This window comes from Paenibacillus terrisolis (assembly GCF_056171975.1).
In genome coordinates, this window is the sequence record NZ_JBKFGG010000024.1 from 1 (window position 1) to 57,671 (window position 57,671).

The window sequence follows — 57,671 nt, forward strand, 5'->3', positions numbered from 1 at the left end:
AATTGAAAACCCTTGTTTAAAAGGGGAAAAACAGGGGGATTGACAAATTCGTTCATAGCAGCGGGAAAAGCTCCCACTAAATTCAGCAATATTGCGAGTTTTCGCCTACTTAACTGGAAAAACTCATGCTAATTGGGACGTACAAGCGTGAATTCGGTCAAATCGCTTCATTTAGCTGGAGAATTTCCAGTTAGTTTCTTCTCCGGACTTAATCGGGTCGAATTAGCGGGAGAATTTCCAGTTAGCATAAAGAGTTAATCGGAAAGCAGACAATTTTGCTAGGTTAGTCAATTAGTCAATTAGTCAGTTAGTCAACCAGTTAAGTTAGAAGCTCCCCGCCACACGTCCCTATTCCCCCGGTAAGGACAACCTAGCAGAAAAAAGCATCCGGAGCGTCAGATGAAGCAATAGTCACTGCTTCATCTGACGCTCCGGATGCTTAAGTGCAACTCCACTTCCGGGCAAAGCAAGAGACCCCTTCAAGGGGCCTCCGCGCCCGCATTACGCCTACACCAAAAACATCGCCACTACCGTTGTCACGGCGAGGCCGATCAGCACCGGCTTCAGGTTGCGGCGCGCCAGCTCAAACGGGCTGACGCCGCAGATGGCCGCGGCCGGGATGAGCGCCCACGGGATGAGCGTGCCGCCGCCGACCCATATTGCCGCGACCTGCCCAAGCGCCGTCAGCGTCGCCGTACCGGAGCCGATCGCGGTGCCGAACAGATTGGCGATGGACCCGGCGAGCGAGATGCCGGAGAAGCCGGAGCCGTCCAGGCCGGTGATCGCCCCCGTGACGGCCAGCGTAACCGAGCCGACGATGCCGTTCAGCGGAACGGTATCCGCCAGCGCCACGCCGAGGTCGTTGACGATCCCGTGCGAGGCTTCCGGCAGAACTTTGCCGAAAATGTCCGTGAATGCCGCGTCGCCCAAATAGAAAAACGCCGCGATCGGGATCACCGGACCGAACACTTTAAACCCAAACACAAGCCCTTCGATCATATAGGATGTGATTCTCTCCAGCCCCCGATTGCGGTGCGCCAGCAAGGTCACCGCGATCAGAATAAGCACCGCGGTACCGCCAACGAGCGCGGTGGCATCCCCGCCCTGCAGGTGCAGCAGAAACATGGCCACGACGTCAACCGCGAACAGCAGCGGGATAATCACCGCCAGCCATTTTCGCACGACCGGATGGATGACGGCCTTATCCTCCTTGGCGGAGCTGCCATCGCCAAGAATCCCATCCGAACTTTTCATGGAGACAAGCCCGCTTCTCCAGGTGCCTTTTTTGATGTCCCTGCGCATCATCCAGAAAGCGGTAACCGTGCTGACCAGCCCCATCACGACAACGAGCGGCACACTGGCCTCCATAACGCTGGACACCGGAAGGCCGGCGGCATCCGCCGTCAACTTGGGGGCGCCTTGTATGATATAGTCGCCGGACAAGGCAATGCCGTGCCCGAACAAATTCATGGCCATAGCCGCACCGAGGGCCGGGAGTCCAACGCGAATTCCTACCGGGAGCAGCACCGCTCCAATCAAGGCAACCGCCGGCGAGGGCCAGAAAAAGAACGACGTCACCATCATAATGATGCCGATGCCCCAATAAGCCATCGTCGGCGTCCGCAGAAAGCGGGTTAACGGCGCGACCATCGTCTCGTTGATGCCCGTTCGGATGAGCACCCGGCTCATGGCCACGATGATGGATATGATCATGATGGTACCCATCAGCTCTTTGGTGGCATAGATGAACGAGTTGAATATCCCCGAAACCGAACCGCTGAGCGTCTCTGTCGCGATCAGCCCCAGCGTGAAAATCCCCACCACGCAAATCATCGTCGTGTCCCGCCGTTTGATCAGCAGACCCAAAATGAAAACAATAAACGCGAGATATACATAATGAATCGCAGACAATTCAATGCCCATCATGATGCCACGCCCCTTTTCCTCTGCAAACTTGTGTAATATGCTATGCAGAAGCCCAAGCAAGGGTTCGGACATCCGATGGGCGGTCTTGTTCATGCCATTTTTCCAGACTACTTTAGACTAAATTGTATTCCCGGATTTTTTTGTATAACGTGCCGCGCGATATCCCAAGCATTTTGGCCGCGCTGCTCTTGTTGCCGGAGGAGCGCTCAAGCGCTTCCTTCATCAATTCGATTTCCTCTTCCACGGAAATTTTGGGGCGCAGCATCCGCTCCATCCCTGCCGCAGCCTGCTGTGCCGGATTTGTGCGTTCAATCCCCTCCGACTCAAGCTGCGACTCCGTATTTTGAAAATGCTCGGGCAGATGCTCCATAAGAACCCGATCATTTTCGCTTAAAATCACGCAGCGCTCCAGCGTTGCCTGCAGCTCCGTCAAATTGCCCGGCCAGCGGTATTTGGCAAAAGCCAGCATGACCTCCGGCGCGATGGCCGGAATCGGTTTCTGGTATTGCAGGGAAAATTGCCGCAGGTACAGCTGTACCAAGGTCGATAGATCCTCTTTTCGGTCGCGGAGCGGAGGAACATGCAAGGAAACTACGTTTAATGCATAGTAGAGCTCCGCCCGAAACTTGCCTTCCCGGATAAGCGCCTCCAAATCCTCGTGAGTCGCCGCGAAAATCCGGACCGATACGGAAATCGGATCGCTGCCCCCGATGCGGAGGATCGTGCGCTGCCGCAAATATTGGCTGAGCTTATCCTGGATATCCGGCGGAAGATTTTCGATCTCATTCAGAAAAAGCGTACCGCCGTCAGCCGCTTCCAAGGCCCCGGCTTGCCCGGCGTCCAGACCGGAGAAAGCGCCGCCCTGAAAGCCAAACATCTCCGCTTCGATGAGCCCGACGGGAATAGCGCCGCAGTTCAGTGTCCGGAACGGACCCTCGGCCCGCGGACTGGCCCGGTGAATCATTTCAGCGAGCGAACTCTTGCCTGCTCCGTTCTCTCCAATAAACAAAACCGGCGAGTCGGTTTCGGCGATTTTTTTGGCGAGCCGGATCACTTTGCCCATATTTTCGCCACGGTCGCTGATCAACGAAAACGGATCCTGCCCACCGTTCATTTTGTGGGTTAGGAGCCTCGAGTGAACCGTCGTCAGCCTGTCGTTCAGCTTCACCAGATGCGAGATATCCTGTTCGGTCGCCACGCCGCCGATAATCCTGCCGCTATCGTCCACAATCGGGGAAGCGTTAATCAGCACATGCGCACCTTCCCGGGGGCGATGGTACGCGTTGCGCATACGCCTGCCTTCATCGAGAATCTTGAGCACAACCAAGTCATCCGGGTCAAAATGCTCCCCGATCGTCCGGCCAAGGATACTCTGCTTCGGGATTCCGTACATCTCTTCCGCAACAGTGTTCCAGCCAATTACCGTGCCGTTCTGATCAACGACCGTAACCGCGTCGCTGACGGTTTCCGCCAAGGTCCCGAAATAAGCCGCCATCTCCCGTTGCATGCTCCGAGCCATTTTCAGCAGCTTTGCAAGCCAACTGTACCCGACAACCTTCCCGGCTTCATCGAAAAAAACGGCCGCCCTGCCCGAATAAGACGCTCCTCCGGAAATCAATTCTTCCATGATGCGGTCAAACTCGCCGTAGCGAACGGCGATTGCCGTAAATATCCCCCCATATTTCCGCAGAAAATCTTCAAGAGTGTCCTTGGTGCCCCTGCCCAGACCAAGCATGCCTAAATCCTCTTGCGTGAATACATAATACGCCCCATCTAGCGCCGCGATTGCGGCATCCCCTTCTCCAAGACCGGTGGACAGTCCACTGACAGGGGTCTCCGGTGCCCATTCAACAAAATTCCGATCAAACCACAAGCGTTCATTTTTGAACATATATACCTCGCAGGCTGATAAATTTACTAGTAAATCTAACATGAAAATGGCAATGGTTCAACTTTCCAAGCAGGCGGATTTCTGCGCTCAATTATAAAATTTGTTCAAAATTGAACACCTTTGTGAAACTTCGACCTTTTTATGTACAAATTTAAAATAAATATTGTTCAGTTACTTAAAATATTGTATATTTTGTGTACAAATAATCTGGAAGAGAAGGTATATGATGGATGCGATGATGAGAAACATGTTTCAAGCTTTTGCCAAAAGCCCCTCAGCCAATAAGATGGCCAAAAAATATGGCCTTCGGTTCGGTGCAGGCCGCTTTGTCGCTGGGGAAACGATCGACCAAGCGATTAAGGCCGTCCGCGCTTTGAATAAGTCAGGGCGAGAAGCGACGCTGGATCATCTCGGCGAGTTCGTCGCCAATGAACAGGAAGCGCTGGAATCCACGGAAATGTGTCTGAGAACTCTGGATGCGATCGCCAAATCGGGCGTCCAGGCCAATCTTTCGCTCAAGTTGACTTCCATTGGGCTCGATATTGACCGGGAGCTATGCATGAGCAACCTCCGATCCATCGTAAACCGCGCCAGAATGCACGATCTTTTCGTCCGCATCGATATGGAGGATTACACCCACTGCGAGACCTCCCTGCAAATCTACAAAGAACTGCGGGAGCAGGTCGACAACGTCGGCATCGCCATACAGTCGTATCTATACCGCTCTATGGACGATATCGAGGATCTCAAGGATCTCGGAGCCAACCTCCGCATTGTCAAAGGCGCGTATAAAGAATCCCCCAAAGTGGCTTTTCCCGAAAAGTCCGACGTCGACAGCAATTATAAACGCCTCATTTTTGCCCACCTATTGAACGGAAATTACACCGCCATCGCCACCCACGACCCGCAAATCATCGAACACGCCAAACAAATGATCAAAGAACAGCATATTCCGCTGAACCAGTTCGAGTTTCAAATGCTGTACGGAATCAGCGAGGAACTGCAAATGCGGCTGATCCGCGAAGGCTACAAGGTCAGAGTCTATGTCCCTTACGGAAACGACTGGTTCGGCTATTTCATGAGAAGGCTTGCGGAGCGTCCCGCCAACGTCTGGTTCGTGCTTCGAAATCTGTTCAAATAAGCCCGTAAAAAGGAGATGTCAAAATGAGCGTAACCACCCATCTGGAGGCTTTCTCGAATGAATCCTTCACGGATTTCGGACAAGAAGAGAACCGGCGCGCCATGGAGGCCGCCATCGCCAAAATTCGCCAAGAGGAACTTGGCAGGGAAATTCCGCTTCATATCGGCGCGGGACGGATTTTTACGGAAGATAAAATCCGGTCTATCAATCCGGGCAATTTGGACGAAACGATCGGTTACGTGAGCAAAGCGGACCAGGCGCTGGCCGAACAGGCCATGCAGGCTGCGTTGGATACCTTTGAAACCTGGAAAAAGGTCCCTGCGTCGGAGCGGGCGGCGATTTTGCTCAAAACGGCGGAACTGATGAAAGCCCGCAAACACGAATTTTCCGCCATGATGATTCTCGAAGCCGGAAAAAATTACGCGGAAGCGGATGCCGACACCGCGGAAGCGATCGATTTCTTACAGTTCTACGCCCGGGAGATGCTCCGCCTTCGCGATATCAACAAGACGCTGCCCTTGACGCGGGTTGCCGGCGAGGATAATCGCCTCGCTTATATTCCGCTTGGCGTGGGCGTCGTGATTCCGCCCTGGAATTTCCCGCTGGCCATTTGCGTCGGCATGACCTCCGCCGCGATTGTCGCCGGCAATACCGTGCTGCTGAAGCCCGCCTCCACGACGCCCGTCATCGCCCATAAATTCGTGGCTCTCATGGAAGAAGCCGGACTCCCCGCCGGCGTCCTGGGCTTCATTCCCGGCAGCGGCGCCGAGATTGGCGATTATCTCACCGGCCATTCTAAAACTCGTTTTATCAGCTTCACCGGCTCCAAAGAGGTGGGGCTGAGAATCGGCAAGCTGGCCGGAGACACCGTACCGGGCCAAATCTGGATCAAGCGGCTGATCGCCGAAATGGGCGGCAAGGACGGCCTTGTCGTGGACGAAACCGCCGATCTCGACGCGGCCGCGCAGGCGATCGTCACCTCCGCGTTCGGGTTCCAGGGGCAGAAATGCTCCGCCGGTTCCAGAGCGTTTATCGTCGGCAGCGTCTACGATGGGGTTGTGGACAGAGTCGTCCGTTTGACGGAGCAATTAACCGTGGGGCTGCCCGAGCAGAACTTCCCGGCGGGGCCGGTGATCGATGAAGCCTCCTACCGCAAAATCCTCGATTACATCGAGATCGGAAAGCAGGAAGGGACGCTTCTGACCGGAGGCGAAAAAGCCGAAGGGAACGGCTACTATATCAAGCCGACCGTGTTCGCCGATGTTGCGGGGAAAGCGCGCATCATGCAGGAGGAAATTTTCGGACCGGTGCTGGCGATCGGCAGAGCGAAGGATTGGAAAGAAGCGATCGAGCTGTATAACGACACGGAGTTCGGGCTGACGGGATCTTTTTTCTCCCGAGATGAAGATCGGATCGCCGAAGCGCTGGAAACGATGCATTGCGGCAACCTCTACGTTAACCGCAAATGCACCGGTGCGCTGGTGGGCGCTCACCCGTTCGGCGGCTTCAATATGTCGGGCACCGACTCCAAAGCGGGCGGCAGCGATTATCTGCTCCTCTTTACGCAAGCGAAACTGACTTCCCGCACGAAATAGCAAAACAATAGGCAAGCAGCCACTCTGGCGAGAGAAGGGACTAACGACATGAACGGAACCGCGAAAAGAAGTTCGGAGAACACGGATGTGTTTGCCGGCACCCAGCAAATCATACGGACGGCTCTACAGACGATGAAGGAATCGGAGGCGATGTACGAGCTGCTGAAGGAGCCGATGCGGGTGCTGACCGTGCGGATTCCCGTCAAGATGGACGACGGCTCGGTCAAGGTTTTCACCGGCTACCGGGCGCAGCATAACGACTCGATCGGGCCGACCAAAGGAGGCGTGCGCTTCCACCCCGACGTCACGGAGGGCGAGGTTAAAGCGCTGTCGATGTGGATGAGCATCAAGTGCGGGATCACCAATTTGCCCTACGGCGGCGGCAAAGGCGGCATTATCTGCGATCCGCGGGCGATGTCACAAAGAGAGCTTGAGGGTTTAAGCCGCGGGTATGTGCGGGCGATCAGCCAGATCGTGGGGCCAAACAAGGATATTCCGGCCCCCGACGTGTTTACCAATTCGCAGATCATGGCCTGGATGATGGATGAATTCAGCCGCATCCGCGAGTTCGATTCCCCAAGCTTCATTACCGGGAAACCGCTTGTGCTGGGCGGCTCCTGCGGAAGAGAGTCCTCCACGGCGCTCGGAGTGACGATCGTGCTGCGGGAAGCGGCTAAAATGGCCGGAATCTCCGTCGAGGGCTCGCGGGTAATTATTCAAGGATTCGGCAACGCCGGCAGCTTCCTCGCCAAGTTCCTGTATGACGCCGGTGCGGTCATTGTCGGGATTTCCGACGTGTTCGGAGCGCTGTACGATCCGCAAGGTCTTAACGTTCCGGAGCTGCTGAACAAACGCGATTCGTTCGGGGCGGTCTCCCATTTATACGACAGCCGCATGACGAACCAGCAGCTGCTCGTGCAGGAATGCGACATTCTGATCCCGGCGGCAATCGAAAACCAAATTACGGTGGCCAATGCCCCGGACATCAAGGCGAGAATCGTGGTTGAAGCCGCCAACGGGCCAACAACTTATGCGGCTACGGAAATCCTGACGAATCGGGACGTGCTGCTGGTGCCGGACGTGCTTGCCAGCGCGGGCGGCGTGGTCGTTTCCTATTTTGAGTGGGTGCAAAACAATCAGGGGTATTATTGGTCGCTTGATGAGGTAAACGAGAAGCTGTCCGCCATTTTGACCGCGTCCTTCCGTCAAGTGTATTTGAACTCGCAGGAAAACCACGTGAATATGCGGCTTGCCGCTTACATGGTGGGCCTGAAAAGAATCACCGAAGCCGTAAAATGGCGGGGGTGGATATAAGCGATGGCGCCTACGAGAATTATCATCAGACTGGAACTGGATCATGAGATCGCAAGCTTTGGCGATGTGGCGGCTGCCGTCAGCCAGACCGGAGGAGATATCACGTCGATCGACGTGATCCGTTCGAGTCAGGAATCGTCGGTCCGCGATATTACCGTGGACACCGGAGAACGCGACGAGGTCGCCGTCGTAGCCGCGCTCCAAGCGCTGGATGGCGTTAAGCTGGTCAACGTATCCGACCGTACCTTCCTCATGCATCTTGGCGGCAAGATCACCATTCAGCCGACGCTGCCGATCAAAAACCGCGAGGATTTGTCGCAGGTGTATACGCCGGGCGTGGCCAAGGTTTGCTCCGCCATTTATGAAAGCCCATCCAAAGCGTATTCCCTGACGATTAAGCGCAATACCGTCGCGGTGATCACCGACGGTACAGCCGTGCTGGGGCTGGGTGATATCGGTCCCTACGGGGCCGCACCGGTGATGGAGGGCAAAGCGATGCTGTTCAAGCAGCTTGCCGGAGTGGACGCGTTCCCGCTCTGTCTCGACACGACCGATACGGAGGAAATCATTCGAACCGTCAAAGCGGTCAGCCCGATTTTCGGCGGCATCAATCTGGAGGATATCAGCTCGCCGCGCTGCTTCGAAATCGAACGGCGGCTGACCGAGGAGCTCGACATCCCTGTGTTCCACGACGATCAGCACGGTACTGCGGTAGTGGTAACCGCGGGACTGATCAATGCGCTGAAAGTTGTCGGCAAACGGATGGATCAGATCCGGGTCGTGGTCAGCGGGGTTGGGGCCGCAGGCGTATCCATCTGCAAAATGCTGCTCGCGGCCGGCGTCACCCGGCTCGCCCCGGTCGACAAGCACGGGGCCATTGTGCAGGGCGGCCGATACGAGCATCCCATGTGGCAGTGGCTGGCGGAGCAGCCCCAGGTAGAGAAAAGCTCCGGCGCGCTGAAGGAGGTTCTGCGCGGCGCCGATGTTTTTATCGGTGTGTCCTGCGGCGGTCTACTCGTCGGCGAGGACGTGAAAACGATGAACGACCGGCCCGTGGTTTTCGCGCTGGCCAACCCCGAGCCGGAAATCAAGCCCGAGGAGGCCATGGCTCATGCCGCCGTAGTGGCGACGGGACGGAGCGATTACCCCAATCAAATCAACAATGTGCTGGCTTTTCCCGGCCTGTTCCGGGGCGCCCTTGACTGCCGGGCCCGGCGGATTAACGAACCGATGAAATTGGCCGCGGCCCAGGCGATCGCTTCCGCCGTGACGGATGCAGAACGAAATATGCAGTACATTATTCCCAGCATTTTTAACGATCAGGTCGTCCCGAAGGTGCGTAAAGCCATCGTCGAGGCCGCCATTGCAACAGGCGTCGCCAGACGAATTCCGCCGGATTTTAGATAAATCGCAGCCTCGAATCGTTGCTATTGCCGTTGTCAAAAAAACAACTGCCTTCCGCCGCAAGTTTTTCGCAGGAAAGGCAGTTGTTTTATTTGCTTTACGAATGCCGAATCAACGCTTTGCGGAAGGCTTGATAGGAGTCGAGCACCACGGCCAGCAAATAGGCGAAGAGCACCAGCCACAGCAGCCAATTTGGCTCGGTCCCAAGATCGGTCAGGTTCGTTGTCCCGATAACCTCGGTCATTTTGTCCGTAAACGCCGCCGAGAACAGTCCGGCATTACTGATCATGGCCAGGAACAAGACCAGGCTTACGACATGGATAGCCGCATTCAGAATCGCCAGGTTCACCGTCCATTGAGCTTTGAACCATTTAAAGCCGGCAAGAACGACGTCCAAAGCGAGGACCAGCACAATAAAGGGCCAGTAGGACATCAGAACGTCCTGGTTGAAAATAGGCGCGACATACTCCAACCCGCCGCCCGGGCCCTTATCGTACATGCCGACCAGACGGTCGGCGTTAAAATAAACGCAGCCCCAAATCGCCGTCCACATCAGGCTGAGAAACACTTCTCTTTTGGGGATTTTCTTCGCCTCGGGAATGTAGCTGATATTTTTCAAATCCTCCGGCTTCCATGCTTTTAAGCCGAAGTTCAAAGCAGCAGTTTGCTTCCCGGCATCCACCCTTTCAACAATGGCGAACACCAAAGTAATCCAAAATGCGGCCATTAACCCTGCGTAAAAAACCTCCCCGATCCCCTTCACTATAATCGTAATGATCGTTTGCAGTACGGAACCATCGCCGGAGTAGGAAACGATGTGATCGGCCATCAGCGAGATCAAGGCAATCGCGGCCGCGATCGGAACGATCATCTTCAACAAATGAATGTAGAAATCGTAGTAGCGCGGCCCGATCAAATGCATCGGCTTGTCGCGATACCTGCCGGCCAGAACGGCCGGATCGCCAAGCTTGGCGAGGACCTGTTTCACATCCTCTTCGGTACAATCGTCAGGCAGCATATCCTCGATCGTCGACCGAAGCTCCAGGGCGATATCCTCGCGGCTCTTCTCCGGCAGCCTGCGCACTACTTCATGAATGTACAGTTCAATCAGATTCATGCTCTTCCTCTCCTTTTAATAAAATGAATAGCTCCTGGGAGGTCTTCTCCCATTCCTTCCTCAACTGCTCGAAAATTTCCTCTCCAAAGGCGCTTAATACGTAATACCGGCGCGGCCGGTTTTCTGTCGTATCCCAACTGCTTGTCACCAGCTCCTGTTTCTCCAAACGGCGGAGCAGCGGATATAATGTGCTCTGATCAATGGCAATTCCGGAGTTCTCCAGCCGCTGGACAAGGGAATATCCGTATTGCGGCGTTTTCAGCTGGCTTAAAACGGCCAGGGTTAAAGTCCCTCTCCGCAGTTCCGTGATCAGCGAATTTAACAGGGAGTCCATCCTTTCACCTCGTTTTTTCATACTGTGTATCGTACACTATGATTTATACTATGCATCATACACTATCGTTTGTCGTACATCAATAGGTAATGCATAATAAAATAAGCCCGCCCCAATGGATGAACCAAAGGGCGGGCTTACTGATAGCCTTTTTTAAAGCTGCATGGGCAATCGGACTTCAAAAAGCGTGCGGATCGAGTCGCTTTGCACCGTGATAGAACCTTGGTGCTGCTCCACGATATTTTTGGCGATGAACAGACCAAGCCCGGTGCTGCCCTCTTTGTGGGTCCGGGCTTTATCGCCGGTATAAAACATGTCAAAAACATGCGGCAGCTCTTCCGGGGAAATCCGGTCGCCGTAATTGATGATCTGGACCACGGCCTCTCCTTCGTCCCGTTCCCCCCGGATATCGATGAACTCCCCGTCTTTGCCGTAACGGACGGCATTGGACAGCAAGTTCTCAAATACGCGGGCCAGCAGATCTCCATCCGCCGAAATTGTCATGTGCGGGGCCATTTGCACACGGGTAACCAAGCCGTTTTTTTCAAAAACCGGGTATAGTTCCTCATTCAGCTGACCCAGCAGTTCGCCGAGATCGATCGGCTTCTTGTCGAGAGTCAGCTTGCCGTAATTCATTCGGGTGATTTCGAACAGCTCGTCGATCAGCCGCTCTAGACGTTTTGACTTCGTGAACGCGATCTTCGTATAATGCTGTCTTTGTTCGTCTGTCAGCTCCTTGCCCTCCATGATGAAGTCCAGATATCCAATGACGGAAGTCAGCGGCGTCCGCAAATCATGGGCCAGATTCAGGATCAGCCGCTCCTTGCTGTTCTCGGCAAAATCGCCCCGCTCCATCGCTTGCTGCAGCTTTTCCCCCGCAAGATTGATGTCTCTGGCAATATCCCCGAGTTCGTCGTTCGTAGGGATCGACACGCGCCTATGGAACTCGCCTCCCGCCAGTTGGTTGATTCCCTCCGAAATGGTCCGGAAATATCCGACGTAAGGTCTGGTCAGCAGAAAAAAGAACAAAATCGACAGCGGTATGAAAAAGATCAGGAAAAAGTTGACGTCGCCCACGTCCTTGATAAGACCGCGAACCAATCTCAAAGGATTCTCATGGTACAGCGTATGGTAATAGCTCTGGAGAATTTTATACAGCAAATAAGTCAACGTGCCGGACAACGCCATGCTCAGAACGAACAACATCAGCATCTTGAACCGAAAACCCCGGATCATATTAGCCATTGAATGTATATCCCACTCCCCAAACGGTTTTGATCAGCTTGGTCTTGTTCGCGTCCTCACCGAGCTTCTTCCGCAATGTGCGAATGTGCACCATGACGGTGTTGGCTCCTTCGTAATACGCTTCCCCCCAGACCTGCTCAAAAATATGCTCCGAGCTGAACACTTTTTTGGGATGGCCGGCGAGCAGCAGCAAAATATCGAACTCCTTCGGCGTCAGCTCCACAGGTTCGCCGTACATGAATACGGCGCGCTCTTCAGGGTGAATCATAAGCCCGCCCGCTTCGATCGCGGACCGGTCCGCCGGAGCCGCTGCCGCCGACGGATTGAGCTGGATAAACCGCCGCAATTGGGCGTTCACGCGCGCAACCAGCTCCATCGGATTGAACGGCTTGGTTACGTAATCGTCTGCGCCCCGAACAAGCCCGGTGATCTTATCGAGGTCAGTCGCTTTGGCGCTCAGAAAAATGATCGGCAGATGATAGCGCTCGCGGATTTGCCTTGTGACCTCGTAACCGTCCAGCTTGGGCATCATGATGTCCAAAATCGCCAAATCGATCGCGTTCGCCTGAATCGCCTGAACGGCTTCCTGTCCGTCCGCGGCCTTGATGCAGCGATAGCCCTCTTTTGCCAGATGCAGCTCGATCAAATCGGCGATTTCCGCTTCGTCGTCGGCAATCAGAACGGTGATCGGTTTCATGGGATTTCCTCCTTTCTTCCTTCGGCATGGGCCGCCCTAGGATTTCAAATGTTCATTGAGCACGTTATCTTCCAAAAGATCGAGGTCGCCGTAAACCTTGCGGAGATGCTGCTCTCCCCAATCGCAGAGGGAATCCAGAATTCCCCTCAGACTATTTCCGTAGTCGCTGAGCTCATATTCTACCTTTGGCGGTATTTGCTGATACACAATCCGGCGGATAACTCCATCCTCCTCCAGTTCACGCAGCTGCTGAGTAAGCATCTTCTGCGTGATGTCGGGCATCAGCCGTTTCAACTCGCTGGTACGTTTTTTGCCATGTGTCAGATGGCAGAGAATCACGCACTTCCATTTGCCGCCGATGACCTCAAGCGTCGCCTCCACGGATATGTTGTATTTCTTGGTTTTTATCATCCCGTTCTCCTCCTATCGACAGGTACTTTAAAGTCCCTATATCACTTCAAAGTTCCTACCGCACAAAAAAGTGCGTACTTCACGATGAATCTCGTATATTCCATAATAGCATTTGCCGGTCGGAAATTCCGTATACGCTTTTTTGATATATCGTACCACAACGTTTTAGGAGGAGAGAAATGTCTAATATCGCCGCGGCGATGGTACGGCTGCCGTGCTGCTGACCGGCTGGAGCTGGGGGCCGGAACGAAAGGATCGGCTGAAAGTAAATTCACATGTACATGCGCATGCGCAAATATATAGACCATTGGAGGTTTCACAATCATGACAATCGCAAGCCTGCAAGAACGCACAACCCTGCACAACGGAGTCAAAATGCCCTGGCTGGGCATCGGAGTATTCAAAGTAGAGGAAGGCCCCGAACTGGTGGATGCAGTCAAATTCGCGATCGGCCACGGATACCGCAGCGTGGATACAGCCGCGATTTACGGCAACGAGGAAAGCGTGGGACAAGCGATTCGCGAGGGGAGCCAAGAAGCGGGCATTTCCCGGGAGGAGCTGTTCGTCGCCTCCAAGGTGTGGAACGCCGATCTCGGCTACGAAGCGACTCTGACGGCATATGAAACCAGCCTTGGCAAGCTGGGGCTTGAGTATCTGGATCTGTACCTGATCCATTGGCCGGTTGCCGGTAAATATAAAGAGGCCTGGAGAGCGCTGGAGACGCTGTACAAAGCGGGAAAAGTCAAAGCGATCGGCGTGAGCAATTTTCAGATTCACCATCTGGAGGATCTGATGAAGGACGCGGAGATCGTACCGATGGTCAATCAAGTGGAATACCACCCTCGGTTGACGCAAAAAGAGTTGCAGGCATTCTGCCTCGAACGCGGCATACAACTCGAGGCCTGGTCGCCGTTGATGCAGGGGCAGCTGCTGGACCAGCCGTTACTCGCGGAGATCGCCCGCAAACACAATAAGTCGATCGCACAGATTATTATCCGCTGGGACTTGCAAAACGGCGTAATTACGATTCCCAAGTCCGTGAAATCTCGTCGCATTACCGAAAACGCCGATGTTTTCAATTTTGAACTCGGCGAGGAAGACATGAAGCAAATCGACGCGCTGAACCAAAATCTCCGGGTGGGCCCGGATCCGAACAATTTTGATTTCTGATCGGCGCAGCAAGCCGGACAGCATGAAAGGGCTATCCCCGTTCACAGATCTTTTCTGTGAGCCGGGTCAGCCCTTTCTGGGCGTCGCGGGAACGACGGAAATCGAGGACGGACCCCGCTCATTCGAACCGCTGCGTTTTATACCATTTACTCTTTCTTCCCGTCATTCTATCGGCGATCATGGAGACGGACGCCTTGATCGAGATGAGCAGAAACAACTGAGCGTAAGTGAAGTACGAGATGCAGGACAGAATGAAGTTGCTTGTGTTGCTTTGACCGATGTCGGTGGCTAGAGCCAAATTAATCTGGAGAACGTAAATGTAATACATCAGCGCCCAGGCGATTACGAGATACACGTACACGTCTCCTCCGAAATAGAACGGAGAAACGACGGCCGGGTTGAACAAGGCGATGATTTGATAGACGAGATTGACGACGAAAATAATATCGGAAACGATGATCGCGGCCAAGAACCAGAAATAGCTCGCCGCATAATAAAGCACATGGAGCTTGATGCGCCAGCTTGAAGGACGGAACAGATGGTGGAGGTTCTCCATCACGACGCTGTAATTTCCTTTGGCCCAGCGTTCCCGCTGCTTAATATAGACGCTGAGCTTCTCAGGTTCCTGCTGATAAGCTTCGGCCTCCGGCGCTAATGCAATCAGCTGGCCTCGCGTCAAAATTTCGAAGGAAATCGCCGTGTCTTCGGTGATCGCCGCTTCATCCCATCCGCCGATTTCCCGGATCAGCGCGGTTTTGACTATAAAATTGGTACCCGGAATGGTCCCCAGCTTAAATAGCTCCCAAAGCCCCGTATGATGCACGCGCTGAGACGTAATCAGCTCCAGATTGATGCATCTGGAAAGGAAGTTTTGGTCCCGGTTGCGCGCTTTGTTGCGGCCAAACACCGCCCCGTACAGCCCGGGCTCTTCCATCGCTTTCGCCGTCAAGAACAATAGGGCGTTTTTCTCCGGCGCGGCATCCGCGTCATAAATGCATACCCACTCGCCATAAGCGTATTTCAAGGCTTCATTCAGCGCTCCCGATTTCCCTCCTGTCCCCGAACGCTCAAGAATCAGGAAGTCTCGGTGCGCATATTCGGGCTTTGCCTTTACCGCTTTCAGCCGCGCGGCCGTGCTGTCCGTACAATTGTCGGCAATGACAATGACCTGCACTTTCTCCTCCGGATAGTAAAGGTTAAGAATATGCTCCACCGTGGCGGAAATGACCAGCTCCTCATTATGTGCGGGAACCATCACCGTAACTGTCGGAAAATGATCCATCCGTTCCGGAATGACGAACTCCCGGCGGTTTTGCCGGAACACGAAACGGATCGCCCCCGCCATAAGCACGACGGACTCCAATACAGCGATCCAGATGCTGATGATCGATATCAAAAGAATCGTATCCGCCACACGTCAGTTCCTCCGATCGTATTTCTTTTTGATCTCGGCACGGAAAACCAGGGTAGCGATGGTTAGCCCCAGAATCGATAGGGCGAACAACACGCTGATGACTAAGCATAAGGGGATAAACCAGCTTTCGTAAGACATTAAATGTACTCTCCTATCAAATCCGTCTCGGTCCGTCTCTCCAAAGCCGCAATGACCGAGTCGATTTGCTGGTACTCGTTGAACTGTTCTTTGCGGAACGCAGAACCTCCCGCGCGTATGATCAGCTTCATCGGCTCTCCCTTTCGATCCGTCCACTCGGCCGAAGTCATCGCCCGTTTGATCCGTTCCGTCAGAACATGCAGGTATTCCTGATTGGTCATCGGGCAGATGATAATAAATCGTCCCCCATCGATCGAAAATTTGTAATCCTCAAAACGGATCTGCTGTTGAATGATATTCGATAATTCCAGCAACAGCCGGGAATAACGCTCCGAACCTAAAGCCTCTATCACCATAGGCAAAAACTCGATTTTGAACATGACCATGCAAAAGCCGTATCGATCCGAATAGCGATTGGCCAGATTGGACTGCTTGATCACCGTATCGGCCAAAGATTCTTTGTTTCCCAAAGTAGTATCCAAATCAATCTGCGGATTTATGCTTTTGAGATCGTCCAGCCTTTCGATGAACCGTTCACTGCGGATCAGCCTCGATTTAATGAAGGACGCGATCAGCGCATTGGCCGGAATGAGCAATATCCAGGAGAAGGCTAAGATGTCCGTCTGCGCATAGGTCGCGAGCCAGACGAAATAACTGACCAGAAATATAAACACGCCTACCGCCGTCACCCCGACGGGAAAAACAAATCCCGCCAGCAGCGAAGCGGCCAGTCCTAAACTGAACAGAAATTCCGCCATCGTAAAAGATTGACTCTCGTAAACTTTGATAAACACGAGCAATTGCTGAATCATCGTAAGCGCGATCAACAGCCTGTACCCGAACTGAACCTGATGAATCGGAAGCTTCCCGCTTAATTTCCCCACTCTGTCTCCCCCAGTTCCCTCATGATGCCTAAAGTGAAACAACGACTTCCCCTATTGCTCCTTGCTGTATTTCTGCAGACGGGTCTCCGCCAAAAGCGGAAACAGGTTATCGAAAATATGCGTATTGCCTCCGAATACATAACCTCCGACATATTTCGGATCATGGCTTCGCAATGCGATCATTCGTCGGTTCAACCGCTCGGCCAGATCCGGTTCGCCCGACTGCAGCGAGAGCAGCACGGCAAGTCCGTACACTCCCGGAGATTCATAGGATACGGCCGGCGAACGGGTGGTTCGATCATATCGGCCTAACAGCCGGTGATGCTCGGCAAATTCCAGCTTCAAAAACGCAAGCAGGCGCCCGGGCTTCTTCCCCATTTCCGCGCTGTGAAGGCCTACCATCAGCTGGTCGATCAAATTCACCGAGTCGTCAAATCGAAACTGACCGGATGCGACATCGTATGTCTTGGGATAAAACACCCCATCGTTCGGTATGCTCCGCATGATGTTTTCGTACTTTTGATACGAGGCATGATCCAAAAGCCCATCTCGTGTCATTTTTTGCATGGCGGAAATATCGATATATGCCAGGCTTAACGTACCAGGCGACTCATTTCGCGCAAAATCATGGAAGTCGACGAGGTCATCCCTATACTGAGCGGAATCCAGCAGCGTTTTTGAAATATCCCTTGCGGCAGAGAGATATTTCTCTTCGCTCCATCGATGCGACGCCGCCAAAAGACTATCCACGATCCTGAGATCGTCTCCCAAAGCGTCTGTGCTGACCCGGCTGACGCCATTCTCCGTTAGCTTCCAAGGGATGTACACCCCCCCGGTCCCATCGCGAGTCAAAAAATGTTCGGTCAATTCTTTATAGGCTTGCTCAAACAAAGGCTTGTCCTGCTTCGTCATGGCATACTGCATCCAGATCCCGAGCGATTCGGAAAGCGCCTCTCTGCCGGACGCGATGCCAGGATCGGCGGAAGACTTGTCCTGCAAATAGGTTGCCAGAGTTCCGTTCGGGTTCATCATGTTCTGTTTGATGAAAGCTTCCGTAGGAGAATTCGAGGCGGACACTCTCCCCTCTTTCGAGATAAATAAAGCCAGCATCCCCGTCATAACGACTAGTAAGGCAAAGAGCGATTTTTTGCGAGTCCGGTTCCATCGTGTCATATCTCGATCTCCCTCGCCACTGCCGATTTTCTCACATAAAAAGAGAGGCGGCATGCCTCTCCGATAAATGCTACTCCCTCAGAAATAGGATATAAACGTTGATTCGACTCCCTTATAGTAACTGAAAATCGCGAATAATATAAGCGGAAAAAAGATGGAAAACCAATAAACGACTTTTGAATGATGCCACCCGAAAGGGAGTCGCCTATGCGGTCTTCCGAATTACCAGCAAATAGATAAAATAAGGCGCTCCGATCAATGCCGTAATAATGCCGGCCGGAATTTCGATCGGCGGGATGATAATCCGCCCGAGCGTATCCGCGACCGTGACCAAAAGCGCTCCCAGAAGCGCCGATACGGGCAAAAACAAGCGGCTGTCCGAACCGCCGACGATGAGCCTTGCCGCATGCGGAACCACGAGTCCCACGAAACCGATCGTCCCGGCAATCGCAACAGAGCTTGCGGATAATCCAACGGCTGCCCCGATCAGCAGCAGCCTTGCGGCCCGAACCCGCAGGCCGAGTCCGCTGACCGTTTCTTCGCTAAGCAGCAGCAGGTTGATCTGTCTGTAGCTGAGCAGCACGATTACCGTTCCGGCCACCGTCCACGGCCAAAGCATCTCGACGTGCTGCCATGATCTCGCGTATAGGCTTCCCTTGAGCCACACCAGAGCCTGGGAAGAATCCAGCGCAAACTTGACGATCATAAACGTGATCAGCGCGTGCAGCCCCGCGGAAATGGCCACCCCCGATAAAGCCAGACGTTCGGGCTGAATGCCGCCTTTCTGATAGGAGATCATATAAACGATCAATCCGGCGACAACTGCTCCTCCCAATGCCATGATCGGCAGCAGAACAGGCGGCGCGCTTGGGTATAATAGCAGCATGATAACCGCAGCCAGTCCGCCGCCGGCAGACACGCCGAGGATATCGGGCGCGGCCAGCGGGTTGCGGGTCACGCTTTGCAGCACGGATCCCGACAGGGCCATGCTGATGCCAACGAGGATCGCAATGACAAGCCGCGGCAAACGGTATTTGAAGACGACGCCGTCCCCCTCCAACATACCATGAAGAATTTCGGATAAAGGCGTGGAGACCGCCCCCAGGCGCAAGCTTAACAATGAGGCGATCACCAGAAGAATGAGGCCTACCAGCATCACGACGACGAAGCGATTGATCTTTGTCATTTAGCCTGCCCCCGCTTTCTTCTCAGAAGGTACACGAAAAAGGGCGTGCCCAAAAGCGCCGTGACGATGCCGACCGGAACATCGGCCGGATACGTGACCCACTGCGCGGCGAAGTCCGCCGCTACCAGGAGGTTCGCGCCAAGCAGCGCCGAGAACGGCAGCAGAATTCGGTAATCCTGACCGACCATTCTGCGCGCCATATGCGGGACCATCAGCCCGATAAAGCCGATGGGGCCGGCTACCGCCACCGCGCTTCCGGCGAGCAGCACGATCAGCACGGCGAGAATCCTGCGGATGCGCAGCGTGTTGATGCCAAGACCTTGGGCCGTGTCTTCCCCGAGAGACAGGATGTTCATCGGCCGAGCCAGCGCAAGGGCACCGATGATAGCCACCAGCACCGGAACGAAGATCATTTTCAGATCATTCCAGTTCGCTCCCGACAGCTTGCCGGCCATCCAATACAAAATATCGGACAGTTTGGTTTCATGGAGCAAAATGACGCCCGTCGTCAGCGCGCCAAGGAACAAACTGACTGCCGACCCTGCGAGCACCACCCGGAACGGGCTGTACACGCCGCGAAAAGCGAGCAGGTAAATCACGCTTCCGCCTGCCGCCGCTCCCAAAAAAGCGGCCAGCAAAATGGTCAAAGCCGCATTTTGCTCCCCCGCCAGGAGAAGCGCGATCACCACGAAGCAAGATGCCCCTTGGTTAATCCCTAGAATCTCCGGGTCGGACAACGGATTTCGCGTCATGCCCTGCAGCAGACAGCCCGCAACCGCCAGCGCTGCTCCGAGCAGAACCGCCAATACGACGCGCGGCGTCCGCACCATCCAAACCGTATAATCGAGCACGTCATTAGGGTCTATAGGCAGCAGGTCGGAAAGGTTGCGAAAAGAAAGTCCTTTGACGTGGAACAGAATCGAAAAAGCGCCGATGACCAGAAGTAGCAGCACAAAAAACGCGAATTTAAAAGCAGAAGAAACAAACGGGACGGATGCCCGTTTGTTTCCGGTTTGCTGAAGCTGCACAATTTCAACCCCTTATTCCGAAACGGCTTGACCCGTAAGCAGCGGAATCGCCTCATCCAGAATTTTTTTCGCCGCGATCGGCCCGCGGCCGCGCGACCACAAATTACGGTCTACCAGAACCAGATGGTTATCCTTCACCGCTTTCAGATTTTTGGCCAGCGGATTGTCGGTAAATTTATCTGCGGAATCCCCGTACATGAAGATGTAGTCCGGATTGATTTCATTCAGGCGTTCCAGTGTCGCTTTGGCGCCTTCCGCTTTGCCTTCCGAATCCTGTTTCTCGCCCTCAAACACATAATCCGCGCCGATACCGGTCATGAGTGAACCGATGAACGAACCTTTCAGCCATACCGTATATTCGTCATCAAAAGCGCCGATGACCAGCACTGTAGGTTTGTTTGTGATCTTGCCCTTCGCCTCCGAGATGCGCGCGTCGAGATCTGCTCTGATCTTGGCGGCCTCCGCCTCTTTTCCCAGCGCTTTGGCGATGGTGTCTACGTTGTCCAGGATTTCCTGGTAGCTGTTGTCGTCCAGAGCAATCGTCGGAGCGATGTCCTGCAGCTCCTTTTTGATCATGTTATGGCGGTCCTGACTGGCAAGGATGAGATCCGGTTCCACCGATTCGATAACTTCCAGGTTGGGCGCTTTGCGCTCTCCCACATCGGTCACGTCCGCAGTAATTTGGTCCTGCAGGTATTCGGGGATCTTCGTCTCGCCGACACCCGCATTCCCCGCCGGCATAACGCCCAGATCAACCAGGGTATCAATAAAGGAAAAGTCCAGCGTAACGACTCTTTTCGGAATTTCCTTCAGTTCCGTTTCTCCCCACTCGTGGCTGACTTTAATGGTACCGGTTTCGCCTTCCGAAGCGTTGGCGCTCACAGCAGAGTTGTCCGAAACGTTGCCTGCCGTCCCTTCCGCTGCCGGAGTTTCCTTCGTGCCGTTTCCGCACCCGGACAGTAAAATCAAAACGAGAGACATTGCCGCGAATATCGCCAAAGCTTTATTTCTGATCATTATAGAGTCCCCTTATTTCCGCTATTTTTGATACTGATAATCATTATCAAATATTATAATATCAAAATTTGACCTATTGTCTACTACTTTTTGGGGAGAGCATACCTTTTCATGGAGAAACCATACTAAACGTATCACTCAACATGGAGGTTATGCGGTCGTGGACAAAAAAAGAATGAACTTGCTGATGTTCAGCGGGGAATACGATAAAGCGATGGCGGGTCTGATTCTGGCCAATTCGGCGCGGGAACTGGATGTCGACGTAACGATGTTTTTTACTTTCTGGGGGTTGTTCCTGGTCCGTGATCCCGACAAAATGACGCTGGAGGATAAAACGCTGTACGAGAAGCTCATGGGCTGGATGACCCCAAAAGGCCCCGAGGATCTGCCCTTGTCCAAAATGAATTTCAGCGGGCTCGGCAAGCTGATGCTGACGGAAATGATCGAGGATAACGATGCGCCGAAGCTGATCCATTTTTTGAAGGGCGCCCGCAAGAAAAACGTGAAGTTCTACGGCTGCAAGCTGTCCATTGAAATCATGGGCTTTAAACCGGAGGAATTCATTCCCGAGCTTGAAATCATCGACGCCAAAACCTATCTGAAGGACGCGCTGGAATCCGACATTCAGCTGTTTATTTAAAAGTGGCCAAACTGCGCCGGCGGTAAGAAATTATGGCAAAACTTTGCCCTTTTCCCGCTTCGTTTAACCCTTCTGGGCTCTCCTGCGTACCTTAAGAAAGGCAACATTCAAAGGAGGGCTGAGCAGATGCTGCAGGCCAAAATCGGAAACTATACTTATGCGTTACATAGGAACGCGCAAGATCCATTCAGGCGGTACCGCGAAAATACGGTCGGATACCGCCAAACCTTCGAGTCCCCCTATGGGACGAAGGAGCTGGTTTATGCCGACTGGGCGGCGAGCGGCCGCCTTTACGGCCCTATCGAAGCCCGGATGGCAGGCGGCTTCGGGGCTTTCGTGGCGAATACCCATTCGCAGGCAAGCATCACGGGCACGACGATGACCGCCGCTTACGAAGAGGCGAAGCGGATCATCAAAAGTCATGTTCACGCCGGGGAGCATGACGTCATTCTTTTTGCGGGCACCGGCATGACCGGGGCCGTCAACAAGCTGCAGCGGCTGCTGGGCTTGAAGGTTCCCGAGCGGTGGAGATCCCGTTTTCGTCTTGGCGAAGCGGAACGGCCGGTTATTTTTATCACGCATATGGAGCATCACTCCAATCAAATTTCCTGGACGGAAACGATCGGAGACGTTGTCGTCATTCCTCCCGGCGCGGACGGGAACGTCGACCTGGAGAATCTGGAGCGGCAGCTGCAGGATTTCCGCCAGCGCAAAGTCAAAATCGGCGCTTTCACGGCCTGCTCCAATGTGACGGGGTTCGAGACGCCGTACCATCAGTTGGCCCGAAAAATGCACGAGCACGGCGGCGTATGTTTCATCGATTTTTCCGCCAGCGCCCCTTACGTCGACATCGATATGCATCCGGCCAATGCGCCGCTGGAACAACTGGACGGAATTCTTTTCTCCCCGCATAAATTTCTGGGCGGCCCCGGAACAAGCGGCGTGCTGATTATGGATTCACGGCTCTGCACCCAACTGGTGCCGGATCAGCCCGGCGGCGGAACCGTGTCCTGGACTAATCCCTGGGGAGAGTACCAGTATTGGGACAACGTCGAAGCCCGGGAGGATGGCGGAACGCCGGGATTTTTGCAGGCGATCCGGACCGCGCTTTGCGTCCGGCTGAAGGAGCAAATGGGCACGGAGTTGATCGAAGCTCGGGAACAGGAGGTTACGGATATGCTGCTCCGCCAGCTTGAGACGATTCCCGGTCTGCATATTTTGGGCGGCAGCCGTCAAAAGCGGCTGGGCACCGTTTCGTTCGTATCGGACCGCGTCCATTACAATCTGATGACCAAACTGCTGAACGACCGGTTTGGCATTCAGTCCCGCGGCGGCTGCTCCTGCGCGGGCACCTACGGACATTATTTGCTGAACATCGGGCGAAACACTTCGAGACGCATGACCGAGCTGATCAATTCGGGGAACCTGTCGGAGAAGATCGGCTGGGCGCGGCTGTCCCTGCATCCCATGATGACGGACCGGGAGGTTGATTACATCGGCTCCGCCGTGCGGGCGATCGTTGAACATATCGATACTTGGAAACTGGATTACGCCTATCAGCCCGGCACCAATGAGTGGCGGCATACCGGAGGAGAAAAAAAGGTAAGCCTCCGCGAGTTATTCGAGCTTTAGAACGGTTAAGAGCGCCTTGGCAATCATGCCAAGGCGCTGTTTTTAGCTGGGATTCAGCTTTGCGATTGAAGTTCTACACTGGCGTTGTCCACATTGCTTGACGCCCGTTTTTTGTTGGCGAGATAAACCCCGCCGAGAATAAGCACCAGCCCGGCCAGCAGATTCCAGCCGATCTTCTCGTTGAGCAGCGTGAACCCCCAAACGATTGCGCTCACCGGCACGAGATAAGTTACCGTGGTGGCGAACTCGGGAGTTCCCTTTTGCACCATGAAATAGAAAAGGATATACGCAATCCCCGAGCCGAACACACCAAGGCCTATGATGGCGAACAGGTCTTTGATGGAAGCGAGCTGAGCGAACGGAACGCCTTCCGTCGAAAAGGCCATGATTCCGCTGCCCACCATGGCGCTAAGCAGAGTTCCGAACGTGATTTGATACATCGATAAGCTGGCCGAAAGCCGTTTGGAAAGATGCGAACCAATCCCGTAGCTTAAAGTGGCGCACAACATGCAGACAAATCCGAGCAAGTCCACGGAAATCACCGAAGCCGGGTTGACGCCAAGAAGCACGATAATCCCGACAAAAGCGATCCCCATACCGATCCACTGCATCCGGCTGGTAACGGCACGAAAGAACAGCCTGCCGACGATCAGCGTCCACAGCGGAGTCGTCGCGTTCAGAACGGAAGCCATGCTGCTGGTCAGCCGGGTTTCGCTGAAGCCGATGATGGCCCAAGGGATCGCTGTATTGATCAGAGCCATAACGATCATGGCGACCCAGGGGATTTGACCGAATCCAAAGGGCTTGCGCAGCGCCAGCATAATTGCCGTAATCGTCAACAGTCCAAGGGCGGAGCGGAGAAACGCAATCGACCAAGGCCCGAAGTCTTCGATCAAAATTTTGATAAAGAAAAAGGAGCCGCCCCAAATCAGGCTAAGCAGCAGCAGCGTCAAATATAACTTTCGAGCCAGACGAAACCCTTCTTTCTATGAGCAGTAATGGTAATCTCTCCTATTGCGTTGCCTGGAAAGATTGTAGCATGATTTCCGCACGGGCAGCACCGATAAAATGTGTACCTTGCTTGCTTCGCGGGGGTGGCGGGCGCTGAAGGGGCTGTTCTGGCCTGGGATCACAATCAACGGCAAACGGCGATTCCTCGAATGATTTAACGGACTCGAATGATTTAACGGACTCGAATGATTTAACGAACTCGAATGATTTAACTAACAATTCTCGAGCGACTTCTCGAATAGCGGCATAAAATGGCCTTATTTCACTCCCAAAGCGCATTTCCTGAAAATAGCGGTACAAGATGGTCTTATTTTCGGCAAAACGTCCAAAATCAAGGGGAAAAGGAGCTCTTCTGAAGAAATAAGGCCATGAAACGGCGCTATTAGTATAGAATGAGGACTCTCCTGTGGAAATAAGGCCATAATGGACCGCTATTTTAAATGCCGGAGGGATGTGATGTTTGGGGACGTCGTTGACCAGAGCAGACAATTTGTTCTGATGCAAATCCTCGAAGTCAATCCGGTACCTGGACCTGGCAGCGATCTGGCAGGGTTTCTCTGCTCTATTGTTATGATAAATAAGTTTTAGAGGGTGTCCCAAAAGTCATCTATGATGGCTTTAGAGACACCCTCTCTCATCTTGGTTACGGAGTGGTGAACAACAATAACAGCCGAATTTAGCTGAAGTAAATGGGCCAAGCCGTGGAACCTAGTCGATCCGCAGTTCCCCGTCGTACGAGGTAATGATCTTGTACAGGTCCGGACGGCGGTCGCGGAAAATGCCCCATTCGATCCGCTGCGTCTCCAATTGGTCCAGATCGAACTCGGCCACGAGCACGGTTTCCTCCGTCCGATCCGCTTCGGCAATCTTGTTGCCCTGCGGTCCCGCGATGAAGGACGAGCCGTAGAAGGTGATGCTCGAATCCTCATCCTTTTCAAGGCCCACCCGGTTGGAGGCGATGACAGGAACCAGATTGGCGGCCGCATGTCCGAGCATGCACATCTGCCAGTGGTCGCGGGAATCGATGGAGCCGTCCTGCGGCTCCGAGCCGATCGCCGTCGGGTAGAACAGCAGCTCGGCGCCCATCAGCGCCATGCAGCGCGCCGCTTCGGGATACCATTGATCCCAGCACACGCCGACCCCGATTTTCGCGTAGCGCGTTTTCCATACTTTGAACCCGGTATCGCCCGGATTGAAATAAAACTTTTCCTCATACCCCGGTCCGTCCGGAATATGGCTCTTGCGATATCTTCCAAGCACCTCGCCGTTCGCGTCAATCACCGCCAGCGAGTTGTAGCGGGCATTGTTCTTTTTCTCGTAAAAGCTGATCGGAAGCACCACTTCGAGCTCTTTCGCAACCTCCCGGAAATGCTTGATCGCCGCGTTTTCCTCAAGCTCGGTTGCATACACGTAATAGTCCGACTTCTCTTTTTGGCAAAAATAAGGGGTCTCAAACAGCTCCTGCAGCAAAATAATTTGCGCCCCTTGCGCCGCCGCTTCTCTCACCAGCGCGTCCGCTTTGCGGATGTTCTCTTCCGGATTGCCGGAACAGCTCATCTGTGTGGCGGCTACCTTCACGTTTCTCATAGCGATTGCGATCCCCCTTCATGAATTATTTTATGCGCGTCCCAGCGGCATCTGCTGGGTCGTGCAATGTACATTCCCGCCTTCGCGAATGATCGCCATTCCGTCGACCGTGCGAATCCGCCGGTCCGGGAAGGCTTCGCCCAGCACCTGCTGCGCCTTGCGGTCGGTTTCCTCGGCCGCGTCCCCGAATACAGGCAAAACGATGCCGTCGTTCACGAAATAAAAATTCAGGTAGCTCAGCGTCAGCCGCTGCTCTCCGTAAAACGCCTTTGGCGGCTGCTCGATTTGAATGATCTCCAGCTTCCGGTCCTTGGCGTCGGTGGCTTCACCAAGGATGCGCAGGTTCTCCTGCGTGATGGCGTAATTCTCGTCTTCCGGGTCGTTGCAGACCTGCAAGATCACTTTGCCCGGAGCCGCAAAGCAGGCAATGTTGTCGACATGACCGTCCGTCTCGTCGCCGCTCAGCCCCCGTTTCAGCCAGATCACTTGCTCGACGCCGAGGAAGTTTTTGACCAGGGCCTCGATCTGCTCCCGGTCCAAATGCGGATTCCGGTTCACGTTCAGCAGGCATTCCTCCGTCGTCAGTAGCGTTCCTTCGCCGTCAGTATGGATGGAACCGCCCTCCATGACCAGAGGAGCGTCAAACTTCCTGACGCCTACATGGTCCAGGATTTGCGGAGCAACCGCGTCGTCCAGGTCCCAAGGCGAATATTTGCCGCCCCAGGCATTGAAGCCCCAGTTGACGCCGGCAAGCTCGTCTTGCCCGTTCAGCAGGAAGGTCGGCCCATTATCGCGCAGCCATGCGTCGTTATGCTCGATCGGCAGGCATTCGATGCGGCCTTGGCCTTCGGTGAACAAACCGCGGACCCTTTCCAGATCGTCCGGGTTCACGACCACCGTTACCGGCTCAAACTCGGCGATGGCTTCGATAATTCCGGCATATCCCCGGCATACCTGCTCGTACTGCTCAGGATACACCATCGATTCCCGCACCGGCCAGGAAATGAACGTTCTTGTATGCGATGCCCATTCGGCAGGCATTTTATAGTTTAAATCTTTGGGATTCATGGTCTCCTCCATACTTCTTCACAAGATTGCAACCGGCTGCCCGTTGCTCGTTTTCACCAAGATATCATATAACAAAACAGGCCCGCCCACAATTGGAACCCTGATCCATGAAAGGCTTGGGAACTGCCCGATATCCCGCTTGAGCAAAGGAACCCCTCCAACTATCCCTTGCCGACTCGGCGCTTCCACATATGAATAGTAAAAAAGGGAGTTGTTCGGATGATCCCTCCAAATCACCAACTCACGATCATTTTGGAACAAGACAAGCGGCGCCTTGTTGCCTCCACACCACTTCCCGGTGTGAACCGGATTGTCTTCGTCATCAACCGTCAGTTCACGAACGCGCCAAATACGACGCAAATCGCCAGCGGAGCGGGACGCAGCAGCGCGGCCGGCAGCAACGCGGCGATCAAATCGCCGTTCACGCAGCAGCAGCAAAGCGTCGGAGCCGGCGGAAAAGCGAAAAACAAAGCGATAAAAGAGGGCAGCCCGGGGCAAACGTACTTCCCGACGCTCGGACGGGGGCGCGGCAAAGTCCACGGCCGGGATAAAACGGGCCGGGGCGGTAAAGAGGTCGTCATCGTTTTCAACGATCAGATCGTTAAGGTACCGGGGCGCCAAGGAACCTCGTCGGCGACCCAGATTGCCAGCGGCGGCGGAACGTTCAGCACGGGCGGCACCAACTCCGCCATTCAAAGCCGCGGAACCCGGCAGCAGCACGCTGTCGGCGGCGGCAGCGGCAGCAAAGCCGCGAATAAGCTGGTGAAAAAGCGGGCGGGTAAGGACCAAAAGAAACCCGGCCCGAAACATCGGCGTTTGGGGTGAGGGACCAGAAACGAGCGCTCAAGAGGCGTGCTTGGAATGGCACTTAGTTTAGAGTGCGCGCGGGTGAGGCGTTAAATGTAAGGCGTAGATGGAATGCATATGCGTGATGCGCAGTGCGCACAGGTAATTGTGATGCGTATTGTGATGCGTGGTTGGCGTGGCTGTGAGTTGCAAGAGTAACTGTGGCACGTGACTATAGTGCGTAATCACAGTGAGTTTCCGGGGTGCGTGACTGTAATACGTAATTGCATTGAGTTGCTGGGATGCGCGAATATAGTGCGTATTTGCAATGAGTCGCTAGGGTGCGTAACTATAGTATGTATTTGCAATGAGTTGCCGGGGTGCGTGGCGATAGGGTGTTGTCGAAGAGTACCGGCAGCTATCTTTGGCAAGTGGCAAACTTATTCGTCGGTTCTAACGGACTGGAAAGTCGTTATTTCCCGTTTATGGGCCTTGCCCGGATTCTAACGGACTCAGGTGACCTTATTTAGCCTAATCGTGCCTATTTACTGCCGATTTGGGCCAAATAACGTCTCCTGGGTCCGTTAGGTTTTCGATAGGCCTTATTTTGCCGAAATAAGGTCTCTCAGATTCGTTAGCGCCGGCATTTCCGGGAAAAACTGCGCAGCGGGAGCCGACACGCAGTGCGAGACACACCATGCGGGACACACTTTGCGAAAATGCGGTGCAAACAACATGCTGCAAACCAACACAGCGAGAAACTCGTGGCGCAAAAAGACGCTCACCCCAAACTCAGTCCAGCATCACGCACTTCTCGCCGGCAAAGACGACGCACGGCTTGCAGCGGACGCAGTAACGAATCGCCTCTCGCTTCATTGCCTTGTTCACCCAGTCGGGATCGACGATGAGCTCCCGTCCGATGGAGGCGAAATCCGCAAGCCCTTGGGCCAAGATCTCATTGGCCCGCTCAGGTGTGCGAATCTCGTACACGACGATGACGGGGATCTTCACGCGCCGTTTTACCTGACTGCCGCCGTACACCGTCCAATTATACATAAAGCCTTCCGGCGCCTCCGGTTGACTGATGGAATAGCCGCTGGAAGAAACATGCAGCAGATCGATGCCCATCGCTTCAAGCAGCTTCGCGTTCTCGATGCCCTGCTCCAGTGTCGGATCGTTGCAGCCCATGCGATAGCCTAATATAAAAGACTCCGGGACCTCCGCTTTCACGCGCCCAATGATTTCCCGGACGAACCTCAGCCGGTTTTCCGCAGGGCCGCCATACCGATCCTGCCGCCGGTTCACAAGCGGAGAAGAAAACTGATTCAGCAAATATCCGTGGGCGCCGTGAAATTCGATGCCGTCAAAACCGGCGCGATAAGCCCGAAGCGCGGCATTGACGCAGGCATCCTGCAGCTCGTGAAGTGCTTCCTCGGTCATGGCTCTTGCCTGAACGCCGTTTTCGTCCGCATATTCCGAAGGTCCATAGACGCCGCACCCGTTCTCCGGCTTCATTTTCACGCCCAGATGCTGCAGCTGGAGCAATGCTTTGGCCCCGTTCGCATGGCATTCGGCCGCCAGCCTGGCTAACCCCGGAACATGATCGTCCGACCAGGCTCCAAGCTGCGAATCGATCGACCTGCTGTTCGGATGAATACTGGTCGCTTCCACAATAATGAGTCCAACTCCGCCTCTCGCCCGCGCACCGTAATGCCGCAGGTGACCCTCATTCACGTAACCGCCCCGCGTCTCGCGAACGAGAAATTCCATCGGAGGCATGACAACCCGATTGCGAATTTCATGCCCTTTTAAATTAAATGGTTCAAACAAATGCTCCATGCCGCTTCACCTTCCTAATCCCTTTATACCCCAGCCTCCAAAAAGAGGGCAACCGTACGTTTCATCCCACTTGTCTTGAAATGTTCGCTTCCCTTACAATGATATTTGATTATGAAAACGTCTCCGAGAGGATCTGAGTGTTTGAAGGCTTTTCCTAAACGCAAGCTAAAGCTTCTGATTCCGATATTCGCGCTTTCTTTTATGTACTGGCAGACCCATGAGCTGCTGCACAAAATGAACCTGGTCCATGCCATTTACCTGCTGCGGCGGTATGAGCCGGGGCATTTTTTGCCTTTGCTCGCCGTCTCGCTGGTCTCGATCCTGGCGATGAGCGGATACGATTTTTCGCTGATGAGGCACTTGCGGCAAAAAAATCGCCTGCTCTCTACCCTAAAAATCGGCTGGATCGCAAACAGTTTCAATAATGTGGTCGGCTGGGGCGGGTTGACCGGAGTAGGGCTGCGCCAGCTCTTGTACAAAAAAAGAGGGATCGATCATCCCGGACTCACCAAGGGGATCCTATTTTCGGCGGCCTCGACCGTAACGGGCCTCTCGTTCCTGGCGCTGCTCATCCTCGTTTCCGCGCTCCCCGGAGGCTTCGTTTTCCGGCAGGACGCTTGGCTGCGGCTGCTCGTGATCGGCTTCGCCATGTACATTTTCATATATATCCTGATGCATAAGCTGCCGTTCCTTCGCAAAAAAGAGGATGACGAGACCTACTCTCCGCCGCTGCCGTTTATGCTGGCCAATGTGTTGGCTTCCGTCATCGAATGGTTGTGTGCCGGTCTGACGCTTTGGATGGTGTTTTACACGCTGGAGATTCACGTCTCCTTTTCCGCCGTGCTGACGGTGTTTGCGCTGTCGTCCATGGCCGGCATCGTCAGCTTGATTCCGGGGGGCCTCGGCACCTTCGACTTCGTTTTCATCCTCGGGTTCGAAGCTTATGGCCTTCACCCCAGCCAGGCACTCGCGGGCATTTTGGTGTTTCGGATTTTCTACTATTTCCTGCCCTGGATCATCGGGCTGGCCCTGGCCTCCAGCGAAATCATGCCGGGCGCGGCCTCCTGGATGCAGGCGCCGCAGACGCTCGCGCAAGGATCGCTCGCGCGCTGGCAATCCTTCTGGAATTGGCCAAAGCGGCTGCTCTTCATGCAGGATATCGGGAACGCGGCGCTCGCCATTTTGGTATTCCTTAGCGGTCTGCTTCTGCTGATCTCTTCGGCCATCCCGGGGATCATGGACCGAATGCTGTTCATCAGCCGGTGGGTCACACCGGTAACCATACATATCTCCCATCAAATGGGCGTACTGTTGGGCTTCCTTTTGCTTGTGCTGTCGGAGGGAATTCGCCAGCAGGTACAGCGCGCTTATTACGCCAGCTGCTTTTTGCTTGGAGCGGGCGCCGTCGTAGCTCTCGTCAAAGGCTTCGATTATGAAGTGGCGCTGTTTTTGCTCGTCGTATTTCTATTGCTTTGGCTCTCCAAAGGACGCTTCCGGCGCGTTGGCACGGTACTCGGGCCGCGGATGTTAGCTTCCTGGGCCTTGGTTACTTTGCTGATCGCTTTTCTTTACATCCATATCGGCAGCATTACCCATCCGGTTCCATTCAAATGGGTGCCGCTGCATCTGCAGAAAAAATTCCTCCTAAAGGATGAGGATTTCTTCGTCGACGCGATGATCGGCCTTCTTGGAACCTGGGCTCTGTTTACGATCCGCGTCCTATTCCGGCCGCGCAAACCGGTCAGCGTCAAGCCGGATGCGGCGGATTTCGAGAAGCTTGCTCGTTTTCTGGAGAGTACCCGCGGGAATTATTTAACCCATTTATTGTTTTTTGGCGATAAAAGCTTCTTCTGGAGCAAAGACGAAAAGGCGCTCATCGCCTACCAGCAGTCGGGCAAATCCCTAGTCGCTCTTGGCGATCCCATCGGGGAGAATCGCGCGGCGATTCAGCGCGTAATTTACGAATTCCGCACCTTTGCGGATCAAACGGGATTGGTGCCTTTGTTCTATCAAACCAAACCCGATTTTTTGCCGGATTATCACGAGAACGGGTTCAACTTCTTCAAACTGGGGGAAGAGGCGGTCGTTGAGCTGGAGGGGTTCCAATTGACCGGACGGAGCAGAGCGGATCTGCGGGCCGTACGCAACCGGTTTGCACGCGAAGGATATACGTTTGAGATGGTGCAGCCCCCGTTCACGCCGACTCTTCTAAACCGGCTCAAGGAAGTATCGGACGAATGGTTGGACGGCCGGTCGGAAAAAGGTTTTTCGCTCGGGCAGTTCCGGGAAGCTTATTTGCAGTACGCGCCGATTGCGACGTTGTCCGACCAGGACGGCAAGGTGATCGCTTTTGCGACGATGATGCCGGCTTACGATCAGCATGAATCCGCCTCGATCGACCTGATGCGATATTCCGCGGAGTGTCCCAACGGAGTTATGGACGCGTTGTTCCTGTATTTGCTCGAATGGGCTAAAGAAGAAGGATACGCCCGTTTCAATTTGGGCATGGCCCCTTTGTCCAATGTCGGGAAATCCGAATTTGCGCATAGAGACGAGAAGATGGCCCATTATATTTTCAAATGGGGCAATCCCTTATACAGCTTCCAGGGGGTGCGAAAATTCAAGGAGAAGTTCGGTCCGAGCTGGGAGCCGCGCTATCTCGCCTATCCGACCAAAACATTTCTGCCCAAGCGGATTCTTGAGCTTACCCGGCTCGTTTCCAGGGGCGGCCGCCGCTAAAGCCGGACGGGATTTTTAGCTGTAACTTCGTCACGTCAGCATGTATAATGGGTCTGGATAATTAAATTATGATAAAGGAAGTGCTTTTCGCTTGGAACAATACAGCGCTTTATTGCAATCCTTGCTTCAGGAAGAAAAAGACTTGCAGTTCACGGAATTTGATCACAACACCGCTTATCAGGTTGGTTCAAGAATCATCGAAAAGGCGCTTCGCGAGAACAAATCGATCGTCGTGGACATTCAAAAAAACGGCGAGCTTCTGTACTACACCAAAATGAACGGCACGAACCTCGACAACGACCACTGGGTTAAACGCAAAAACAACGTCGTTCATTACTTCAAACACAGCTCGTATTACATGCATGTCGACTTCAAAGCGAACAACTCCAGCGTAGAGAACAACTACCTTGATCCGAAGGACTACGCCGCAGAAGGCGGAGCGTTCCCTCTGATCGTCAAGAGCGCCGGCGTCATCGGCACGATTACCGTATCCGGCCTGGAAGGCTCTGAGGATCACGCGATGATCACCAGCGTATTGAAGGAATTTTTGAGCAAATAAATCGAAATCGGTTTCGGAAATTCGAAAAGCCCCGGTCTCTTCCGTATGGGAGAGACGGGGTGTTTTTATTTGCGGCGTGTGTCGCACATTCCGAAATAGCGGTAAGAATGGGCTCTATTTACGGAGTTTGGCCGATTTCCCGCGAAATAGCGGTGAAAAATGATCCTATTTCAGAGTCACCTCTGGAAAAAGGACCCTTTCGCCCATTTCGATCATGAATAGCGGTAATCTACGCCTCTATTTTCGCCAAGCAGGCCATTTCTTTAAAAATAACGCCATTTCATACCGCCATTATCCAGCCTCTCAGCTATTAACAGAAAAACCCCCACCATGCCTTGCGGGAAGGCCGGGGGCTTGAGTTCTTTTGTATTGTCTGCATCCGTTTAGCGGCACGTCAATCGGACGGTCAGCAGTCAGCGGTTAGCCCTTCAACTGGTAGCTCACAAAAGCCAGGCGCTTGCTGTCCGGGGACCAGGAATTTACGTTAATCGTGCCTTGTCCGCCGAACAGCTTGACCAGCGTGCGGAACTCGCCGCCGGCGCTTGGCATCAAGCGGATTTCCACGTTTTTGTTCGCCGGGTGGTCGCCCGGTGCGACGTCTCCTTTTTTGTAGGAGATAAACGCCACGGTTTGGCCGTCGGGAGACACATGCGGGAACCAATTGTTGCTCTCGTCAAAGGTCATCTGCATCGGTTCGCCGCCGTCGGCGTTCATCCGCCACACCTGCATAAGTCCCGTACGCACGGAGTTGAACCAAATGGAGTTCCCGTCCGGGGAATATTCCGGGCCGTCGTCCAGTCCGGGAGTATCGGTCAGCTGTACTTCGTGACCGCCCTCTACCGGAATGGCGTAAATGTCGTATTGGCCGTCCCGTTCGGCGCAATAGGCCAGCGTGCTGCCGTCAGGCGACCAGCCGTGCAAATAGCTGGGGGCCATCGGTGTAATGAGCACGGGGGCGCCGCCGGACAATGGAAAAATATAAATCCGGGACTGGCCGTCCTCCTTCGTATGATGGCTCACCGCGATACGGGCGTTGTCCGGAGACAGCACATGGTCGTTGTTGCAGTGATTGACATACTTCGACTCGATCACGGTACTCTCCTGGGTCGCGATATCAAAAGAATAAATCCGGCCCAGACGGTTGTAGATCAGCTTCCCGCCATCGCGGGACCAGTTCGGGGCTTCGATCAGGTCGTCAAACCGGGCCAGCTCGGTTCGTTCGCCGGTCTCCACGTCTACCGTTTCAAGAATGCTCATGACGCCCCGGTCTTCCGTCTTCTGGGGCTCTTTTAGCGTTTTCATTGCGACAGCTCCTTTATTTGGAGGTTTACAAATGTATTATATCATCCGTTGTAAATTAAACGGTTTCCGGATCGCGGATTGTTTGCTTCAGAAGCTTTGCCATGTTGCGGCCCAGGGTCACGAAGGTTCTTTTCCCTTCTTCATCCTTCTGCACTTCCCCCGGATCCCGCGACAGCGTCATGTTCCAGTAGCTTGAGGTCGCGATATTCATTTCCGCAATGCCGAAAAAGAAATTGATGGCCGAATACACGAACGTGGAACCCGCCCGCCGGACGGAAACGACCGCCGTACCGACCTTGCCCCGCAGCAGATCGCCATTGTTGGCCTTGTTCACGTAACCGCAGCGGTCGATGAGCGCCTTCACCTCGGTGGATACGTTGCTGAAGTAGGTCGGGGAGCCGATAATGACGCCGTCCGCCTGTTCGATTTTGGCGATAAAATCGTTCATTTCGTCGTCCCTGCGGATGCAGCGCATGTTTTGGTTCACGGAGCATTTGCCGCACGCCGCGCATCCGAACACCTTCCGTCCGCCCAATTGCACGAACTCCGTCTCAATGCCTTGCGATTCCAGCTCCTGCAGCACCATCCGGATGCTCTGAGCCGTATTGCCTTCCTTTCTCGGACTGCCGTTAAACGCAACGACCTTCACACTGAATTCCTCCTTTTTTGATCCATGCGGAGATGGTTTTCAACCGTTAGCCAACAGCCCTGCATGGCTGTGATCATATATGCTCAACTAACCATCCTACACGGACATTTGGCATTTTTCAGTTAAGGAAGTTACACTTTTTTACAGTTTCGCCGTTCAGGATGGATTTGAATTTGCTTCGGCGGCGACCCGGGCGATGATTTCGAGTCCCTCCACGATTTGATCCAGCGACATGCTTGGCGCGCCTTTATGATGAACCGCCTGCTCCGGCAAATACGGGATATGGATAAAGCCGCCCCGTATCGGTTTTCCGTGAATGGAGATATGGTGCATTAATCCGTAAAACAAATGGTTGCACACAAAAGTCCCCGCCGTGTCCGAGACCGAAGCCGGAATGCCGCGGTCATGCAGCGCCCGCTCCATCGTCTTGACGGGCAGCGTCGTCCAGTAGGCGACGGGTCCTTCCGGGACAATCGGCGCGTCGACTGGCCGGTTTCCCGCATTGTCGGCGATTCTCGCGTCATCCACGTTAATCGCGATCCGTTCGAGCGAAATGTCCGAGCGCCCTCCGGCCTGGCCCAAGCAGATCACGATATCCGGACGCGTTTCCTCGACCTCCTGCAGCAAAACCTTAATCGACTCATGAAATACCGTAGGAATTTCCCGGACTTCTATCACGGATTCGCCGGTAGTTCTACCCTTCAGCCTGTTCACCGCCTGAAGCGCCGGATTGACGGTCTCGCCGCCAAACGGCTCAAAACCGGTTAGAAGAATCTTTTTCATATAGCCCTCCCAACGATTAGAATGAATCTCTACTTGCGAATTAGCACCGGCGAAAAAATCCGCGGACAAGGCTTGAATAAATCGGACGGCCTGAGCTATACTGATAAAAATGTATCGGAACCATGCCTATGATGAGCATCCAACTCGGAGGCGTTTTCGTCAAGGGGAAATGCAAGATTTCTCCCTAAGTGAACCGCACCCGCCCGTTACCGCGGAACTTAAGAGGGTTGAACGCCTTTACCGGGGCTCAACCAATTTGGGTGGCACCGCGAGACCGTAAGCGCTCCTCGTCCCAACGGACAGAGGGCGCTTTTTGTGTTTCCATTTTAATTTAAAAGGAGCGGTAGCCATGTTAGACATTCGGTGGATTCGGCAACATTCGGAGCAGGTTCAAAGTGCGGCGGAGCAAAAAGGGATCGGCATCTCCATTCCTGAGCTTTTGGAGCGGGACGACAAACGAAAAGCCTTGCTTCAAGATGTGGAGCGGCTGCGGCAGGAGCGGAATCGGTTGACTAAGGAAGTAAGCTCGCTTATGCAAGGAGGCAACCCGGAACAAGCCGGGGAACCGAAGGAAAACGTCAAAGAAGTGAACCGCCGGCTTGCGCTGCTCGAGGCGGAGCTGCAGGAAGCGGAAAACCAATTCGGAGAGCTGATCATGCTTGTCCCGAATATCGTCTCCCCGGACACGCCGCACGGCCTGTCGGACCAGGATAATGTGGAGATCAAACAGGTTCTCGAACCCGCGGAGTTCGCTTTCGCTCCCCGGGACCATGTTGCTCTTGGCGAGCTTCATCGCCTGATCGACATCCCCCGGGGCGTTAAAACAGCCGGAAGCCGCAATTATTATTTGACCGGCACAGGCGTTTTGCTCCATCGGGCGGTGCAGCAGCTGGCTGTGCAATACGATATCGAAACCTGGATGCCCAGCCGGAAAACCTACGGCGAGACGCACTCGTCGTCCCAACTGCTCGATTTCCAGGCTCGCCGTTCCCAAATCAGCTACAAGGATGCGAACGGCAAGCTCCAGTTCTGTTATACGCTGAACAACACGGCCGTGGCTTCGCCACGCATCCTGATTCCGCTGCTGGAGAACCATCAGGAAAAAGACGGCTCGATTCGGATTCCGGAGGCGCTGCGCCCATATATGAACGGCCTTGAGCGTCTCGAAATCGGCCAGGGGAAATAATTGCCACACAACTAATCGCGCTTGCCTTCGTCCAACTAAGTAAATACAACCAGAATTAGGGTGATGAAACCATGACGAAAAGCAAGTATGCAATTACGGCGATGCTGGCCGTTTCCCTTTTGTTCACGGCCTCCGCGGCACAGGCGGGGGCGGCGGCTCCGGCCATGAAGCAGGGGGCCACTGCCGGCAGCGTCTCTATTTATTTGGATGGGCGTCTTCTCCAGCCCGCAGCTCCTCCCCTCCTCGTTAACGGGACCGTTCTAGTTCCGCTGCGCGGGATCTTCGAAGCCCAAGGCGCCAAAGTAGCCTGGAATGCCGCCGATAAAACCGTGACGGCTTCCAAAGGCGGCGCCAAGCTGACCTACCGCATCGGTGAAGCGACGGCGGAACTGAACGGGCAGCCGCTCAAATTGACGGAGCCCGGCCGCATCGCCGGCGGGTACACCCTGGTTCCGCTGCGATTGGTAAGCGAAGCGCTCGGAAGCACCGTTACCTGGGACGCGCCGTCGCGTGCGGTGCGGATCGCTTCGCCGGCCGCACCGGTGCCGGTAACTTACGAGACGACCGTCGAATGGGGCGTAAACCTGCGCAGCTCGCCTGATGCCGAGAGCGCGACCGTCGCCGGCGAGATGCTGCCGACAGGCGAAAAAGTCCACGTCGTCCGCGAGGTTGGCGCGTTTTGGCTGGAGGTTCGCACCCCGGACAACCGAACCGGGTACATTTCGGCCAAGCCGAAGTACACCGACTATACAAGCCCTTCCCTGATTGAACATCAGACGGACGAGCTGATCGCTTACGGCAAAACCTTCCTGGGAACTCCTTATGAATTCGGGGCCTCCCCGGATCAGACCACTACGTTCGACTGCTCTTCTTTTGTCAAACGGGTCTATCAGGACACCCTTGGCATCGATCTTCCCCGCGTGTCCTACGACCAGGCGAAGGAAGGCAAGGAAGTCAAGATCGACGAACTCCGCAAAGGGGACCTGCTCTTCTTTAGCGCGCGGGGGCTTGATATCGGCCATGTCGGAATCTACGCCGGGGATAATCAGATTTTGCATACTTATTCCAAGGAACTGGGGGTTCATGTCGAGGCCTTCGACAACGGATGGCGCGACCGCTTCGTGACCGCCCGGAGGATATTTTAGACCTGGAGGATATTCTAGATAAGGAGTTAAGGAAAAGCCGTTTGGCAAAAGTTTGAAATGTTCTGGTCAAAGCTTTCTGAAAGAAAGCTGCTTCGGAAGCATGAGACTGTGGTCGCCTTTGTGAGCGGATTTTTACTGCATCAGAAGTTTTAAAATTCAAGAAATCCGGGAACAACAGCGATCGGAAGAACTTTTCACACGGCTGCCTTTCAGGCGTAATCCAAGTTCGACTTATGCAAATAACCCGCGAAATCGCTTGCCGGACAAGCGTGTTCCTCGCGGGTTTTAAATTTTAAATAAATGGGCGAATGTTGCCGAAATAATACTTATAGGAGGGAGATACGATGTGGAACTGGCTGAAATCTTCGAAAACCCCCGTTAGCCCCGAATCCAAAGAAAACCAGACCGATCCCGATGCGGCTGTCCAGCCCGATAACGGTCTGAAGCAGAAAGTCATCATCATTACCGGAACCAGCGGTTCGGGACGCAAAAGCATCGCCAAGCTGCTGAGCACCGAGCTTGGCATTCCTTACGTGCCGTCGTATACGACGCGTGCCATCCGCCCGGACGAAAATGACGGCGAGCATTATCGTTTTGTTACCAGCGACGTATTCCAGGCGATGGAGGAGCGGCATGAATTTTGCCAGACCGTTTCGCTCGAAAGAGGACGCTACGGAATCTCGATGCTGGAGCTCACGGACGCTCTGGAGCGCCATCAAGCGGCCATCGTCGTCGTTAACTGGGATGGCGTCGTGGCGCTGCGCAAGCAATTCGGCGGAGAAGCCATCCGCATCTTTTTGTACGTAACCAAAGACGATGTCCGGCTTCGCGAGGAGCGCAGCGCCGCTCCCCCTGAAATTGTGGAGGAGTACCTGCACAATTACCCGGACCAGGTGATCCACAAGAAAGATTCGGATTTCCTGCTGCAAAATATCGAAGAAGCGGCAACCGTGGCAAGGATCAAGGCCTTTTTGCAGGGTAAACTATAAGCCTCGGACAAACCGCATGATGCAATTACAGTTTTTTGGACAACGTTTCAAGCACTTGGGCGGCTGCGCTTAATTGTTGAATGGAGGCCGTAACCTCCTCTAGCGACGCCGCCTGCGTTTCGAAAGACGAATTGGTTTCGTTCACTTTTTGCGAAATCGCCTCAACGGACGCCCCAATCCGCTTCAATACTTCATCCACTTTACGGATCGACTCGCTGGTCGAGGTCGACAATTTCCGTATTTCCTGGGCTACCACGCCAAATCCTCTGCCCATATCGCCCGCTCTGGCCGACTCGATTGAAGCGTTCAAACCTAACAAGTTGGTCTGGCTGGAAATTTCCTGAATGAATCTCAGAACCTCGTCGGTTCCTTTCGTGTTTTCGGCAGCCAGCTCGACTTCCCGTAAAATTTCCTCATTGGAGCTTGCCACGTTTTGCACTTCCCCGGAAATATGCTGAATGGCCGCCGAGATTTGCTCCAGGGACACGGCGAGATTTTCCGACAGCGTGGAAATCTCGTTTTTTCTCTCCAAACTTTTGCCCGCCAAAATCGCTCCGACGACCTGCCTGTCCTCATCAAAAATAGGAACTGCGTACGATTTGAAAGGCACCCCGTAAATTTCCGCGGGAATTTCCTTAACGATCACCTGACCGGTGGTAAGCGCGTCGAAGGCGGCGCCTTTTTCCGGAACCGGATCTCCCGCCTTGGCATTGATCGGAAGCTTCTCGCAGTTTTGCACTCTTAGGTATTTCTCCCGGTCCGTAATGCCAAATGAAACATCCTCCTCAAAAAACGTAGGCAAATACTCCATGATACGATTGAAAGATTCCAGAAAGATGTTGTTGTTAGATTCACTCATCACGTCTACACCACCTAGGTCATAATTCCTGCGCGCAACATCCGCGAGGCTGGTTTGCATTTTATTGTATAATGACGCGACTGTACGCCGGGATGATATTAGTTACATCGACCAGAATGGTTATCTGTCTATATCGCCTTTGAACAGGGCACGTATAATAGGTACGAAATCACAAATGAACGAGGTGAAACCTGTCCCATGAAATTCAGCATCATCATTCCGACGTACAACAGGTCCATGCAGCTCATGCTCACCTTAGCGGCGTTTGAAATACAGACTTTTCCGGTGAACCAATTCGAAGTGATTGTCGTGAACGACGGTTCAACCGACGACACTCCGGAAAAGCTGCAGCAGTACCGCGCCCCTTACCATCTGATTCCCGTCACCTTGCATGAAACGGTCGGGAGATCCGCCGCCCGCAATGCCGGGATTGTTGAGGCCTCAGGCGACTACATTATTTTCTGTGATCCGGATTTTCTTGTAACTCCCGATTTTATCAGCGTCCATGACCGGTATCACCAGCAGCATAAAAATGCAGTCGTGTCCGGCGTCCCCAATCTGTTCAGAAATGCTTACACCCACTATCATCCCGATTTCTCCGAAGAAGATAAAATGGGAATATCCGAGGTTCTGAAGATTTCAGGCTTATGGGACGACAGCTATTTGAACTCCGGCGAACTGATCGAAATCGTCACGCAAGACGATATCCGTCATCAGACGGATAAGCTGTCCAAAGTCCTCGTGCCCTGGGAGCCAATCAAGCACCATTTTGACGAATTCCCCAAGGACGACGTCGCCCCTTGGATGATGGCGGTCACCCGCAATTTATCCCTGTCCCGCAGGCTGATTGCCCAGGAGAACGGGTTTAACGAAAGCTTTCAAAAATACGGACTCGAGGATTGGGAACTGGGCTACCGCTTGCACCGGCGCGGGGTTAAGTTCGTCCATATCGACGAGGTCATCGGCTATCACCAGGAGCACCCGTCGGTGCATCGGACCGAGGATAAGCAGGGGGAAAATCTGCGCATCTTTTACCAAAAGCACGGATTCACGGATCCTGAGCTGAGCTTGTTGGCCGTGCTGGCTCCATCAGAGGGAATGGAGACGTTCAAAAATTCGCTCCGCATCCTGCGGGGACTGCAAAGCGGCAAACAAGCATCCGGCAGGCACGCCGCCGGGCAGATTCTCCGCGCTTGCACGAAAAGCGCCAAGCTGTTCTGTAATAAACCGAATTCCCCGGAATATGAGCGGCTCAAATCCTCGCTGAAACAAGCCTTTATCCAATCGGAGCAAATTTTTATGCAGCAGCCGCAAAACGCAGCGGCTATGGCCGATATTGGCACTATTCTGAGCCAAACCTGCCGGGAGCTGACTCCTTCCGCCTCCAAGGGGAAAATGAAAGTGCGCCGGAACGCTCGCCGCCCGAAACCCCGCACCCGTATTCATAAAATTCCTCCGGGGCCGCGTCAGCGTGTTCGCAAAAGCCTGAGCAAGAAGCGTGGGACCGTTCTTCAGAGAAGAAAACTAAAGGATCTTCGTAAGAGAGGGAAGATAAGCGCAAGCAGCAAGTGGGTAAGCTCTTTGCTGGCAAGGGTAAGAACCCATTAGTTATAGAGCCTGCAATTAAAATAGGAGGATAAACATTCCGTTGGACCGGCTCATTGCGGATTTGTAAAAAGGAGGCTGCTTTCGCCAGGGAAATCTATCCGGCGAAAAGCAGCCTCAGTAATGAGATCTTCCAATTGATAAGCCTTCCCTGTGTGAAAGGAAGAACGATTAACCTACGTATTTCTCCAAAGTGCGGCGAACCGCGCCGGCCCCGGCAAGCATTTCGTGGAACATGCCTTCGATCTTATCGCCCAGCCCGATCTCGTATAGCCTCACTCCGAATATCGTTTCGTCGGAGAGGATCGTGCGGACCTTGGACGCCGAGTCTCCGAGCTTAACACCTTCCAGAGCCGCCTGCAGGCTCTCCAGAAGCGGATCGGGACTGATGGCAAATTCCTTGCCGTTGTCGTCAATGCCAAGCAGGTAGCGGCACCAGGTCGCAATTGCCAGCGGAATCGCCGTCAAATCGGCCGGATTCAGATCCTCTCTCCGCACGTAGGACTTGAGCGTTTCGCCGAAGCGAATGCCCACCTTTTGCGAGGTGTCCGTCGCGATGCGCTGCGGCGTATCCGGAATATGCGGATTGGCAAAGCGTTCGTTCAGCACTTCGTCCAGAAACTGCTTCGGGCTGATGATTCCCGGATCGACGACCACCTTCAGGCCTTCCCGGTAACCGATGGTTTCCACGAATTTCTTCAGAGTTGCATCCTTCATCTCATCGGCAATCAGCGTGTAGCCCAGCAAGCAGCCGGACACCGCCAAAGCGGTATGCAACGGGTTCAGGCAGGTCGTGACCTTCATCGTCTCCACTTTGTTCACCGTATCGCGGTCCGTGAAAATGACGCCCGCTTCCTCCAGCGCCGGCCGGCCGTTCGTGAATTTGTCCTCAACGACGAGGTATTCGCTGATTTCCGCGTTCACAAACGGAGCGGTATACGTATTTTTCGAGGTAACAATCACGCCCATATCATCGATGCCTTGGCTCAGCAGCGCTTCCTGCACCGTTTCCGAAGGTCTCGGCGTAATTTTGTCGATCATGGATAACGGGAACGTAATTTTGCTCTCGTCTTGAAGGTAAGCAAGAAAGCCATCCTCCACGAAGCCTTTTTTCGTCCATTCTTCGGCGACGGTAATGACGGCGTGTTTCAACTTGTCGCCATTGTGCGAACAGTTATCCATGCTCACGAACGTCATCGGATGCCGGCCTTTTAGGTACCGGCGGTAGGTCAACGCGGTAATAATGCTCATGACATGCAGCGGATGCTCCGGCCCGTTCTCGATGTCCTTCTCCACTACGCCAAGATATTGGCCGGATGGATTCGTCAGCGCGTAGCCTTTCTCGGTAATTGTAAAACTGACCATTTGCAGACTCGGATTTTCGAAAACTCCCGTTAACCGGGCGTAATCCTCCGCTCTGTTGTGGTCCGCCGTAATCCCTTCGACGATGCTGCTGACTATCCTTTTCTCGAAGTCTCCGCTTGCGGTCATCAGCACGAGCAGGGTCAGATTGTCGTACGGCTTGTAGACCTTATCGATCATTTCGAAGTCAAAAGACTCCGCCGCGATAATGCCCGTATCCGCCTTGCCGCTGTCAAGCAGCTTCTGATGGGCATTCGCGATAAAACCTCTAAAAATATTCCCCGCCCCGAAATGGACCCACTCCGGATTCTTTTGGGTATTGGCCGCGACCCGGTCAAAATCGAATTTCGGAAGTTCCACGCCTGCGGCCGCCCAAGCGGCCGACTCCTGATTGATGCTGTTCCGGTTTAGACGCAACACTTATTTCGCCGCCTTTCCCTTTTCCTTTTCCAAGCTGTCCCATACGCCCAGCAGGTACATAATGCCCAGCGCTCTGTCGTACAAGCCGTAGCCCGGACGGCAATTCTTCTCTTCTCCCCACAAATGTCTGCCGTGGTCCGGACGGACATATCCGGTAAATCCGTTTTCGTGGTAGGCCTTGACCACTTCCGCAATGTCGACGCTTCCGTCCTGTCCGCGGTGGGAAACTTCGATGAAATCGCCGTTTTCAAACACCTTCACATTGCGGATGTGGGCGAAATGGATGCGGTCATGAAACTCGCGAATCATCGCCGGCAGATCGTTATCCGGATTCGTGCCAAGCGACCCCGTGCAGAAGGTCAGGCCGTTGTACGGGCTGTCTACGAGATCAAGAAATCTGCGAATATATTCCCGGTTGCGGATAATGCGCGGCAAGCCGAAAATCGGCCAAGCCGGATCGTCCGGATGGATCGCCATTTTTACGTCGTACTCTTCGCATACCGGAATGACGCGTTCGAGGAAATATTTCAGATTGTCGAACAGTTTGTCTTCCGTGACATCCTCATAAGCTTTGAACAAATCGTCCAGCTTGGCAAGGCGCTCCGGCTCCCAGCCCGGCATGGTGAATTTCCCGGCTCCCTTTAGAATTTTCTCGACCATGGACTTCGGATCGTCGGTGATGGCCGCTTTTTCGTAGAACAACGCGTTGGAACCGTCAGGCAGTTCCTTGTACAAATCCGTCCGCGTCCAGTCGAAAATAGGCATGAAGTTGTAGCAAATAACTTTAACGCCAACCGTGGACAGCTTCTTGATCGTATCGATGTAAATATCGATGTATTTGTCGCGGGTAGGCAGGCCGATTTTGATATCGTCATGAATGTTTACGCTTTCCACAACGGCCGGACTGAAGCCTTTGCTTCTGATTAGGGCCGCTTCCTTCTGAATCCGTTCGAGCTCCCATATTTCGCCGGCCACCTTGTCGTGCAGGGACCATACGATTCCCATAACCCCCGGGATTTGGCGAATATGATCCAGAGTAATGGAATCATTGCCCTCGCCATACCATCTAAATGTCATGTTCATAAACATTCCTCCTCAAAAAGGCTCGCTGGCGCAATTGCGCCTGTATACAAAGAAATCACCGTTAAAATCGTAGTTTTCATGTATCCGAGCCAAATATTTTACCTCTTGTATACAAGATAAAACGCTTTGCAAACCTTTGTCAACGTATTTTTATTGGAGACTAGCATAATCCTTAATCCTATTGGAGTTGTGTGATTAGGACAATTTTACATTTGTTTATAATCATGTATACTAGTTCTGATAATAGCAGAGAAAGTTGGAATCCGGGTGGCCTTGAAAAAAGAGATTTTAATTCAGTTAAAAAAAGATATTCTTTCCCTGGATCTGAAGCCGGGTACAATCATCAGCGAAACCATCCTTTCCGAACGTTTTCAATTGTCCCGCACGCCGATTCGCGATATTCTGAAGCAGCTGTCGCTGGAAGACTATATTGATATTTACCCAAAAAAAGGCAATATCGTTTCCTATATCGATCTGGAATCCGTCGAGCAGATCATCTATCTTCGCAGCACCCTGGAAAAAGAAATCATGAAGGAGCTTTCCGGCCATCTACCGCTTAAAGGCCAGCATGAACTCAAGCAAATCCTGGCCGAGCAAAAGGAATGCCTGGAGCGGGAGGACGGATTCGAACGGTTTATGCTGCTGGACGACGCTTTTCACAAAGCGCTGTTCGGGTTGGCCGGACGTCTATTCTTGTGGAACGTGATCCAGCAGTTTAATGTGCACTATTTAAGGTACCGCAAGCTGCATATGCTGAAAAAAGATAAAATTGCGGAAATTCATCAGGAGCACCAGCTCATCGTCGCTTATATCACGCAGGGCGAAACCGGCAAAATCGACGAGCTTGTCCACCACCATCTGCGGGCGGATATCAATTCCGCCTATTTCCTGGAGCATTTTGCGGAGTATATCAAAAAGTGAATCCGTGCCGAAAACGCAAGAAAGGCTGTATCCGGAAGAATATGATTTGCCCCTTTACGAGGTGCAGCTCATGATCCGATACAGCCTTTTTTAACTTTCATTCGCTTCCTCCAGCCCCGCGACGACTTGAAGTCCGCTGCCCAGCGCCTGAAGGAAGTTTCCAAGCGCGTTCAGCCTGTCAGCTCGGGAATTGCCCTGTTGCAGCGCCAAGTCGCCCAAGACCGTGCTGGCGATGGACTGCAGTATATTCCCCAAAATGTCCAGCCTTTGCCCCTCATCCTGCACCCGTTTGAGCCTTGACAGTTGTTTCGTCTGTCCGATCGCCGAAAGGTTGGTTCCCACCGCTTCCAACCAGGAATAGGCGGCTAGCTGACGGTTAAGGGGAGTGGGGCCGCCGCCGGACGATTCGTTCGACGATCGGCCCGACGATTTGCCTGAGGACTTCCCCAGAATTTTGACCGGCCGTATGGCCGGACCGACCGGCTTCGTTCGCTTGACTGGCTTGACTGGCTTGGCTCGCAACGCGCTCCCCTTCCCCCCGTATCAAAGTCGCAACTCCTCATTCAGTTTACGCTAAGGACTGAAGTTGGAAACGGCATTTTACTGGGGCGGCGAAATAAAAATCAAGCGGCGCCTTGCGCAGCCCGGGTGGCGGATTGAGGCTCTCGAAAGATCGGCGCGGCTATTCATATGTAAGTCTGATCGAAGAAGTATTATTCGACGTCTATGCCAAAGTGCTTTTTAAACCCGGCCTTGCCCTCTACCGTGACTTTGACGGCTCTCGTTCCAGGCAGACGCTCCAGCCAGTGAAGTTCGAACATTCTGTCCAAAAGAGCGTTACCTAACGCTCCGGCCAGGTGATGGCGTCTTTCGCTCCAGTCGAGGCATTTGGGTGAGAACACCCGGCGTTTGGCCTGCAACTTGCTTATATCAAGCTGGAAGCCCTCAAACCACCGAGCCCCCGTCTCCGTAAGCTCAAATCCGTGAATTCCCTCCTTTACATATTCTTTGTCAACAAAGCTCTGGGTTAATTTCACTCCAAGGTTCCCCGCAAGATGGTCATAACAGGTTCTGGCGTTCCTTAAAGCTCGGTCTTCCGTCGACTGCTTCAAGGACCGGATCTGCGCCTGCGGAGAGATCGACAATATTGACTCCATGACCCGGGCTACTTCCGGGCTGCGAATCCCGTAATACCGATGCCTTCCTTGTTTATCGACGGCCACTAAATTGGCGTCGGTCATCTTGGCCAGATGAAAACTGGCCGTTTGCGGCCGGATTCCGGCCATTTGCGCTAGCTCGCCCGCCGCATGAAAGCGGCCATCCATCAGAACGGCTAACATGGCGGATCGCGAAGGATCGCTGACCAGCGAAGCAATCAGGGCCGTATTCGGACTAGGACTAGGACTAGGGTGCATCGAACTCCTCCTCTGATTCTGTAATCCATAGTTCGATGATAATTGAAATGTTTATATTATACAATTGGGGAAAATACCAACTGAAATGAGAGGAGACTCGGAAATGAGAAAAATAGCCGCCGCACCAATAACGAAAATCGTTCATCCGAAAATTTTGTATTACGGGACGCCGGTCATCCTGCTGAACACGTTAAACGAAGATGGGACGGTGAATATCAGCCCCATTTCTTCATCCTGGGCGCTCGGAGACCATCTTGTCCTGGGTCTTGGCGTCGACGGGAAAGCGCTGGAGAATTTGCGGCTTCTTCCCGAATGCGTAGTGAATGTGCCGGATCCCGCCCTCTGGGAGAATGTTGAGAGCTTAGCCTCCTATACGGGGAAAAATCCCGTTCCCGAACACAAACAAAGAAGCGGCTTTGCCTACAAAAAAGACAAGTTCTCGATCAGCGGACTGACGCCTGCCGCGTCCGAGATCGTAAAACCTGCCCGTATTTTGGAATGTCCGCTGCAAATTGAAGCCCGGGTTGAGACAATCCGGATCCCCGAGCATTCGCCCTTTTTCGCGATCGTGGAAGCCCGGGCGGCGGTTGTGCATGCCCATGAAGAAATCACGATTGGCGAGCATCATATCGATCCGCAAAAATGGAGTCCGTTGATATATAACTTCCGCCATTATTTCGGCACAGGGGAACACCTCGGAAAAACCTTTCGCGCCGAGGTATAGAGTAGGCCTGATCAGGGCGCTTATCTCGCCCTCTCCCTTTGTCTAATCGGCTGCATTCTGACCCGGCAGGCCAACGGGGTGTTTTGGCTGTGTTTGCGCCGGGCTAACGGCCGCATTTGGCCTAGCTGGCTGCGCTAAGCCGTTGGCCGCGGTTGAACGGCGGTTTCGCCGGGATCAGCGGCTGCATCCGGGTTCCCCCCCGTTTATAGCAGTAAATGCGGTCGAGCCGGCTCTTCCTGCAATTAGCGGTAAATTTAGGCGCTATTTCAACGCTTTGCCTCTTATATGTAAAAATAGCGGCAAAAAATGGCGTTATTCTTCTGCAATATACGAAAGAACTAGCATTTTGCCACTTTCTCCGCAGAATAACGCCATAAAGTACCGCTATTATGCTATAAACCACCGTTTTTTCGAAAATTGCGCCATTTTTTACCGTTATCGCAACCACTTGGCTCGCTTTTCGACTATGTTGCCGACTTTTCACCTTACTCACTCACTAATAGCTGCCGCACATGAGCCGCACATGATCTTACTCACCAATGGCTTCCGTCTCCATATCCTCCATAGCACCAAGCGACTTTTGCCCGTCAACCATTTACCTACCACCTTACTGTCTACCGCCAATGCCCACACCTTGTTGTCCTTCAACTTACTGTCTATCGCCTATGCCTCCCCTTGTAGCCCTCACCTTACTGTCTGCCACCTATACGTTCACTTCGTCGCTCTTCACCCGTGTTCCCCCTTACTCTCTGCCCTGCCTCTATGCCTTTCATCGCTATCGCCTTCTATATTTTCTATACCTTATTACCTTGTGCCTTATTGCTCTGTTTTCCAGCGCTTGATCTCTTCCCTTACTCGTGGAGCCACCTGAGTTCCCAGCAACTCAATGGCTCTCAGGACATCGTCGTGAGGCATCGAGCCCACCGGCACGTGCAGCATAAAGCGGGTGACGCCGACATTTTTGCGCAGGTGGATGATCTTCGCGGCTACCGTTTCCGGATTGCCTACGTACAGCGCACCTTCAAAGCTGCGGGCGGCATCGTAGGCGGCGCGGTCGTAATGGCCCCAGCCCCGCTCCCGTCCGATGACGTTCATGCTGTACTGCGTGGGCAGGAAAAATTTCTCGGCCGCTTCTTCATCCGTATCGGCGATAAAGCCATGCGAATGCGAGGCCACCGGCAGCCGGGTTATATCATGGCCCGATTGGGCGGCCGCATTCTTATACAGCTCCACAAGCGGAGCGAACTGGACGGGGCGGCCGCCGATAATCGCCAGCACCAGCGGCAGTCCGAGCATGCCGGCGCGAACCACGGATTCCGGGTTGCCGCCGCTGCCGATCCATACCGGCAAAGGATTCTGAACGGGTCTCGGATACACGCCCAAGTCGTTAATCGCCGGACGATGCTTGCCCTCCCAGGTTACTCTCTCGGATTTCCTAAGCTTCAGCAGCAGCTCCAGCTTCTCGTCAAACAGCTCATCGTAATCGTTCAAATCATATCCGAACAGCGGGAACGATTCGATAAAAGAACCCCGCCCCGCCATAATTTCCGCGCGACCGTCCGAAATGCCGTCCAGCGTGGCAAAATCCTGGAACACCCGCACCGGATCATCCGACGACAGCACCGTCACCGCGCTGGTCAGCCGAATTCGTCTGGTCTGCGAAGCGGCCGCAGCCAGCACGAGGGCCGGAGCCGAAGCCGCATAATCCTTGCGGTGATGCTCGCCTACGCCAAATACGTCAAGCCCCACCCGATCGGCGAGGACGATTTCCTCCACGACCTCGCGCAGCCGTTCGGCGTGGCTGATGACTTTACCGGTCACGGCATCCGGCGTTGTTTCCACAAACGTACTGATTCCTATTTCCATGCGTGCGCACCTGCTTCCTTTTGATAATAACTATATTTTCGTACATTACTGAGTTTTTTTCAAGATAATCCGAAAAATCATGCCGCGCCAATACCACTTAATCCCAGACCTCCCTGCAAAAAACTCCACGCTTGTCTGAAAAGTCATTGTTGCGCAACTCGCCCGAACTTAGAATAACATCATCAAGGATTTTCGTGCATATGCACAATGAAAATGAACGATATAAAGGAGGAGCTCCCCTTGTTTCAGCTTTCCGAAAAGCAGGCCCAGGAAATTGTCGATAAGATGATGAAGGATATTCCCTACAACATCAATATTATGAATGAACAAGGCGTCATTGTCGGAAGCGGGAATAAGGAAAGGGTCGGTACCGTTCACCCGGGAGCGGTGAGAGCGCTCGCAACGGGGAAGATGGTCGAGGTCTGGGACGACGGCCGTTTTGAGAAAAAAGGCACCAACGAGCCAATCGTCATCGACCAGAAACGCGTCGGGGTTATCGGCATCACCGGGAATCTGGATGAAGTCCGGCCATTTTGCAATATCGTCAGAACCACGGTGTCGCTCCTGATCGAGCAAAAAATCGCCTTCGAGCATTTGGCCAGCGAAGCGAGCCGGAGGAAAGCGTTCCTCGAAATGCTGCTCAGCCACCAAGGAGCTTATTCGCAGAAGCTGAAAAAAGAAGCCGTGCCTTACAATATCGATCTGCTGTTAAAAACCGTCGTGTTGTACGTTAAATATTATAATCCCGAGGAGCCGCCGGTAAACCAATTGCGGCAGTACCCCTCCTTTACTCTCGATGAGGATACCCTCCTTATTCTGGTGCAAAACGAGGACGATCCGAGCAAGCTCGTCAAACTCTTCCTTCAGGCCGGTCCCCAGGTGCTGGTCGCCGTCGGCAAACCGGAAGCCAACATCGCCGAAAGCTACCGCCAGGCGAAAAACGCCATGAATGTTTTGCTGGCGCTGCGCCCCCCTTCACAGGCCATCGCCTTTGAGGATGTCGATTTCCTTATCAAGCTAAGCCATGCGGATCTGGGCGGCAGCATCAACGCGGTCGGCAAGCTGGAGGATGCCGTGGACATGCTGGACACCTTGCGGAGTTTCATCAATAACAACTGCAGCATGTCCCAAACGGCCGAAGAGCTGAATATCCACCGAAATACGCTGCAATACCGCCTAAAGAGAATAGAAGCTCTCACCGGAAAAGATCCACGGAACCTGCTGCAGCTTATCGAGCTTACCCATGGCCTTTTATCCCTGTATAAATAGGGGCTAAAACAGAGCAGGGCTGCCCATGTAGTATAGAAACTACGAAAAGGGCAGCCCTGCTTCTTTGATCTCTTATTTGCTTAAATTCAGTATTCTCGCGATGTTCTCGCAGGTCCGCTCGACGTTTTGCGGCCCTTCGGCCAGCAACTTGTCCAGCCCCGAGGCGCCCGGAACAATGCCGAATACCGCATCGATCCCTTCCGCATAGAGGGTATCGATACCCTCTCCGATATAACCGGCCACGGCAATGACCGGTACACCCGCTTCTTTGGCCGTGCGGGCCACCCCGTAAGGGGTTTTGCCGAACTTCGTCTGAAAGTCGATGCCGCCCTCGCCGGTAAAGACGTAATCCGCACCGGCCAGCTTCTCTTTCAAGCCGGTGTATTCAATGACGATCTCAATGCCTTTTTGGAGCGTCGCTCTGGTAAAGATCAAGAGTCCCGCCCCCAAGCCGCCGGCAGCCCCCGCCCCCGGAATGTCGCGCACGTCTTTGCCTAGCTGCCGTTTGACGACTTCCGCGTAATGGGACAATCCCGCGTCAAGCGCTTCGACCATCGCCGGGGTGGCTCCCTTTTGCGGTCCGAACACGCGGGAAGCGCCATGCTCCCCGCACAGCGGGTTGGTAACGTCGCAAGCCACAATCAGCTGCACCTGCTGCAAGCGCTCATCCAGCGAGGAGATATCAATGCTTGCCAGCTTGTCCAAGCTGCCTCCGCCGCGGGGAAGACGGTTTCCGGCTTGATCCAGAAACCTTGCGCCGAGCGCCTCGGCCATGCCGGTGCCGCCGTCATTGGTCGCACTGCCGCCGATGCCGATAATGATTTTGCGGATGCCTTTATCCAGGCATTCCCGAATCAATTCGCCTGTGCCGTAAGTCGTCGTGACCAGCGGATTCTTGGCTTCCTTGGGCACGAGGTGGATTCCGCTGGCCGACGCCATCTCGATCGCGGCGGTTGTTCCGTCGCCCAAAATGCCGTATTCCGCATTCACGGGTTGTCCAAGCGGACCCATAACTTCTTTATGATAGATTCGTCCGCCCGAGGCGTCGACAAGGGATTGAACCGTCCCTTCACCGCCGTCGGCCATCGGCACATGAACGAAATTCGCCGTTGGATATATTTCCCTCAATCCTTTTTCCATGGCAACGCATACTTCTTTTGCCGTCATACTCTCTTTGAAAGAGTCCGGCGCCAGGACAAATGTTTTCTCTCTCATCTCTTCACCCCATGCTAGATATTAAAGCAGAAATCCGTATATGATCGTCGCCGCTATCGTCATCGTTCCGCCGACGATAGCTTCATAAGGAATAAGCCCCATCCGCTGCTTGATGCTCATTTTCATGCTGTCCGCCGTAACGTGGAAGTAGTTCCCTTGAGGCAGGGAGTCGATTACGGTCGCCCCGGTATGAACCATAACGGCCGCGGACAACGGCGCCGTGCCCATATCGAGAATGGCTTTGCTGAACGAACCCGTGGCCAAAATTACGCCGGTCGACGTAGAAGCCGTAGCCGCCGCCATCAAAATCCCGGAAATCGGCGCCAGGAACGTGCCGGAAATTCCCGAAGCCTGGATCAGGCTGACTACCTGAGTTGACAGGTCGGAGGCCGAGATCAATCCCGCAATCCCGCCTGCGCCGATAAGGATCAGCACAGTCGCTGTCATTTTATTCAGGCCGGAAGCGGTATACTGTAAAATTTTCTTTCCTTGGCCCATCGCCAGCATGCCGACGATCCCCGCAATCGGCAAAATATACAGCGCATCCACCTTGAACTTGGCCAGCGCATCGATTCCCGAAATCGATCCGATCGGGTTGATCATCAGGAGGACGACGGCCACCAAAGGCGCCACGATCGCCTTGCCGAGCGGTGGATATTTCGATGTGTCGGCATCGTTATATACCGCTTCTTGATCGGATACCTTAATTCCTTTATTTTTGATCAGCGATGCCACAATCACCGTTACGATCAGACCGCAGATCGCCGGGATAAGCCCGGCCAGCATGACCTGGCTGAGATCCAGGTCGAATCCCCGCGCCGCCGCAATCGTGTTCGGATTCGGGGAAATGATGTTCCCTGCTTTTCCCCCGCCCGACAAGGCGAGCAGCACAGCCAGCTTCGAAATCCCCATTTTATTGCCGACCGACAGAGCGATCGGCGCTACGATCAATACGGCCACCGGGATAAATACCCCGACCGCGGTGATGATCATCGTCGCCAAGGCCAAAGCGAAAATCGCCTTGCTGCCGCCGAATTTTTTAACGATGGCTTGGGCAATCGTTTCGGCAGCGCCCGATTCCATCATCACGCCCGCCAAAACCCCTGCCGCAAGCACCCGGATAACCGTCCCCATCACGCTTTGCGTCCCCGCGACCAGCACGTTGACGGTCTCTTCCAAATTGGCGCCGCCGATTAAAGCGCCTACAATTGCCCCAAAAAACAGAGCATAAACCGGATTCAGCTTTCTGAGGATCAGAATAATCGCAATCGCCAGTCCCGCCAAAGCTCCAATCCAACTGATTGTTAACCCTTCCACTGTCTTTCCCCCCATGCAAGTATGCAAATGTTGAACACGCTTTCATTATATAGGCTGCCCTGTACGAAAAATATTGATCAAAGGACGAAATGTATTGTGCAAATGCACAAGCTCAAAACTAAAAAGAAGATGTCCTTATAAGTCATCTATGATGACTTTTGGGACACCTTCTAAAACTTGTCATAGCAACGGAGCAGAGAGTCCTGCCACATTGTAACGGCGGTTCCTTCTGCCGGATAGCCGCCAAGTACCGGATCGGCTTAGAGGTTTTGCGTTAGTCCGGATTGCCCGGCCTGTTCGATAACGACTCAAAACGCGGCCCTCCTCCGACACTTTAAATAGCGGCCTTATTTGGCCCTATTTCCCCGGAGAGACCTCATAATGAATCAATAGCGCCGTTTTATAGCCTTATTTCTGCAGATGAGCTCCTTTTTCCTCGGTTTGGGCGTTTTGCCGAAAATAGGACCATTTTGTACCGCTATTTTCAGGAAATCGCGCTCTCGGGGTGAAATAAGGCCATTTTTTGCCGCTATTCAATAAATCGCCGGTTGAGGACCTGTGTGCCGTGCATCATGGGAACTGAAGATTTGCGCTAATTCAGCTTCATCATCGGAAGGACCAATTCCATCAGATCGTCCTTTTTCCAGCTCTTATTGTATCTTTGGGAAAATTCCAGGCATTTTAAAACATAGGCGGAGCCCAGTTCATACCTCTGCGTAGAGAAATAATAGGAGGTCAGTTCAGTCAAAAATTCGAGGTACTGGCCCGCGACGACCTGCTGGTTATATTTTCCGTACCAATACACGCGTTCTTCCTTGAACTCCAGCTGATCCTTAAACCTTTCCAACACATCGTCCACGTTCATGTGAAAAAGATTGGCGACTTTTAAGATACTGCTCATGGCCGGAATGATTTCCGCTTCCTTCTCTGCGATATAATCGACATATTCCGGAAGGACCTCGGTTTCCCCGGACTTCATGCGGTACATGTAAGTATTCGCCTTGCCCCATTCCTTAAATTGCTCCATGATCCGAAATTCTTCTTCGCTATAGTCCTTGATCCAGCTTGTGTCCGTGTACAGCGCCACATACTCCAACGCTTGGCTGTAATCTCCCCGGGAGTCGTATACGCCGCCTTTCAACAGATAAGCATATAATATGTAATAAATTAAAGGTCTCGCCGTCTCTTTTTGCTCTCCCCGTTTAAGCAGCCCTTTATTGTGATATCGCGCCGCCGCCCTCCGGCCCATGCGCTCGGCAAATTCGTTGACCCTTTCCCACTGGCGCATCGAAGTGTAGATATTGCAAATCTCCCTCAAGGCTTCCACTTGATCGGCCTCATCGAGGCGGTCAACATAAGCTTCAAACGAAGCTGCCGCCCTCATATTCTCTTCCTGGTCGTCGCTTAGAGATAAGATAAACAGCCTGTACCGGCATAAAGCGAGCCGCTCGGAATGCTGATATTTTTCGCTCTCGGTTACACTGCGATAGAGCAATGTTGCCGCTTGTTTTTTGCCCTCATAAAAAAAATGCTCCGCTTTCCCGAACAGTAAAGGAACATACAATAAATGATCGGCTAATGCATTCACGAGTCTTTCAATGCATTCCAGTTTGTTAAGCTCGGCACAGCGATCCAAAAAGGGACCTAAGCGGCGCCAGTTCGGCGAAGCGCTCTCCAAACATTCCTCTAAATAGAAATCGTACAGACTGCCCTCTTCCAGGCCCATCGCTGCGGTTATCCGATCCAGATTAAGCGTGGATATAAGGCGCCGGCCATGGATTAGTGAGCTTATCGTTCCTGCATTTACCCCCGATATTTCAGCAAACTGCGTCAGGGTCATTTTCTTTTTGGAAAGGTATTTTTCCAATTCTTCTCGGATTCTGGCTACAGGATTCAATTATAAAACCGCCCTTCCAAAGACAGGGAGAATTAATCATTCTACCCATTACTATACCAAAAAATAGAACTCTGTACCGGGAAATAAAAAACAGAGTACCTTTGCCATTTAATGACAAGATACCCTGTTCTTTGATTGCGATCGTAAATAATCCTTTGCTTTCTTCCTTTGTTTCCTTTTGAATGAATTGCTTAAAAACCAGTACCGTGGCCGAGAATTTTCAAAAGGCCGTTATTAAATATTTCTGCGAAAAAAACTAAAGAGCTAGCTGATAAAAACCGAATTACCCATCTTTTTTTCATAAAATTTTCGCACCTCGCAAATTAGATCTTTATATTTTTCCTGATTCTCATTTGAAGCATTACATCGGAATTCTTCGAATAATCCTACGCATCTGATTATAACAGATGAATTGTTAAATTCGAGTGAAATCTCCAGAACTTTCAATATCAAATCAACACCTATTTGATATCTATGCATGTTCAAGTAATAATATGCAAGTTCTGTTAACACATGAATATATTGATCCATCACAATCTGCTGATTATACTTCCCTAAGAAAGAGATGCGTTCCCTAGGTTCTAAGTGAGTTTTAAAACGTTCCAAGATTTCATCAATATTTAAATGATTTCGATTGGCTAACTGCAATATGTTCAATATTGCCGTAATGACTTCGTTTTCGTTTCCCGCAATATAATTAACGTAATCCGGCAGCACTTCGACCTGCCCGGCCATTAATCGAAATAAGTAATTATTGGCTTTGCCAAACTCTATGAACTGTTCAATGATTTTATGCTCTTGTTCATTCTGCTGTTTGACCCAACTTGTATCACAGTACAATGCCACATAATCCAAAGCTTGCGTATAGTCTCCTTTTGCTTCAAATACATTAGACTTCAGCAAATAGGCATACAAAACATAATAAATCAGCGGTCTTGAAGGCTCTTTCGTTTCATCATATTTTTTTGACGTTTTATTTTGATATCTATAAGCCGCTTTCCTACCTAGTTTTTCGGCTAACTCATTAACCCTCTCCCAATGGTGAAGGGAAGTATAAACGTTCGCCAGATCTCGGAGCGCATCCAGCTGGTCGGTCTCATCAAGACGATCCACATAACCTTCAAACAAGGCGGCCGCCCGCATATTCTCTTCCTGATCGTTCCCGAGCGCTATCGTGAACAACCGGTATTTGCTGAGCGCGAGCCGTTCGGAATGCTGATATTTCTCGCTCTCCGCGACGCAGGCATAGAGGATGCCGGACGCTTCTTTACGGCCCTCCTGAAACAGCTGCTCCGCTTTTTTGAAAAACAAGGGGATATACGATAAATTGTCCGTAACCGCGTAGGCGAGCCGGTGAATGCATTCCAGCTTGTCCAGTTCGGCGCATCTCTGAAGGAAAGGCTCCAAACGCCTCCAATCGGGGGAGGAGCTAACCATACAATCCTCCAAATAGAAATCGTAAAGACAACCTTCCTCAAGTCCCATGCCCTGCGTGATCCGATCCAGATTTTGCATCGATATCGGGCGTTGCCCGTTAATAAGCGCGCTTAAAGTCCCCGGATTAACGCCGGAGATCTCGGAAAATTGCTTCAGCGTGATTTTCCTTTTCGTAATATAATTTTCTAATTCTTGTCGAATCGTGGTTGTATGAATCATTACAAAACCACCTTTCCAAGGATTAGGAAGTTGAAAGCCGCACCTCTCCTACTATAACAGATTCAATAGATTAATTGGTATAAAATTACTTTATGCTCACTTTTTATAAAATTTTAATAGTTTATTATTGAAATAGCAAACGCTATGGTCTACATCGGTAAATCTCCTCTTTCAAATACTGGTATAACGTTCCGTCCCAGCCGTAGCCCCCCTATGGAAAAAAGCAGCCAAGGATTCATCCTCAATGTGGGGAGCATCGCCGGCGTAACCAGGCTCAGCTCTTCCCAGCCTTACGCGTTATCCAAGGCCACCGCCCACGCGCTGACGAAATCGCTCGACGCGCCTTGGCTCCGCATGTCCGGGTGAATTGCAAATTGCATAATGCCCGGGGCCGTGGCAGCAAGATGGTGAGCCGGACAAGAGGAGCAGATGAAAAAGAGGATGTCCCAAAAGCCATCTATGATGGTCTTTGGGACACCCCATACAACGATAAACCCTGTCGGATCGCTGCCATGCCAGGTACCGGATCAACTTCGAGGATTTGAGATAGTACAATTCGCCCGCTCTGGTCGATGGCGTCCCCAAACGCCGCATTCCTCCGGCACTTCCTGAAATAGCGGCCTGTTATGGCCTTATTCCCACTGGAGAGGCCTCATTCTGAATGAATAGCGCCGTTTTATGGCCTTATTTCTTCAGAAGAGTTCCCTTGCCTCTCGATTTTGGACGTTTGGCGAAAATAGGGCCATTTTGTACCGCTATTTTCAGGAAAAAGTGGTTTCGGAGTAAAATAAGGCCATTCTATACCGCTATTCGAGAAATCGCCGTTTGCTATTTATTGCTGATTCCAGGCCAGGACGACTCCGTTCAACAAAAGCAAAGGTTACCTGGCTCGAAATCAGCTACGCACGAGCAGCTCATCCTCGATGTCGAGCTCACTCCGGCTGACCGGACTGCCGGGCTAGCCCTTCTTTTACACAAATGGATGCGATAAGCCCTCCATGTTAATGAAAATCAGAGCAATTGAAATTACCGCGAGCACGAAAGCCGGGACCGCTTTGGAAA

Annotated in this window: 50 protein-coding genes (1 of these 50 running past the window's edge); 18 read left to right on the forward strand and 32 right to left on the reverse strand. The window is 53.2% G+C overall.

Going from position 1 to position 57,671, the window contains the following annotated elements:
- Positions 1-507 precede the first annotated feature (507 nt).
- Entirely contained in the window at positions 508-1,923 is a 1,416-nt protein-coding gene (locus ACI48K_RS17805) for a hypothetical protein (protein ID WP_475029075.1), read from the reverse strand.
- Positions 1,924-2,038: 115 nt separating this feature from the next.
- Entirely contained in the window at positions 2,039-3,817 is a 1,779-nt protein-coding gene (locus tag ACI48K_RS17810) for a sigma-54 interaction domain-containing protein (protein ID WP_475028963.1), read from the reverse strand.
- A 226-nt stretch (positions 3,818-4,043) separates the two neighbouring features.
- Here ACI48K_RS17810 and ACI48K_RS17815 point away from each other — a divergent pair, with 226 nt between their 5' ends.
- From ACI48K_RS17815 to ACI48K_RS17830, 4 genes are read left to right on the forward strand one after another with little or no spacing between them, the layout of a single operon-like run.
- Positions 4,044-4,958, forward strand: a complete 915-nt coding sequence (locus ACI48K_RS17815; protein ID WP_475029076.1) for a proline dehydrogenase family protein — start codon at positions 4,044-4,046, stop codon at positions 4,956-4,958.
- A gap of 23 nt (positions 4,959-4,981) precedes the next feature.
- Positions 4,982-6,553: an L-glutamate gamma-semialdehyde dehydrogenase gene (gene pruA / locus ACI48K_RS17820; protein WP_475028964.1), complete on the forward strand. Its 1,572-nt coding sequence runs from the start codon at positions 4,982-4,984 to the stop codon at positions 6,551-6,553.
- Positions 6,554-6,601: 48 nt separating this feature from the next.
- Entirely contained in the window at positions 6,602-7,867 is a 1,266-nt protein-coding gene (locus ACI48K_RS17825; RefSeq protein WP_475028965.1) for a Glu/Leu/Phe/Val family dehydrogenase, read from the forward strand.
- Between the two features lie 3 nt (positions 7,868-7,870).
- Positions 7,871-9,274 carry an NAD-dependent malic enzyme gene (locus ACI48K_RS17830; protein WP_475028966.1) on the forward strand — a complete coding sequence of 468 codons (1,404 nt, stop codon included), beginning with the start codon at positions 7,871-7,873 and terminating at the stop codon, positions 9,272-9,274.
- A 94-nt stretch (positions 9,275-9,368) separates the two neighbouring features.
- Here ACI48K_RS17830 and ACI48K_RS17835 read toward each other — a convergent pair whose 3' ends face one another.
- The 5 genes from ACI48K_RS17835 to ACI48K_RS17855 all read right to left on the reverse strand — a co-directional run bounded on the left by ACI48K_RS17835 (position 9,369) and on the right by ACI48K_RS17855 (position 13,072).
- Positions 9,369-10,388 (reverse strand): HAAS signaling domain-containing protein, encoded by a 1,020-nt coding sequence (locus ACI48K_RS17835; RefSeq protein ID WP_475028967.1) that lies wholly within the window; start codon positions 10,386-10,388, stop codon positions 9,369-9,371.
- Positions 10,375-10,722 (reverse strand): PadR family transcriptional regulator, encoded by a 348-nt coding sequence (locus tag ACI48K_RS17840; protein WP_475028968.1) that lies wholly within the window; start codon positions 10,720-10,722, stop codon positions 10,375-10,377. The genes ACI48K_RS17835 and ACI48K_RS17840 overlap by 14 nt, the downstream gene beginning before the upstream one ends.
- Positions 10,723-10,875: 153 nt before the next feature.
- Positions 10,876-11,967 carry a sensor histidine kinase gene (locus tag ACI48K_RS17845; protein ID WP_475028969.1) on the reverse strand — a complete coding sequence of 364 codons (1,092 nt, stop codon included), beginning with the start codon at positions 11,965-11,967 and terminating at the stop codon, positions 10,876-10,878.
- A complete protein-coding gene (locus tag ACI48K_RS17850) occupies positions 11,960-12,664 on the reverse strand; it encodes a response regulator transcription factor (protein WP_475028970.1) in 705 nt (234 codons plus the stop codon). The genes ACI48K_RS17845 and ACI48K_RS17850 overlap by 8 nt, the downstream gene beginning before the upstream one ends.
- Before the next feature lie 36 nt (positions 12,665-12,700).
- Positions 12,701-13,072: a winged helix-turn-helix transcriptional regulator gene (locus tag ACI48K_RS17855; RefSeq protein ID WP_475029077.1), complete on the reverse strand. Its 372-nt coding sequence runs from the start codon at positions 13,070-13,072 to the stop codon at positions 12,701-12,703.
- Positions 13,073-13,399: 327 nt separating this feature from the next.
- Here ACI48K_RS17855 and ACI48K_RS17860 point away from each other — a divergent pair, with 327 nt between their 5' ends.
- The gene (locus tag ACI48K_RS17860) at positions 13,400-14,245 is read left to right on the forward strand and encodes an aldo/keto reductase (RefSeq protein ID WP_475028971.1); all 846 of its coding nucleotides are present in this window, start codon (positions 13,400-13,402) and stop codon (positions 14,243-14,245) included.
- A gap of 118 nt (positions 14,246-14,363) precedes the next feature.
- Here the strand turns inward: ACI48K_RS17860 and ACI48K_RS17865 are convergent, their stop codons facing one another.
- The 7 genes from ACI48K_RS17865 to ACI48K_RS17895 form a co-directional block, all read right to left on the reverse strand.
- Positions 14,364-15,659, reverse strand: coding sequence for a glycosyltransferase family 2 protein (locus ACI48K_RS17865; protein WP_475028972.1), 1,296 nt, complete (start codon positions 15,657-15,659; stop codon positions 14,364-14,366).
- A gap of 3 nt (positions 15,660-15,662) precedes the next feature.
- Positions 15,663-15,797, reverse strand: coding sequence for a hypothetical protein (locus ACI48K_RS17870; RefSeq protein ID WP_475028973.1), 135 nt, complete (start codon positions 15,795-15,797; stop codon positions 15,663-15,665).
- A complete protein-coding gene (locus tag ACI48K_RS17875; protein ID WP_475028974.1) occupies positions 15,797-16,681 on the reverse strand; it encodes a diguanylate cyclase domain-containing protein in 885 nt (294 codons plus the stop codon). Before ACI48K_RS17875 ends, ACI48K_RS17870 begins: the two co-directional genes overlap by 1 nt.
- 51 nt (positions 16,682-16,732) lie before the next feature.
- Entirely contained in the window at positions 16,733-17,854 is a 1,122-nt protein-coding gene (locus ACI48K_RS17880; protein ID WP_475028975.1) for a glycosyl hydrolase, read from the reverse strand.
- A gap of 205 nt (positions 17,855-18,059) precedes the next feature.
- On the reverse strand, positions 18,060-19,040 hold the full coding sequence (locus ACI48K_RS17885; protein WP_475028976.1) for a FecCD family ABC transporter permease: 981 nt from the start codon (positions 19,038-19,040) through the stop codon (positions 18,060-18,062).
- Complete coding sequence (locus ACI48K_RS17890) at positions 19,037-20,068, reverse strand: FecCD family ABC transporter permease (protein WP_475028977.1); 1,032 nt, start codon at positions 20,066-20,068, stop codon at positions 19,037-19,039. The genes ACI48K_RS17885 and ACI48K_RS17890 overlap by 4 nt, the downstream gene beginning before the upstream one ends.
- Before the next feature lie 12 nt (positions 20,069-20,080).
- Complete coding sequence (locus ACI48K_RS17895) at positions 20,081-21,085, reverse strand: ABC transporter substrate-binding protein (protein ID WP_475028978.1); 1,005 nt, start codon at positions 21,083-21,085, stop codon at positions 20,081-20,083.
- 175 nt (positions 21,086-21,260) lie between these two features.
- Here ACI48K_RS17895 and ACI48K_RS17900 point away from each other — a divergent pair, with 175 nt between their 5' ends.
- Both ACI48K_RS17900 and ACI48K_RS17905 read left to right on the forward strand, forming a co-directional pair.
- The gene (locus tag ACI48K_RS17900; protein WP_475029078.1) at positions 21,261-21,725 is read left to right on the forward strand and encodes a DsrE/DsrF/DrsH-like family protein; all 465 of its coding nucleotides are present in this window, start codon (positions 21,261-21,263) and stop codon (positions 21,723-21,725) included.
- A gap of 126 nt (positions 21,726-21,851) precedes the next feature.
- Positions 21,852-23,357, forward strand: coding sequence for an aminotransferase class V-fold PLP-dependent enzyme (locus ACI48K_RS17905; RefSeq protein ID WP_475028979.1), 1,506 nt, complete (start codon positions 21,852-21,854; stop codon positions 23,355-23,357).
- Between the two features lie 53 nt (positions 23,358-23,410).
- On the opposite strand, the gene ACI48K_RS17910 is transcribed toward ACI48K_RS17905, so the two are convergent.
- From ACI48K_RS17910 to ACI48K_RS17920, 3 genes are all read right to left on the reverse strand, one after another.
- Complete coding sequence (locus tag ACI48K_RS17910; RefSeq protein WP_475029079.1) at positions 23,411-24,328, reverse strand: DMT family transporter; 918 nt, start codon at positions 24,326-24,328, stop codon at positions 23,411-23,413.
- Positions 24,329-25,076: 748 nt separating this feature from the next.
- Complete coding sequence (aguB, locus tag ACI48K_RS17915) at positions 25,077-25,955, reverse strand: N-carbamoylputrescine amidase (protein ID WP_475028980.1); 879 nt, start codon at positions 25,953-25,955, stop codon at positions 25,077-25,079.
- Positions 25,956-25,985: 30 nt separating this feature from the next.
- The gene (locus ACI48K_RS17920) at positions 25,986-27,023 is read right to left on the reverse strand and encodes an agmatine deiminase family protein (RefSeq protein ID WP_475028981.1); all 1,038 of its coding nucleotides are present in this window, start codon (positions 27,021-27,023) and stop codon (positions 25,986-25,988) included.
- A 219-nt stretch (positions 27,024-27,242) separates the two neighbouring features.
- On the opposite strand from ACI48K_RS17920, the gene ACI48K_RS17925 reads away from it, so the two are divergent.
- Positions 27,243-27,848, forward strand: a complete 606-nt coding sequence (locus tag ACI48K_RS17925) for a hypothetical protein (protein ID WP_475028982.1) — start codon at positions 27,243-27,245, stop codon at positions 27,846-27,848.
- Positions 27,849-28,601: 753 nt separating this feature from the next.
- Here the strand turns inward: ACI48K_RS17925 and ACI48K_RS17930 are convergent.
- Positions 28,602-29,648, reverse strand: coding sequence for an oxidoreductase (locus ACI48K_RS17930; RefSeq protein WP_475028983.1), 1,047 nt, complete (start codon positions 29,646-29,648; stop codon positions 28,602-28,604).
- A gap of 141 nt (positions 29,649-29,789) precedes the next feature.
- Between ACI48K_RS17930 and mprF the strand changes: the two genes are divergently transcribed.
- Both mprF and ACI48K_RS17940 read left to right on the forward strand, forming a co-directional pair.
- On the forward strand, positions 29,790-32,387 hold the full coding sequence (mprF, locus tag ACI48K_RS17935) for a bifunctional lysylphosphatidylglycerol flippase/synthetase MprF (protein WP_475028984.1): 2,598 nt from the start codon (positions 29,790-29,792) through the stop codon (positions 32,385-32,387).
- 91 nt (positions 32,388-32,478) lie between these two features.
- Positions 32,479-32,946, forward strand: coding sequence for a heme-degrading domain-containing protein (locus ACI48K_RS17940; protein ID WP_475028985.1), 468 nt, complete (start codon positions 32,479-32,481; stop codon positions 32,944-32,946).
- A gap of 420 nt (positions 32,947-33,366) precedes the next feature.
- Here the strand turns inward: ACI48K_RS17940 and ACI48K_RS17945 are convergent, their stop codons facing one another.
- The 3 genes from ACI48K_RS17945 to pcp all read right to left on the reverse strand — a co-directional run bounded on the left by ACI48K_RS17945 (position 33,367) and on the right by pcp (position 35,680).
- Positions 33,367-34,248, reverse strand: coding sequence for a TolB family protein (locus ACI48K_RS17945; protein ID WP_475028986.1), 882 nt, complete (start codon positions 34,246-34,248; stop codon positions 33,367-33,369).
- A gap of 55 nt (positions 34,249-34,303) precedes the next feature.
- Positions 34,304-34,897 carry a flavodoxin family protein gene (locus ACI48K_RS17950; protein ID WP_475028987.1) on the reverse strand — a complete coding sequence of 198 codons (594 nt, stop codon included), beginning with the start codon at positions 34,895-34,897 and terminating at the stop codon, positions 34,304-34,306.
- A gap of 156 nt (positions 34,898-35,053) precedes the next feature.
- Positions 35,054-35,680 carry a pyroglutamyl-peptidase I gene (gene pcp, locus ACI48K_RS17955; RefSeq protein ID WP_475028988.1) on the reverse strand — a complete coding sequence of 209 codons (627 nt, stop codon included), beginning with the start codon at positions 35,678-35,680 and terminating at the stop codon, positions 35,054-35,056.
- Between the two features lie 349 nt (positions 35,681-36,029).
- Here pcp and ACI48K_RS17960 point away from each other — a divergent pair, with 349 nt between their 5' ends.
- The 3 genes from ACI48K_RS17960 to ACI48K_RS17970 all read left to right on the forward strand — a co-directional run bounded on the left by ACI48K_RS17960 (position 36,030) and on the right by ACI48K_RS17970 (position 39,000).
- Positions 36,030-36,866 carry a serine--tRNA ligase gene (locus ACI48K_RS17960; RefSeq protein ID WP_475028989.1) on the forward strand — a complete coding sequence of 279 codons (837 nt, stop codon included), beginning with the start codon at positions 36,030-36,032 and terminating at the stop codon, positions 36,864-36,866.
- 71 nt (positions 36,867-36,937) lie between these two features.
- Positions 36,938-38,011 carry a C40 family peptidase gene (locus ACI48K_RS17965; protein ID WP_475028990.1) on the forward strand — a complete coding sequence of 358 codons (1,074 nt, stop codon included), beginning with the start codon at positions 36,938-36,940 and terminating at the stop codon, positions 38,009-38,011.
- A gap of 344 nt (positions 38,012-38,355) precedes the next feature.
- On the forward strand, positions 38,356-39,000 hold the full coding sequence (locus ACI48K_RS17970) for a guanylate kinase (RefSeq protein WP_475028991.1): 645 nt from the start codon (positions 38,356-38,358) through the stop codon (positions 38,998-39,000).
- A gap of 25 nt (positions 39,001-39,025) precedes the next feature.
- On the opposite strand, the gene ACI48K_RS17975 is transcribed toward ACI48K_RS17970, so the two are convergent.
- On the reverse strand, positions 39,026-39,859 hold the full coding sequence (locus ACI48K_RS17975) for a methyl-accepting chemotaxis protein (RefSeq protein ID WP_475028992.1): 834 nt from the start codon (positions 39,857-39,859) through the stop codon (positions 39,026-39,028).
- A gap of 198 nt (positions 39,860-40,057) precedes the next feature.
- On the opposite strand from ACI48K_RS17975, the gene ACI48K_RS17980 reads away from it, so the two are divergent.
- Positions 40,058-41,467 carry a glycosyltransferase family 2 protein gene (locus ACI48K_RS17980; RefSeq protein WP_475028993.1) on the forward strand — a complete coding sequence of 470 codons (1,410 nt, stop codon included), beginning with the start codon at positions 40,058-40,060 and terminating at the stop codon, positions 41,465-41,467.
- 168 nt (positions 41,468-41,635) lie between these two features.
- Here the strand turns inward: ACI48K_RS17980 and ACI48K_RS17985 are convergent, their stop codons facing one another.
- Positions 41,636-43,246, reverse strand: a complete 1,611-nt coding sequence (locus tag ACI48K_RS17985) for a mannitol dehydrogenase family protein (RefSeq protein ID WP_475028995.1) — start codon at positions 43,244-43,246, stop codon at positions 41,636-41,638.
- Complete coding sequence (uxuA, locus tag ACI48K_RS17990) at positions 43,247-44,329, reverse strand: mannonate dehydratase (RefSeq protein WP_475028996.1); 1,083 nt, start codon at positions 44,327-44,329, stop codon at positions 43,247-43,249. It abuts the gene before it with no gap.
- A gap of 267 nt (positions 44,330-44,596) precedes the next feature.
- Here uxuA and ACI48K_RS17995 point away from each other — a divergent pair, with 267 nt between their 5' ends.
- Positions 44,597-45,250 carry a GntR family transcriptional regulator gene (locus ACI48K_RS17995; protein ID WP_475028997.1) on the forward strand — a complete coding sequence of 218 codons (654 nt, stop codon included), beginning with the start codon at positions 44,597-44,599 and terminating at the stop codon, positions 45,248-45,250.
- A 90-nt stretch (positions 45,251-45,340) separates the two neighbouring features.
- Here the strand turns inward: ACI48K_RS17995 and ACI48K_RS18000 are convergent, their stop codons facing one another.
- Both ACI48K_RS18000 and ACI48K_RS18005 read right to left on the reverse strand, forming a co-directional pair.
- The gene (locus tag ACI48K_RS18000) at positions 45,341-45,772 is read right to left on the reverse strand and encodes a DUF6944 family repetitive protein (protein ID WP_475028998.1); all 432 of its coding nucleotides are present in this window, start codon (positions 45,770-45,772) and stop codon (positions 45,341-45,343) included.
- Between the two features lie 191 nt (positions 45,773-45,963).
- Positions 45,964-46,665 carry an ArsR/SmtB family transcription factor gene (locus ACI48K_RS18005; RefSeq protein WP_475028999.1) on the reverse strand — a complete coding sequence of 234 codons (702 nt, stop codon included), beginning with the start codon at positions 46,663-46,665 and terminating at the stop codon, positions 45,964-45,966.
- Between the two features lie 103 nt (positions 46,666-46,768).
- Here ACI48K_RS18005 and ACI48K_RS18010 point away from each other — a divergent pair, with 103 nt between their 5' ends.
- Complete coding sequence (locus ACI48K_RS18010) at positions 46,769-47,389, forward strand: flavin reductase family protein (RefSeq protein WP_475029000.1); 621 nt, start codon at positions 46,769-46,771, stop codon at positions 47,387-47,389.
- 816 nt (positions 47,390-48,205) lie between these two features.
- Here the strand turns inward: ACI48K_RS18010 and ACI48K_RS18015 are convergent.
- Positions 48,206-49,255, reverse strand: a complete 1,050-nt coding sequence (locus ACI48K_RS18015) for an LLM class flavin-dependent oxidoreductase (RefSeq protein WP_475029001.1) — start codon at positions 49,253-49,255, stop codon at positions 48,206-48,208.
- 240 nt (positions 49,256-49,495) lie between these two features.
- Here ACI48K_RS18015 and ACI48K_RS18020 point away from each other — a divergent pair, with 240 nt between their 5' ends.
- Complete coding sequence (locus ACI48K_RS18020; protein WP_475029002.1) at positions 49,496-50,524, forward strand: CdaR family transcriptional regulator; 1,029 nt, start codon at positions 49,496-49,498, stop codon at positions 50,522-50,524.
- Between the two features lie 72 nt (positions 50,525-50,596).
- On the opposite strand, the gene ACI48K_RS18025 is transcribed toward ACI48K_RS18020, so the two are convergent.
- The 4 genes from ACI48K_RS18025 to ACI48K_RS18040 form a co-directional block, all read right to left on the reverse strand.
- Positions 50,597-51,739: a glycerate kinase family protein gene (locus tag ACI48K_RS18025; protein ID WP_475029003.1), complete on the reverse strand. Its 1,143-nt coding sequence runs from the start codon at positions 51,737-51,739 to the stop codon at positions 50,597-50,599.
- A gap of 21 nt (positions 51,740-51,760) precedes the next feature.
- Positions 51,761-53,056: a GntP family permease gene (locus tag ACI48K_RS18030; RefSeq protein ID WP_475029004.1), complete on the reverse strand. Its 1,296-nt coding sequence runs from the start codon at positions 53,054-53,056 to the stop codon at positions 51,761-51,763.
- Between the two features lie 592 nt (positions 53,057-53,648).
- Positions 53,649-54,953 (reverse strand): helix-turn-helix domain-containing protein, encoded by a 1,305-nt coding sequence (locus tag ACI48K_RS18035; protein WP_475029005.1) that lies wholly within the window; start codon positions 54,951-54,953, stop codon positions 53,649-53,651.
- Positions 54,954-55,217: 264 nt separating this feature from the next.
- The gene (locus ACI48K_RS18040; RefSeq protein WP_475029006.1) at positions 55,218-56,609 is read right to left on the reverse strand and encodes a helix-turn-helix domain-containing protein; all 1,392 of its coding nucleotides are present in this window, start codon (positions 56,607-56,609) and stop codon (positions 55,218-55,220) included.
- Between the two features lie 213 nt (positions 56,610-56,822).
- Between ACI48K_RS18040 and ACI48K_RS18045 the strand changes: the two genes are divergently transcribed.
- Positions 56,823-56,975, forward strand: a complete 153-nt coding sequence (locus ACI48K_RS18045) for an SDR family NAD(P)-dependent oxidoreductase (RefSeq protein WP_475029007.1) — start codon at positions 56,823-56,825, stop codon at positions 56,973-56,975.
- A 604-nt stretch (positions 56,976-57,579) separates the two neighbouring features.
- Here ACI48K_RS18045 and ACI48K_RS18050 read toward each other — a convergent pair.
- Positions 57,580-57,671: the end of a DoxX family protein gene (locus ACI48K_RS18050; RefSeq protein ID WP_475029008.1), read on the reverse strand. It continues 277 nt past the right edge of the window; only the last 92 of its 369 coding nucleotides appear in the window; its start codon lies beyond the right edge, outside the window; it ends in the stop codon at positions 57,580-57,582.

What these genes read in the sequence shown, in the direction of transcription:
- ACI48K_RS17805 (WP_475029075.1), bottom strand. Translation starts at nt 1,923, where the DNA reads ATGGGCATTGAATTGTCTGCGATTCATTATGTATATCTCGCGTTTATT.
- ACI48K_RS17810 (WP_475028963.1), bottom strand. Translation starts at nt 3,817, where the DNA reads ATGTTCAAAAATGAACGCTTGTGGTTTGATCGGAATTTTGTTGAATGG.
- ACI48K_RS17815 (WP_475029076.1), top strand. Translation starts at nt 4,044, where the DNA reads ATGGATGCGATGATGAGAAACATGTTTCAAGCTTTTGCCAAAAGCCCC.
- pruA (WP_475028964.1), top strand. Translation starts at nt 4,982, where the DNA reads ATGAGCGTAACCACCCATCTGGAGGCTTTCTCGAATGAATCCTTCACG.
- ACI48K_RS17825 (WP_475028965.1), top strand. Translation starts at nt 6,602, where the DNA reads ATGAACGGAACCGCGAAAAGAAGTTCGGAGAACACGGATGTGTTTGCC.
- ACI48K_RS17830 (WP_475028966.1), top strand. Translation starts at nt 7,871, where the DNA reads ATGGCGCCTACGAGAATTATCATCAGACTGGAACTGGATCATGAGATC.
- ACI48K_RS17835 (WP_475028967.1), bottom strand. Translation starts at nt 10,388, where the DNA reads ATGAATCTGATTGAACTGTACATTCATGAAGTAGTGCGCAGGCTGCCG.
- ACI48K_RS17840 (WP_475028968.1), bottom strand. Translation starts at nt 10,722, where the DNA reads ATGGACTCCCTGTTAAATTCGCTGATCACGGAACTGCGGAGAGGGACT.
- ACI48K_RS17845 (WP_475028969.1), bottom strand. Translation starts at nt 11,967, where the DNA reads ATGGCTAATATGATCCGGGGTTTTCGGTTCAAGATGCTGATGTTGTTC.
- ACI48K_RS17850 (WP_475028970.1), bottom strand. Translation starts at nt 12,664, where the DNA reads ATGAAACCGATCACCGTTCTGATTGCCGACGACGAAGCGGAAATCGCC.
- ACI48K_RS17860 (WP_475028971.1), top strand. Translation starts at nt 13,400, where the DNA reads ATGACAATCGCAAGCCTGCAAGAACGCACAACCCTGCACAACGGAGTC.
- ACI48K_RS17870 (WP_475028973.1), bottom strand. Translation starts at nt 15,797, where the DNA reads ATGTCTTACGAAAGCTGGTTTATCCCCTTATGCTTAGTCATCAGCGTG.
- ACI48K_RS17880 (WP_475028975.1), bottom strand. Translation starts at nt 17,854, where the DNA reads ATGACACGATGGAACCGGACTCGCAAAAAATCGCTCTTTGCCTTACTA.
- ACI48K_RS17885 (WP_475028976.1), bottom strand. Translation starts at nt 19,040, where the DNA reads ATGACAAAGATCAATCGCTTCGTCGTCGTGATGCTGGTAGGCCTCATT.
- ACI48K_RS17895 (WP_475028978.1), bottom strand. Translation starts at nt 21,085, where the DNA reads ATGATCAGAAATAAAGCTTTGGCGATATTCGCGGCAATGTCTCTCGTT.
- ACI48K_RS17900 (WP_475029078.1), top strand. Translation starts at nt 21,261, where the DNA reads ATGAACTTGCTGATGTTCAGCGGGGAATACGATAAAGCGATGGCGGGT.
- ACI48K_RS17905 (WP_475028979.1), top strand. Translation starts at nt 21,852, where the DNA reads ATGCTGCAGGCCAAAATCGGAAACTATACTTATGCGTTACATAGGAAC.
- aguB (WP_475028980.1), bottom strand. Translation starts at nt 25,955, where the DNA reads ATGAGAAACGTGAAGGTAGCCGCCACACAGATGAGCTGTTCCGGCAAT.
- ACI48K_RS17920 (WP_475028981.1), bottom strand. Translation starts at nt 27,023, where the DNA reads ATGAATCCCAAAGATTTAAACTATAAAATGCCTGCCGAATGGGCATCG.
- ACI48K_RS17925 (WP_475028982.1), top strand. Translation starts at nt 27,243, where the DNA reads ATGATCCCTCCAAATCACCAACTCACGATCATTTTGGAACAAGACAAG.
- ACI48K_RS17930 (WP_475028983.1), bottom strand. Translation starts at nt 29,648, where the DNA reads ATGGAGCATTTGTTTGAACCATTTAATTTAAAAGGGCATGAAATTCGC.
- ACI48K_RS17945 (WP_475028986.1), bottom strand. Translation starts at nt 34,248, where the DNA reads ATGAAAACGCTAAAAGAGCCCCAGAAGACGGAAGACCGGGGCGTCATG.
- pcp (WP_475028988.1), bottom strand. Translation starts at nt 35,680, where the DNA reads ATGAAAAAGATTCTTCTAACCGGTTTTGAGCCGTTTGGCGGCGAGACC.
- ACI48K_RS17960 (WP_475028989.1), top strand. Translation starts at nt 36,030, where the DNA reads ATGTTAGACATTCGGTGGATTCGGCAACATTCGGAGCAGGTTCAAAGT.
- ACI48K_RS17965 (WP_475028990.1), top strand. Translation starts at nt 36,938, where the DNA reads ATGACGAAAAGCAAGTATGCAATTACGGCGATGCTGGCCGTTTCCCTT.
- ACI48K_RS17970 (WP_475028991.1), top strand. Translation starts at nt 38,356, where the DNA reads ATGTGGAACTGGCTGAAATCTTCGAAAACCCCCGTTAGCCCCGAATCC.
- ACI48K_RS17975 (WP_475028992.1), bottom strand. Translation starts at nt 39,859, where the DNA reads ATGAGTGAATCTAACAACAACATCTTTCTGGAATCTTTCAATCGTATC.
- ACI48K_RS17980 (WP_475028993.1), top strand. Translation starts at nt 40,058, where the DNA reads ATGAAATTCAGCATCATCATTCCGACGTACAACAGGTCCATGCAGCTC.
- uxuA (WP_475028996.1), bottom strand. Translation starts at nt 44,329, where the DNA reads ATGAACATGACATTTAGATGGTATGGCGAGGGCAATGATTCCATTACT.
- ACI48K_RS18005 (WP_475028999.1), bottom strand. Translation starts at nt 46,665, where the DNA reads ATGCACCCTAGTCCTAGTCCTAGTCCGAATACGGCCCTGATTGCTTCG.
- ACI48K_RS18010 (WP_475029000.1), top strand. Translation starts at nt 46,769, where the DNA reads ATGAGAAAAATAGCCGCCGCACCAATAACGAAAATCGTTCATCCGAAA.
- ACI48K_RS18015 (WP_475029001.1), bottom strand. Translation starts at nt 49,255, where the DNA reads ATGGAAATAGGAATCAGTACGTTTGTGGAAACAACGCCGGATGCCGTG.
- ACI48K_RS18025 (WP_475029003.1), bottom strand. Translation starts at nt 51,739, where the DNA reads ATGAGAGAGAAAACATTTGTCCTGGCGCCGGACTCTTTCAAAGAGAGT.
- ACI48K_RS18040 (WP_475029006.1), bottom strand. Translation starts at nt 56,609, where the DNA reads ATGATTCATACAACCACGATTCGACAAGAATTAGAAAATTATATTACG.
- ACI48K_RS18045 (WP_475029007.1), top strand. Translation starts at nt 56,823, where the DNA reads ATGGAAAAAAGCAGCCAAGGATTCATCCTCAATGTGGGGAGCATCGCC.